Raw genomic sequence first — 57,671 nt, forward strand, 5'->3', positions numbered from 1 at the left:
AAAACCCAACTTAATTAATTTTAACTAAGTTACTGTTTTATCAGAAGTTTTAATCTTCATCACCGCCGATGGATGTGCATTCTACACCATCCCTTATCCAATGCAACTCCTTTTTTTAACTTTTCACACCATAAGGACGTTTTTTAGTCATTTTAGTATTTTTTCCTACATATTTTGATCAAATTTGTTTTAATACGCCTGTTCAAAGACCTGTTAATATATTCAATTACGTATTTTGCTTTAAGTACCGGCTTAATAGAGCTCTAGGATTTTTTATGCGTCACTTTCATTATATTTGGGCTAGCTTTTTATCTTTAGGGTTAATTTCTCCTGTATTTGCGCAGGATTTAGTTGCTCCTTCTGAAGCACAGAATACTTCAGAGCTAGAATCTGCTACAGCACAAACTCAATCTGCTCAACATACCAACTCCAGACTTGAAGTATTGAAAGAATTAAAAAACATTAAAGCCAAAGATTTGAAAGTGGATGCAAGTGCAACTCAACCTGAAAACCAGAAAGATCCATTACAACCCTTAAATAGACAGATCTTTGCTTTTAATGAGGTATTAGATCGTAAGGTTGCCCGCCCTCTCGCGATTCAATATAAGGAAAAAGTTCCTAATGAAGTACGTGGCTCTTATCGCCAGTTTCGTAAAAATTTAGGGGAACCATGGAATGCAGTAAACCAGTTGATTCAAGGCCGTCCACTTCGTGCCGCAGAATCTTTAGGTCGCTTTACCGTTAACACTCTAACCACCCTAGGCTTTGCCGACCCTGCTCGTCGTATCGGTTTATATGTCGAAGAAGAAAATTTTGGTACTACACTAGGTTATTACGGTATTTCTTCTGGTCCTTATCTAGTTCTGCCTGTGTTTGGCCCTAGCACTTTCCGTGATACTTTGGGTATGGTGGTAGATAGTCAGGCACGCCCACAAAAGTATATTTTAGAAGATCATGATGGAGTGTACTGGAGTGAGCAAATATTAGGCGGTATTGATGCGCGCTCCCAGCTTTTAGACATTGAAGATGTTTTACAAGGTGACAAATATGCGGCAATCCGTGATATTTATTTACAGCGTAAAAGTTTCTCCATTGCTGAAAAGAAAGGTCTAGAACCTGAAACCATGTTCATTGAAGACGATCAGGACAGCAATGAAGATCAAGATCAACAAAGTAATCCTGATTCATCCAATGATGAAATCCAAGAAGATAACGTAGACACTACAACCAAATAAGTCGTATCTATTTAATAGCAATATGATCAGCACAGCATCTTCCTTTGCTGATCATTAGATTGTTATAGTACAACTCTAGATGATATCAATTTAAGGGTCATACAATTTCTTTATGTATTTCATTCAACCGACTCGCAATATTCCTTATTTAGATCAGGTACTCAGTGCACTTCCCGGTGTGCAAATGATTCACATAGATGATATTAATTTATATGATCCGACCATTTTAGCGATTGCTGATGTACAAGACTATCTGACTCACCAATGGTCACTCCCGACCATTGTCCTGGCTTTTGAAAATGAAGGGATGGCATTGGCTCAGGCATGGGAATTGGGTGCTTTAGCCGGCTGGATCTGGAACAAGCTGCCACGTGATCCGGAAGCTTCCTTATTAAAAATTGATGCTCAATACAAGCGTAATCAGGATAGTCGTGACCTGCCTTCAGCAGCAGAATTACAAAAACGTTTACTTCCCAACCCTCTAGAATTAATCAACTATAAGGTTGAAACCCTGTTTCAACCTTCTGCCTATCTGTCTGGTGACTGGTACGATTACTGGAAAATCAGCGATAAAGAAATCATGTTTTATCTGGCCGATGTTTCCGGACATGGTGTCACCAGCAGTCTACTGACATCCTGGATGGCGGCTTTTCATGGCCGATCCAAAACACCCCGTGAATTGATTAAAAAGCTGAATGGCATGCTGGTTCAGGAAAATATCGAAAAGCACATTACCATGATTGCAGGCGTTCTTAATTTAGAAACCCATCAATTACGCTGGTCCAGTGCCGGACATTATCCTCCTGCCATTATCTTTGAACCAAATCAGCCGCCTAAAATTTTAAACACCAGCAGTTTCCCTTTGGGGCTGACTGAAGACTTGGAAGTCGAAGAGTTCGAATGTGTGCTGAATCGACATGCCCGGTTTATTATTTGTTCAGATGGTGCACTGGAACCGTTTGATGGCGGACTGAATGAACAATTTGAAAAATTAGTCTTTCATTTGCAGAATCAATCCTTTCAAGCTCCTGAACATGTGGCAGACGACATCGCCATCTTAAGTTTACGCCGAATGAATTAATCGTATAATCAATATGTTAACTTTCAACTAAGCGATATACGACTCTAGGCTACTTGAGTCTATAGTGGCCCTATGTGATAATTTTAATATCCTTCTCTGCAAATGGCATTTATATGTCAACAGGTCATGTTGAATATGCAAGCTTGAATGGAACGCATATTTTTAAGCTTATTGGCGAAGTGCGTGCTCAATCTTGTATTAGTCTAGACAAACTTCTTAGTAAAATTGAACAGCAATCAAATGTCGTTGGGGCAATCGTAGATTTAACCCAAACTACATTTATTGACAGCACTGTTTTAGGTGTACTGGCCAAGCTGGGTTTAAAGCTGAAACAGGTCCATCAAATTCAGGCAGTCATGTTATCCACCAATCCGGATATTACTACCTTGGCCAATAGCATGGGCTTGGGACAGGTCTTTGTGATTTTAAATTACTGTGGTGATCCGAAAGTATGTACTCGCGAGCTAATCGAAGAGCACATTACCCATAACGCAATGTTAACCACTGTTCTAGATGCACATAAAACATTGATGAAGTTAAATGAAAGTAACCAAAACATGTTTGAACCTTTGGTGAAACAATTACAAAAAGAACAAGACACCTTAGAACAAGTGTCGCAGCAAAATGTATAAAAATGATGATTTAGAGCTTACACCATGACTTTACTCTCTGTTGCACAAATGAATTCCCAGGATGATATTGAAGCCAATTTCATCGTGATCGAGTCATTGGTACAACAAAGTAAAGCCGATGGTGCAGAGCTGATTGTTTTCCCGGAAAACTTCGTCTGTTTTGCAGGTGGAAAACAACGCGAGACCGCAGCACAGTTTGAAAGCCTTCAGCAACGTCTGGAAAAACTGGCACATCAATATCAAATCTGGATTGTAGCAGGAACACTTCCCTGCCCATTCCGCCCAGATGGTTCCATCATTAGTGATGGCCGTGTACGTACCGTCAGTTTATGTATTAGTCCTGAAGGTACTGAAGCACGTTATGACAAGATTCACCTGTTTGATGTACAAGTGGGTGATGTTGTGGGTGGCTATCAGGAATCTCGATTCTTTGAACCGGGTACTGATGTAGTGATTGCCAAAACTCCGTTTGGTAATATTGGCTTAATGGTGTGTTATGACTTGCGTTTTCCAGAACTGGCTTTAACCTTACGCAGTCAAGGTGCAAACATACTTACCGCACCATCCGCCTTTACCTACACTACCGGCCAAATGCACTGGCAATTACTACTACAAGCCCGTGCGATGGACAGCCAATGCCAGATTTTAGGTGCAGCTCAACAAGGCTGGCATGGTGAAAAACGCCAAACTTGGGGGCATGCAGGCGCTGCCAATTCACGCGGGCAGTTGTTGGCAATGGTAGAAAATGAAGGCGCTCAACTAATTACCGTACCGTTTGATTTAGCCGAACAAACCAAAATCCGTGAGTCAATGCCTTTGATGCAGCACCGTCGTTTGCTGCAATTCTAAACTTAGATTTTTAATACCCATAAAAAAGGTTGATCAACAAATACGATCAACCTTTTTACTTTTAAGTACAGTGCCGCAAAGCTTTACAGCTATGTTTTTTTATTTACAAGTACAGATGATCAGTCATGATCCCACTTATTCGGCAGCTTCATTGGTCACACGCAGTACTTCCTCCAAAGTGGTTTTTCCTGCCAGTACTTTACGTAAACCATCATCGCGGATTGAACCGGACTGTTTACGCGCATAGCTTTCCAGCTCATATTCCGCAGTATTGCCATGAATCAAACGGCGCATCGGTTCATCTACAGGGACAATTTCATAAATGGCGGTACGCCCCATAAAACCGCTATGCGAACAGTGATCACAACCTTTCGGTTTCGGTAATTTCAATACAGCATCTGTTTGTAAATGTTTGAAAATTTCGGTTTCAAACGCATCAGCGTCATGCCATGTGGCACAGCGTGGACATAAGGTTCGAACCAAACGCTGGGCAATCACTCCAATCAGGGAGCTGGCCAGCAAGAACGGTTCGATGCCCATATCTTTTAAACGCGTGACTGCACCAATTGCGGTATTGGTATGTAGTGTAGATAAAACCAAGTGGCCGGTAAGAGATGCCTGAACGGCAATTTCAGCCGTTTCCAGATCACGAATCTCCCCGACCATCACCACATCCGGGTCCTGACGCAGCATGGCTTTTAAAGCACGGGCAAAGGTCATGTCTACTTTGCTGTTGACCTGGGTTTGTCCGATACCTTCCAGTTGATATTCAATTGGATCTTCAGCCGTCAGAATATTTTTTGAGCCATCATTCAGGTCAGATAAGGCTGCATATAAAGTCGTGGTTTTACCCGAACCGGTTGGTCCAGTCACCAAGATAATACCGTGCGGACGATGTACCAGATGGGTTAGGCGTTCATAATCCGGTTGCATTAAACCCAGATGGGTCATATTCAGACGCCCAGCCTGCTTGTCGAGCAAACGCATGACCACACGTTCACCATGTGATGAAGGCAGCGTCGAAACCCGAACATCCACTTCACGCCCGGCCAGTCTTAAAGAAATACGACCATCTTGTGGAATCCGCTTTTCGGCAATATCTAGTTTGGCCATGACTTTAATCCGTGACACCAACAATGGTGCCAACTCACGGCGTGGCTGCACAATTTCACGCAACTGTCCATCGACACGTAAGCGTACCGACAGTTTTTTTTCAAAGGATTCAATATGAATATCGGAAGCCCCCACGCGGATGGCTTCCGACAGCAAGGCATTAATCAGCCGGACAATCGGTGCATCATCTTCCTGATCCATTAAATCTTCAGCTTCGGGTACCGAATCTGCGAGGCTAAGCAAGTCGGGATGATCTTCCAGACCAGCCGCTACCTGTTGCGACTCACCGGTATCGCCGGCAAAACTGGAACTGAGCAATTGATGAAATTCCTGCTCAGAACACAACTGGTGCTGTGCAGGATGCCCCAAATAGCGACGTGCTTCCTGTATCGCCAGCAAGGGCGTATTTTCACGGCGTACAATAAATGCCTGATCACCCTCGTAGCGCAGCAATACGCCATGCCGCTTGGCAAAACTATATGGTATTTGTAATTGTTTAAGTACTTGCATCAAAGTTTATAATGATGAATAAATTGATTTGAGTGTACTCTAAGCATAAGACAGCGTGAAGTCTGTTTTTAATGATTAAGCTATAAAGGAAATATGCCGTTGTCTAAAAACGATGAACTGATAGATGCAGAGCAGCCCAATTTAATCAAGTGGTGGGGCGAACAAAGCTTTGAATTGAATCAGCCTAAGGCCTGGCAGTTTGGTTCACTGTTATTTCGTCTGACTCGTGGTCTGCAAGAATGGCGCATGGAATATCATCGTCCACAGGTGCAGTACGACTATGAACAGAAGTGGCATGCGATTGAAGATCCTAATTTTGCTTTTCCGCAACCGCTGAAAGTTGAACGTTATATGTTCAAGTCCACTCACAATAAATTACAGCTGATGCCGCGTCTGGCCGATCGTTCAGTGGTGATTAAACCGGTCGATCCGATTTATATTCCGGCAGGACAGCGCGGTACACTGTATATCAGCACCCCGTTATGGATTGCAGGCTTTGTCGAAAGCCAAAAAGACCCGCTGTTTGATATTCCGGTGATTCTGCCCAAAGATACCTGGTTCGGGCCCAATCATCGTATCGGTGAAATTTGTTATGCCACCGCGGTCGATGGCCGTACTGAACTGCATCAGCTCAAGCCACGTGCCTTTCGCGCGGTAACTCCAATTGAATTTCATAATACCAGCCATCAGCAGTTACGTTTTGACCGGATGAACGTGCCGGTTTCTGCACTTCCCCTATTCTATAGTGAAAGTACCGGTCGCTTATGGACGTCACAGATTAAAGTTTTGCATGAAGGGTTGGATAAACCACCACGAATTCGAATTGAAAACCGTACCCCTCCTCATGCGGGTGAAGTGATGTATGTCCATCCACCACGTGAACAGGCAAGTGCTTTGTTCAACATGTTTGATTCATTTTTCTAGGGCGGCAATATGGCAGATTCGAATATCCCAAAAGAAATTACCAGCAGCCTCAAAAGTATTTTTACCAATATCAACACAGAACGCCTGACTGAAATTATCGTTGCCGTCGTACTGTGTCTTATTGGTTTTTTAATTGCACGTTTTGTCTCCAATACCTTTATCCGCACTGTTGGCTCACGCTTTAATGCCCATCAAAGTCTGGTCTGGCGTCGTGGTATTTTTTATTTCATCTTCCTGATCTTTGTGATGGCCAGCCTTAAAGAAGCCGGTTTTAAACTGAGTGTATTTTTAGGTGCGGCTGGTATCTTAACAGTGGCGCTGGGTTTTGCTTCACAGACCTCTGCATCCAACCTCATCAGTGGTTTATTCCTGATTGGGGAAGGCTCTTTTGAGATTGGGGATACGGTACAAATGACCCTGATTCGCGGACATACCATTGAAGGTGAAGTGATTTCGATTGACCTGCTTTCGGTAAAACTGCTGACTCAAGACAATGTCTATGTGCGTGTACCAAACGAACAGCTGATTCGTGCTCCCGTCTATAACCTGTCCAAATTCCCGATTCGGCGTATTCCAATTACTCTAGCGATCAACTTTCATGAAGACATCATTAAAGTTCGTGAAGTGCTATTAGATGTTGCCAATAAATATCCACTGGTTCTGGCTGACCCTAAACCGGCAGTGACTGTAACGGCCTTCCGTGAATCCTCGATTGAGCTGTTATTCGCCATCTGGTGTAACCGTGAGAACTTCCTGAAAGTTCGTGATGAAATGCAGGAACGCATCCGTAACGGCTTTTTGGATAATCAGATTGAAATTCCTGTACCGAAAATGGGCTTTGTTGATCGTCCCGCAACTGTTCAGCCTTTAAATGAGGAAGATATTGATCAGTATGCCAATACCAAAGAAGTGAAACGTGAGACAGGGTTGAAATAGTTCTTTTTATAATTTAATCCTCCCTGACCCTCCTTTTATAAAGAAGGGTCAGGGAGGATTAAATTATAGACTTCATTCATAAATCATTTTTCAATGACTACAAGTTGTTCGTCATACCAAAATAAAAAATAGATTTTCGTAGGTATTTAATTTATGAGTGTGGCATGAATGCCACACTTTACCCATCACAACAAGGACGTTGTGTATGGGTAACAAAGGCTTTTTTTGCGAACTCAAAATATATTCTGAGAGTCTCATTTTGGCCTTTCAAAAGTAAGACTTCGCCTACACAAATGCATTTCGACTTTATTGAAAAATTGTGGCGGTGAAAACTTCTAACCTAAATAAGATAATTTTAAACATTCATATAAGCAAAGAATCGCGGGATATAACTGCTATTTGATTTGAGAAAAGATCCTTTACCTAAAAGAAATTTAGGGGGATTTTTCATTCAGATGATGTTCAGGAATCGGCGCAATATAGGCTATCAGCAACATCACAAAACCTGCTCCCAGGAATGAAATCACCCGGGTTAAAGTGCCGATGTGGGATAAATCAAACAGCACCAGTTTCAAGGTCACAATCACTAAGATGCTGCCCCCTAAAATCCAGACTGAACGCAACTGTTTGCGACTGGCCAGACTCATGGTCATAAAGGCCAAACTGACCCATAACAAAGTCAGGCTCAGTTGAACGGTTGCATTTCCCCACAAAGCCAGTTCATTAAATGGCGTACTTAAATAAATATGCAACGCGCGCAGCACAATATAACTGCTGAGCCAGAGCAAACTCAGCACCATCAGCACGGCAACCATGCCTTTATCCAGCCCCGATTTAACCTGCAAAGACAGCATCCAGATAAAGCACGCCAGCATGGCAATACTAACCAGATCAAAAGGATTGATAACCGGCAGGATATAAGCCTGAAAGGCCTGCTGGGTAAACAGTTGCGAACAGACAATCCAGATTGCCATCAGCAGCAAACTACTGCGCGCTTGCCAGAACATTTTCCAATCTGGATTATCCAGTTGCCAATAGCACCAGGCACAGAACATTAAAGGTAAAATCACCACACTGATATAAGGCATGCCCGGAAGCAGCGTTAAGCTGGTCATGGCCAGACTGGTCAAGGTGCCAAAACTGACCCACTCTTTTTCAGTCCGCACACCCAGCAATGGACGAAGCCACAATGCAGTCAGCATCAATCCGGAGAGTGCAAAACCTAGGTGGTCAAACATCGTGGGCCAGACAATGATGCCCTGCTGACTTTGATCAATCACAATAATCAAGGCAAAAACAAAGACCGGAATGAGGCCGAACCATTTAGGAAATAGCCAAGTCCAAGTGGCTTTGCAACGCAACATGATTTCATTGATCAGTAGATAGAAGCCACTGACAATCAACAGACTCATCACCTGCTGTTGAGGGCCGTCAATTTCATCCAGCAACAATACAATCAACATGGTCGTGGCTGACAGCATCTGCAAACAGTGAAAGGCAATGGTAGAACTGCTTAATTGATTTCTAAAAGATTCTCGGCTATTCGCCACCACAGCCACGGCAAAATAGCTCAGGCATAAGCCCCAATACATTTGATTAGGAAATTCATTTAGCTCCACCAGATAATACAAACTGGATAGGCCAGCTACAATCATCAGTCCCATGGCCAGATAGCGACTGATCTCTGACTGACGATACAGGGCATAAATAAAAATGATCAGTCCTTCCACCGCCCAACCAATCACACTCCATTGCTCGGTTAAAAGAATGGGTGGGATCAGGACCAGGAAAATCAGCATTAAACTAAAATAACTTTGTGAGATTAGTTGCACCGCCTGATGGTGTTTTGACAGTTGATACAAGCCTGCATACACGGCAGCAAAGGCCAGACTCGCTCCAGCCTGCCAGCGCGTTTCTTCAAAATGCATCAAATAAATAAAAATATAACCGACCAGAGGCGCACCAAAAATCAGGGCAATATCCAAAGCAGGTTTCAGTTTGAACTGTGCCAGATCTTCTTTGGCCAGTAGCTGGCTAAAACGAAAACTCAGCCAGACAAAAATTGCCGTATGCACCGCAACCAATAAGGTTAAAGCATTTCGTTCAGATTCCTCTCCACGATAAAAAGCATAACCACCACCCACAATCACTGTCATTAAAAATGCGATTTGATTCAGCATTTTCCAGGGGCGTAAGGTACTTAAGATCGCAACGGCCAGATTGATCACCACATAATAAGCAATCAGTTCAATCGCTGTCGTGTTGCGAACCGGCAGGGTAAACGGTGCAATATAGGCAATGATCATCGCCATCAACGCCAGTTCAATCGATTGCTGTTTTAAGCTGAGAATCAGGGTTAGGCCCATGATGAGAGCAAAACACAGTCCAGCGATGGCGAGCGTCGGAATCACCGCATTGTAATAGGCAAAGAACAGGGTCAAAAATAAGGCCGCTAAACCCAGCCCCTCCAACGCCAAGGCGAAACTGCGGTTTTTACTCTGCATCCAATAACCGAGTCCGGTCACTGCCCCACTGAACGCTGCAACAATCGCCAGTTTCATCGCCAGACTGAGTTGCCAATGTTCGGTGGCAAAACGTAGCAACAAGATGATGCCAATGACCAGTACCAAGATGGCCACTTTTAAAACCGGATTACCTTGAAAAATCCACTGCTTTAACTGTTCAATCAATTCCGATGACGATGATGCAGGCTGAGAGTCAGGAAATTGAGACGGTGGATTTTCAACAACCGGAGAAGCCAGCGTTTGAGTGTGCGGCAATTGCATTTGAATATGGTTCAATAAACCTTCTAAACGGCGTAACCATCTTAAAAAGAAAAAAATCCACGCCGTGATACCCACTCCTACGGCAAACTCCCAATCAAGAATGCCTCCGACAATGGCAATAATTGAACACAGATATAAAGGAACTTTAGAGTTTTCCTGGACTGAAATATTTGTTTCTACAGCAATTTCAGCTACCGGGGACTGGATCGCATCGACATATTGCATCAGGCTCATGACAAAGGCCAAACCACATAAATAGGTGAAGATGCGTACATCCAAAAACCAGGACCCCACGCCGACAATAATCAGTACCATCAGCCAAATCATCCGGATTTCGCCCTGTCCTTTCCTCATTTTTTCTTTATCTCAATCCTGATTAACTTGATCATACAACAGCTGTGACCTTGATTTTTAAGCATTCATCAGATATTCGGTAACACGCATCTTGAATGATGTGTCTATGCTCATGGGCAAAATCACGTACAATAAGGCCGATATTTGAATTAGGAATCTTTCAATGCCACCATTTGTTTTGGTCGATGGCTCATATTTTTTATTTCGTGCATATCATGCACTGCCACCACTAACCACTTCGACTGGTTTACAGACCAACGCAATTCGTGGTGCCATTTCTGCAATTCAAAAGTTGATGCGCCGTATTCAGCCAACGCATATGGCAGTGATTTTTGATACGCCTGAGCCGACGTTCCGTCATCAGCTTTCACCCATTTATAAGGGTGACCGTCCAAGCATGCCGGATGAACTGTCGCAGCAGATTCCCTATCTTCATAACCTGATTCGTGCTTTGGGCATTCCTTTACATACTCTTCCCGGTGCCGAAGCAGATGATGTGATTGGTACTTTGGCTAAACGTGCCGAAGCCAAAGGTTATCAGGTGCTGATCTCGACTGGTGATAAAGACATGGCCCAGCTGGTCACCGACAAAGTGACCCTTGAAGACAGCTTTAAAGACAAGCCGATGGATGTAAACGCTGTTTTTGAAAAATTTGGCGTATGGCCGAATCAGATTATCGACTATTTAACCTTGATGGGTGATGCTTCCGATGGCATCCGTGGCGTACCGGGTGTCGGTGCAAAAACCGCGGCTAAACTTTTGACCGAATACGGCTCCATTGGCGGCATTCTGGAAAATGTCGATAAAATTAAAGGCAAAGTCGGTCAAAGTATTAAAGACAATGTCGAAGGTATTACCCTGGATCATCAGCTGGCCAGTATCGTTTGCGACCTGGATATGGGTCTTTGTTATGAAGACCTGAAACTCGGTGATCCGAATGTGGAAGAATTACGTCACCTATATACCGAACTTGAGTTCCGTAACCAGTTACAATCCCTCGATCATCCGAATAATCCAAACAATTCAGTTTATAAACAGGCGGCTAAGAGTATTGAAACTGAGATCAATACCACTGCTGTCATTAATACTGAAGATGAGGCAGAACTGACCAGTGTGGATGATCAACTAGGCAAAGCCACTTATCATACCATTTTAACTCAAGCGGACTGGGACAACCTGTTCCAGCGTTTAAGCACTGAAAAACGCTTTGCCTTTGACACCGAAACCACCAGTCTGGATTATCGCGTAGCGGAAATGGTTGGCTTTTCACTGGCTTTTGATGCCAACGATGCCTATTACATTCCGCTGACCCACGACTATGAAGGTGCACCGGAACAGCTGAATCGTGAAACTATCCTGGCGCAAATCAAACCGATTTTAGAAAATCCTGCGGTTGAAAAAATTGGTCATCATTTAAAATATGATGCCCATATTCTGCAAAATCACGGCATCGAACTGCAAGGCTGGTATTTCGATACTATGCTGGCATCCTATGTTTTAAATTCTGTGGCGACCCGTCATGGCATGGATGATGTTGCTCGTGTGTATTTGAGTCATTTGACCACCACCTTTGAACAAATTGCAGGCAAAGGCGTTAAACAGAAGACCTTTAACCAGATCGACATTGAAACAGCGGCGCATTATGCGGCGGAAGATGCACATGTCACCTATCGTCTATACGAGGTATTGTCGAAAAAATTGCAGGCCATTCCTGAGCTGAACAATATTTTGCACAATATTGAAATGCCGGTAGCGCGTGTGCTGACCATCATGGAAGAAAACGGCATCGAGCTGGACCTGAAATTTTTAGATCAGTTGAGTGTCGATTTCTCCAATACCATTCAAGACCTGGAAAACCAGATTGTTGAAATGGCCGGTCAGCCGTTTAATGTCAGCTCGCCGAAACAGGTCGGTGAAATCCTGTTTGACAAACTCGGTCTGAAAGGCGGCAAAAAAACAGCAACCGGTCAATACAGCACCAGTGAAAGTATTCTGGAAAAAATCGACCACCCGATTACTGATTTAATTTTGCAGTATCGCGGTCTTTCCAAACTGAAAAGCACCTATACCGATGGCTTGCAAAAACAGGCCAACAATGACAGCAGGCGTGTGCATACCAGCTACCATCAGGCTTTAACGGCAACAGGTCGTTTGTCCTCAACCGATCCCAACCTGCAAAACATTCCGGTACGTGAAGAAATTGGCCGTCAGATTCGTAAAGCCTTTATTGCACCTGAAGGTCGGGTTTTGCTAGCTGCCGATTATTCACAGATTGAACTGCGTTTAATGGCGCATCTTTCCCAGGATGAAGCTTTGGTTGATGCTTTTAAGCATGGTCAGGATGTACACCGCCGTACTGCAGCTGAAGTTCTGGGTATTGCACTGGAAGACGTCACCAATGACCAGCGTCGTCAGGCCAAAGCCGTTAACTTCGGTCTCTTATATGGCATGTCCGAATTTGGTCTGATTCGTCAATTGGGCTTTACCCGTGAAGAATCGCAAAACTATATCAAGCAATATTTCCATCGTTATCCGGGCATTTATGAGTACATGCAACGTACGCGTCAGGTGGCTTTGGAACAAGGTTTTGTGGAAACCATTCTAGGTCGCCGTTTATATACGCCGGATATTGATGCCCGTAACATGATGGTACGTAAAGGTGCCGAACGTGCGGCCATCAATGCTCCGCTTCAAGGCAGCGCTGCTGACATCATTAAAATAGCCATGATTGAAGTGGATAAAATGTTGCCTAAAGATCAAGCTAAAATGCTGTTACAAGTACACGATGAATTGGTGTTTGAAGTCGATGCCGACATTGCCGATGAACTGGCACCGAAACTGGCAGAAGTGATGCAATCGGTGATCCAGCTTTCAGTACCGCTAATTGTCGAAGTGGGTAAAGGCAATAACTGGGATGAGGCGCACTAATCCAGAAATTTCCCCTCTTTTATAAAGAGGGGTTAGGGGAGATTCATTTTTCATCTTTATAGATGATGAGCCTCCTCAAAATGTATTTTCAATCCAAAAGAGAGAAGTTCTTTAATCAACTTGAAGAACTTTTCCATTTAAACTACATAAACGATATAGCGTAAAAAATCCTTTTTATTCAATCCAATATATTTTATTTCATCATAGAAAAAGATTATAAATCAATAAATCGGGTTACTCCTACACGCTGATCAAACTCTACCTGCTGTTCTGCAGAAAGCTTGGAACGCTGATGGCGTAATGAATATCCTCCTATCATTTCCCCATTCTGCTTTAAAATATACCAATCCAAAAGATCAAACTCACTGAATTTCAGCCACTGTCCAATCTGAATCCATGTAAATTCTTCTGGCAATTCAAAAGGACGTGCAAAGCAAAAGTGATCTTCAAAAAATGGCGTCATCAGCCAGATATTCGCACCCTCTTCGGAATCAAGGCTAACTGGAATATAAAATTTGACGCATGCAAAATCACCTTCAGATACTTTTTCTAAATTTTCTTTAAAAATATCCAATGATTCTCTTGCGATTTTTATCGTTGCCAAATATGCATCAGCTTCATGATCAATAAGCATAAATTGAGGTTCAAGTTCGCTATTCATCCACTAATATCCTGATTTAAAATTATTTTATTTCACAATAAAAAAAGGACTCAAAGAGAGTCCTTTTTTACTACCTGAATGTTATAGCCCAGTCAGAAGTACAATCGCCACTTCATTCATAATAATTTCGGCAATATACAATGCCAAGAAGGCAACAATTGGCGACAGGTCAATCATACCCATATTCGGCAAAATACGGCGGAACGGAGCCAACAATGGTTCTGCCAGCTCTTGAATGACTTCAATATACGGTGAGCGAGATTGAGTAAACATCACCACCCAGCTTAAAATAATCGTTGCAAAAATCAGGTAACGACAGAAGCGGATCAGATCCTGAATCATGGTGACAAAGGTCAAAATCACCAGATGTACCGGACTGTTCGGCATAGCACCTGAAAGGTACATTACCCCAAAAATCTTGAGTAAATATAAAAGCACCACCAAAGCCAAGGCTGCCGAATTGACACGACCTTTTGCCAAGGTGGGAAAAATACGCCCAAACAGATCGACGATTTTTGTCGCTTTCACAGTAGACATGACGACAGGATTATAAGCATTCACCGCTGCAAGCTGCATCAGAAAACGAAAGAATACGAGCAAAATCGCTACGTTAATAATAATGCCAAAAATCAGCGCAGAATTTGCACCCATACTGGAACTTTCCTAAATAAAAACGAGTTATTTGCTACTTTCACTTAGCTCTTGAGCAAGTTCTTGACTGCGCTTTTGCGCGGCAGCCAAAGCGGCCTGAATATTTTGAGAGATTTGCGCACGATCGAATATTTCCAGTGCAGCTTGAGTCGTACCATTTGGAGAGGTCACATTTTTGCGCAATTCTGCAGGTGTATTTGAACTGGTAATCGCCATTTGTGCGGCACCCAATGCTGTTTGCAATGTCAATGCAGTCGCCACTTTTTCATCCAGACCCAGGTTTTTGCCTGCACGAATCATGCTTTCCATCATATAGAAGAAATAAGCCGGACCAGAGCCAGATACTGCCGTTACAGCATCAATTTGTGCTTCTGAATTGACCCAAATGGTTAAACCGGTTGCAGCCAAAACCTGACTGGCCAATTCACGATCCTGTGCATTCACCGCTTCCGTTGCATACAGGCCATGTGCTCCTGTTTGCACCAAAGCAGGTGTATTGGGCATAACACGAACAATTCGATTGGTTTCTAGCAGGTTGGCAATAGTCGCGATTTCAGCCCCAGCCACAATCGACATCACCAGTTTGCCTTCAAACAAACCTTTAAGCGGTTTTAATACGCTGGCCAGTACTTGCGGTTTCACTGCAAAAAGTACGATATCGGCATCACGAATGGCAGCAATATTGTCATCCGTCACATGTACATCTTTTTCTGTTAATAAAAGACGGACTTTTTCGACCGGATCAGAAACTGTAATACGTGTTGGCGGCAAGCCACGCGAAATCAGCCCGCCAATCAAGGCTTGGGCCATATTACCGCCACCAATAAAACTAATATTACAATTTAAAGCTGCACTCATGGATTCATACTCGACTTAGAATTTTTTAACTAAGAGATCAAATTTGGTTGCCATCCACCGATTTCACAATATTCAGATTGGGCTAACCAAAACCCTTTTGGTGTAAAAACACCAAGCATAACATTATCTATGCTTAATATTTGAATTCTATAACGCTGCCAGGGAAAAATTTGTGCTTCCTGAATGGCTTTTTTTAATGGCCAGGCACCGACTCGCCCATATAAATGAATTTTTTCTCCACCTTTGCGCATCACCAGATCCAGTTTTTTGCCCAGCAATGCTGCTGACAGACCTATTTTTGCAGTTTCAGCAAGATAATCTCCTGAAAGAGTTTCTATCTTTTGCCCTAACGCTACACAGATGGTTTGTTCGGAACTATTCGATTGATTTTTTTCAGCCAGATATTCTGCGGCACTTAAGCGGAAAATTTTTTGCTGATAACGCACATAATAATATTGATTCCAGTGCAATGCCGCCTGTGCATCAGATTTGGAGCCAATCACTTCAAGCAACAAGCGTTGCACCATTTCAAAACTCGGGCGATAAGTATCCTGCCCTTTCATCCAGGCAGAGAGCAATTGCTTTTGCCGTGCACTTGATAATTGGGATAACTTTTCTAAATCTAGTTCAGTTGCCGATCCGCAATGGTTTAAATCCTGCTGTAATACGTCCAGCAAAATATCTTCCGCATCCTGCATGAGATAACTGGTGCGGCTGAGTGCCTGTTGCATTTTTGGATAACGTTGTTGCAACAGCGGCCACAATTCATGACGGCACCAAGCCCGATCGTAATGGGTATCTAAATTGGTGGGATCTTCAATATTTTGCACATTCAGCTGAGTGGCCCATTGGCCAATCTGCTCACGGGAAATATCGAGCAGTGGTCGCCAAATGGTGAATTGCTTTCGTACATCGACCTGCTTCATGGCGGATAAACCATGTACGCCGGCACCCGAAAGCAAGCGTAGCATCAAGGTTTCGGCCTGATCTTGCTGATGATGCGCCAAGACCAAGATATCATTGGCTTTTAAATGTTTTGAATAAGCTTGATAACGCGCGTTACGTGCCTGATGTTCCAGGTTGCCATCTTGCACTTCAACGGCTTCAACAATACACGGTACATTCAGCGCTGCACATTGATCAGATACAAATCCCCCCCAGTCTGCACTATTTTTTTGCAACTGGTGATCGACATAGATCGCACGGATTTTTTCAGGAAATAAATCAGACATTAAACGCAATAGCAGCATGGAATCCATGCCGCCACTACATCCAATCAAGAAAGTGCTTTCAGGAGAAAAGCACTGGATTTGTTTTAAGATGCCAGACCGGAATTGTCGCTGCCAAACTTCATTAAGCGCTGGTAACGTGCTTCGCATCTCTCATTCGCATCCATCGATTGCAATTCTTCTAAAGCCTGTTGTAACACATCTTTAAGATCTTGCATCACTTTTTCAGGCTGCAAATGTGCGCCTTCACCTTCATCCACCACATATTCAACAATACCAAGTTGTTTTAATTTCTCTGCAGTTAATGCCAAGGCTTCGCTGGCTTGTTCCGCTTTCTCTGCTGTTTTCCATAAAATGGATGCACAACCTTCAGGAGAAATCACCGAATAGATACTGTGAGACAACATCACCACGCGATCCGCCACACCAATACCGAGTGCGCCACCTGAACCGCCTTCACCTAAAACGGTCGCAACTACCGGAACTTTCAGGCTTGAAAGCTGTGCAAGGCTAGTGGCAATCGCTTCTGCCTGACCACGTTCTTCCGCACCGACCCCAGGATATGCACCCATGGTATCGATAAAAGTGAATACTGGCAGTTTAAAACGTTCAGCCATGTCGAGTAAACGCTGTGCTTTACGGTAACCTTCGGGATTACTCATACCGAAGTTGTGTTGCAATTTTTCACGAGTGCTGCGACCACGATGTTGCCCAACAATCATCACTGGCTGACCATTAAAACGTGCCAAGCCACCGATCATCGCACCATCATCACCAAATACCCGATCTCCATGTAAAGCATCGAATTCAGTGAAGATTTCACCAACATAATCCAGGAATTGCGGACGTTCTGGATGACGCGCAATTTGAACCGTTGTCCATGCTTTAGATTGAGCAGCTTTATTTTTCATAGGTCGACCATTATCCCTAAATTAACAATACCTTGTTAACCAATCACTTGTTAATAGATAAATTGTTCCGACTGAATATTCAATTCAATATCCCAATGCTTAAACTGCATCTGTTCATCATGCAAGTCTGCTACAAGCAAAGGCCATTGTTTGGCATCGCCAGAAACGCTGAGCTGCCATTGTTGCTCATTGATGATACTTAATTCAATGGCAGGAAGCATCTCATCACTACGACTATGATTCAGTAAAACTGCTAAACGCAGCAATAGACATAAGTACACAAGTTTGCTACCACCGACCTTAGCAACATCAACCCGTGCATCGCCACGAAGTTTACGACGGTGATGAGCGACCAAATGTGACAAATGGTTTTGGTCAATTTGCGAGAAACCCGGAATATCCGAATGCTGCAATAAATAAGCCCCATGGCGATGGTAACCACTGTGACTAATCGCCAGGCCAATCTCATGCAAATATGCAGCACGACGCAGTAAGTCACTGTCATCATTAGTTAAATTTAATGATTGTGCAACGCCATTAAACAATTGCTGTGCCGTATTGACTACACGCTCAGCCTGTTTGCTATCTGCGTTATAGCGTCCCATTAAAGCATGCACAGAACGGTCGCGAACGTCTTCATGCTGGAAACGACCAAGCAGGTCATACATGACACCTTCACGTAACGCACCATCTGAATAAACCAGTTTGTCCAGCCCCAGCACATCAAATACCGCATATAAAATGGCAATCCCTGCTGGCAAAACTGCTCGGCGGTCTTCTTTCAGGCCATCAAATTCCATTTCGGTCACGTGCTTGTATTTGAGCAGCTTGTCTTTGAGTTTTTCCAGACCTTCACGGGTGAGCTCTTCTTTTTCATTGCTCCAGCCCATATTCACGGTAATCTGACGACAAGCTTTAATTGTTCCGCTTGAACCCACCACAGTATCCCAACCGGCGGCTTTATAGGTATTGGCAATGCCTGAAATTTCCTTACGGGCAGCGGTCACCGCTTTATCGAAACTTTTCTGATTGATCTCACCCTCCATAAAATAGGCTTTGGTGAAGGCCACACATCCCATTTGTACAGATTCAGTATGGATCGGCTCGAATGCCTCGCCGATAATCAGTTCAGTTGATCCACCACCAATGTCAATCACCAGGCGGCGGCCACTATTGGCCATGGTATGCGATACACCTAAATAAATCAGACGAGCTTCTTCACGACCGGCAATAATTTCGATCGGTTTAGGTAAAATCTCTGCGGCTTTTTGAATAAATTCATGACCATTCTTGGCCTGACGTAAAGCATTGGTGGCGACAATACGCAACCGGTTGGCCTGTACAGAACTTAAACGCCCGACAAAACGTGCCAGACAGGCTAGACCTCGTTGCTGTGCCGCCTCAGTCAAATTTTTGTTTTCATCTAAACCCGCGGCCAATTGTACTTTTTCTGACATTGAAGCCACTTTTTTTACTTCGCCATGATCTACACGTGCAATCGCCAAGTGAAAGCTGTTCGACCCCATATCGATGGCAGCAAGTAACTCTTCATCAATCAAAAAATCAGACATTATTCAAACAAACCTATAAGAATTGTGCTTAGAGTAATTCACATGCATGCAATTTAAAAGCCATTTATCAGTTCAACTGAAGCAGTTTTTAATTTTTTTAATCGCTTAAACAATTGTAGGACACGATAATCAATATCGTGAGCATCAATTAGACAAACTCAATATAATGATTGAAAATTTACATATCCCTCTACATAGTTAAACGAGGCTATGTAATACTTATAGTTATAGAACTAACTTAAAATTTATTTGGAGCATTCCATGTCTGGCAATATCGTAAACACAACTGATGCGAACTTCGAAGCTGACGTTTTACAATCTGACATTCCTGTACTTGTCGATTTCTGGGCAGGCTGGTGTGCACCTTGTAAAGCTATTGCACCTGTACTTGAAGTATTATCTACAGAATTCGAAAGCAAAGTAAAAGTTGTTAAAGTTGACGTAACTGCTTGTGAAGCGACTGCCGTAAACTACAATATCCGCAACATTCCTGCACTATTGATGTTTAAAAATGGTGAAGTTGTCGCTCAACAAGTCGGTGCTGCGCCAAAATCTAAATTAACTGCTTTTATTGAAGAAAATATCTAATTTAAAAACAGTGTAATTTAATCCAATGCGCTATCGCCAGATAGCGTATTTTTTTCGTCTATAAATTGACAAAAATACGATTAGCTCTTATATTGCTTGTTCAAGGAATAAAGGATTTCTAATCCGTCATTTTCTTACAAGACACAACACATAAGATCGCCGCTCGGCAACAGAAATTGTTTTTACACTTTTCTCTTCGAAACAATGAATCAGACCTCTGAATTGTTATTGTGCAAATACAATTGCGTTACGTTTATTGCGTGTAAGCGGCTGAATGTTGCTCCCTTTTCTCATATCTATCCCAGAATTTTAATTCTATCTGACCCCCTATGAATTTAACTGAACTCAAGAAAAAACCGATTGGCGAACTCATCAAGATTGCCGAGTTTATGGGCCTGGAAGGAATGGCTCGTAACCGCAAGCAAGACATCATTTTTGCCATCTTAAAACGCCATGCAATGAATGGCGAAGAGATTTTTGGTGATGGTGTTCTGGAAATTCTGTCTGATGGTTTTGGTTTCCTCCGCTCAGCAGCGGGCTCTTATCTTGCAGGCCCAGATGACATTTATGTCAGCCCATCGCAAATTCGCCGTTTCAACTTACGCACCGGTGATACCATTACTGGCACAATTCGCCCACCCAAAGAAGGCGAACGCTATTTTGCGCTTTTAAAAGTTAATCAAATTAACTACGACACGCCTGAAAACTCGCGTAACAAAATCCTGTTTGAAAACTTGACCCCATTGTTCCCGACTGAACAATTGGTGATGGAACTGGGTAACGGTACCACTGAAGATTTGACTGCACGTGTAGTGGACTTGGTGGCCCCGATTGGTAAAGGCCAACGTTCTATTATCGTTGCGCCGCCAAAAGCGGGTAAAACCATGTTGTTACAAAACATCGCACAATCGATTGTCCGTAACAATCCTGAATGTTTTCTGATCGTGCTTCTGATTGACGAACGTCCTGAAGAAGTAACCGAAATGGAACGTACCGTTCGTGGTGAAGTGATTGCTTCAACTTTTGATGAATCCCCAGCACGTCACGTACAAGTGGCTGAAATGGTCATTGAAAAAGCAAAACGTCTGGTAGAACACAAGAAAGATGTGGTAATTCTGCTGGACTCGATTACTCGTTTAGCGCGTGCCTATAACACTGTCATCCCTTCTTCAGGCAAGGTGTTGACTGGTGGTGTGGATGCGCATGCCTTAGAGCGCCCAAAACGTTTCTTCGGTGCTGCACGTAACATTGAAGAAGGCGGCTCATTGACCATCATCTCTACTGCTCTGATTGAAACCGGTAGTAAAATGGATGAAGTGATTTACGAAGAATTCAAAGGAACCGGTAACCAGGAAATTACGCTTGATCGCCGCATTGCCGAAAAACGTGTATTCCCTGCAATGAATATCAAAAAATCCGGTACTCGCCGTGAAGAACGCCTGATGTCTGAAGACAACTTACGTAAAGTATGGATTTTGCGTAAATTGTTGCATACTCAAGATGAACTGGCTGCCATGGAATTCTTGCTGGATCGTATGAAAGAAACCAAAACCAATGATGATTTCTTCGATCAAATGAAGCGTAAAGCGACCAACTAAACACAGCATTATTCTTTTTTTCTATAAAAAGGCTATCTCTAACGATAGCCTTTTTATTTGGTTGACTTTATTTACATAAAGCTACAATCAAGTCTTTTCTTTGTAAACTTAAGGGACTAGTTCATACCTGTTAAAAATATTAACTTTAAAAAACCATAATTTTTAGCGAGTTATTTAGTATTTATCCAATATAAACTCTCCGATTGATTGTTATTTTCTGTTAAAAAAATGCTCATTTTTTATCTTTTTTTGCATTTTTTACTAGCCTCCTAGTAGCAATTCAAAATGCGCAGTGATAGCATATTCGCAGACCAGTTAGACTGCCTCTGCATTGTTACTGCCTAACAGATTTTAGGAAGAATAAAAGCACTCAACAGGCTAACATAGGTTTTTTTTAATCTCATATTTTAGAGAGTGATGCCATGTTATTCAAAAAAATCGCTATTGCTGCTGCAGTTGCTACTACTTTAGCTTTCGTTGGTTGTGCTAAAAAAACTGAAGAAGCTCCTGCTGCTGATGCTGCTGCATCTCAAGCTACTGTAGCTGCTTCTGAAGCTACTGCTGCTGCTTCTGCTGCTACTGTTGAAGCTTCTGCTGCTACTGAAGCTGCTGCTTCTGCTGTTGACGCTGCTCCAGCTTCTGAAGCTGCTGCTTCTGCTGCTAAATAATCTTTACGATTATTCAGTACAAAAAAGAGAGCCATTGGCTCTCTTTTTTTATGACTAAAATAAAGTTCAATTCTATAAAAACAATTGTACCTCTCCCTATTCTAAGTACAGAATTGATTTCTAATCCCGATTGTCAATTAAATTACAAAGGGCTGAATCTCTCAAATACTTAGGCTCTACTCCACAAATAACGCTTTTATATACAAATCTTATAGCAAAAAAAGAGCAGATCAATCGATCTGCTCATTTCCTACACGCTGGCGGAATTTCTGCCCTGCGCGGAATGTGACTACACGGCGTGCTGAAATTGGAATTTCCTCGCCAGTTTTCGGGTTACGGCCTGGACGTTCACGCTTGTCACGCAACTCAAAGTTACCGAACCCCGAAAGTTTAACCTGTTCGCCCGAGATTAGCGCTTGGCTAATCTCATCAAAGAACAATTCGACCATTTGTTTAGCTTCACGACGGTTTAAACTCGTGAGCTCACTTAAATGATCAGCCATTTCTGCTTTTGTTAGTGCTGTCATGAAGCCCTCAATGTCGCTTGGTAAGTGTTTTCCAACACTTGAAGGATATTATCCATACCTGATTTAATTTCAGCATCTTCCAATGTACGGCTTGGATGCTGCCAGAGAAGGGCAAATGCCAGTGAGCGTTTCCCTTCTTCTACCCCTTGTCCAGTATACACATCGAATAACCATGTCGAGTCTAGCAGCTCCCCACCTGTTTTTTCGATAAGTCCCTGAATTTCGCTAACATTAATCTTATCACTAATTAAAAGCGCAATATCACGTCTTACTGATGGAAAACGTGATAATTCTGTAAAATTAGATACATAAGTTTGCAAAACAGCCTTTTGATCAAGTTCGGCAACCCAAGTCATGCCCAAATCAAGTTCATCTTCTAAAGAGGGATGTAAACGACCCAGATAACCAACAGACTGACCATCAACCAGAATTTCAGCTGATTGTCCAGGATGCAACCAGCTACGCTCTGAACGAACATATTCCACTTGAACCCGTCCAGCTGCCAGAATTTCCTCAACTTCACCTTTTAAGTCAAAGAAATCCATCGGTAGAGCCTTGCCATGCCAAGATTCAGTTGTTTTAGCACCGACTGCAATTAAAGCCAAAGTCGGGATTTGTTTAAGATCGTGGATACTTTGTGCATCCTGATAATCAAAACGTAAACCCAGTTCAAAGAAACGTACGCGGTTTTGCTGACGGTTAATATTGTATTGCACACATGGAATCAAGCTGGATAACAAAGTCGAACGCATTGCAGCCAGTTCGCTTGAAATCGGGTTGGCCAACATCAACGGATTGACCGCAGGATTCAACTGTTTTTCAAGTTTAGCATCGGCAAAGCTGAAACTGATCGCTTCCTGATAACCTAAAGTCACCAGGGTTTGACGAAGTTGTGGCAATTCAAACTGATCTTGATGTTTGGCAAGTTTTACATCAATCACTGGCAAGCTGATCTGAATGTTGTCATAACCATGAATACGGGCAACTTCTTCAATTAGGTCTTGGTAAATCGCCATGTCGTAGCGATGTGATGGAGGAACTACAGTCCATTGACCCTCTGCTTTTACAGTCACCACACAACCTAAGCGTTGCAGTGCATCGGTAATAAAGTCACTTTCAACCTTATAACCCAATAACTGATCCACTTGAGCTTGATTCAGCTCAATCGCTTCACGTTTTGGTAAAAGCTCCGTTTTTTCTGCAACAGTAATTGGACCAAACTCACCACCAGCAAGATCAGCAATCAGCTGTGATGCGCGGTGCATGGCAATAAGCGGTAATTCAAAATCTACGCCACGTTCATAGCGCTGAGATGCATCGGTATGTAAACCAAAGCTACGTGCACGACCCGCAATATGTAAAGGCGCAAAGAAAGCAGATTCTAGGAAGATTTCCGTGGTTTCATCGGTAACAGAAGAAGATAAACCACCCATGATGCCGGCAATTGCCAATGCTTTCACATCATCAGCAATGACCATCACATTGTCTTGAAGTTCAACTTCTTGTTCATTGAGCAACACCAGTTTTTCAGCAGCAGTGGCTTGACGTACATGTACTGAACCTTGAACCTTGCCACCATCAAATGCGTGTAAGGGTTGACCCAATTCAATTAAGACATAGTTGGTGATATCGACCAAAATGCTGTGCTGACGGATACCTGAACGAGCAAGTGCACGTTCCATCCATACCGGGGTCGCTGCTTTGGTATTGACGTTTTTAATTACACGACCCAAGTAACGTGGGCAGCCTTCAGTTTCTACAACTACTTGCTTCTCATCAGCAATAGTCGCAGCCACTTCCTTGATTTCCGGTGCAGTCACAGCAAGCTGGTTAATGACACCAATTTCACGTGCGATACCACGAATACTGAAACAGTCACCACGGTTAGGCGTGATACTGATATCAATGACATTGTCATCAAGGTCTAGATATTCACGGATATTCATGCCCGCCGATGCATCTGCAGGTAGTTCTAGAAGGCCATCAATTTTATCTTCAAGGTCAATTTCAGAAGCACCGCACAGCATGCCTTGTGATTCAATACCACGCAGCTTACCTTTCTTGATTTTAAAATCACCCGGTAAAACTGCACCAATGGTGGCTACAGGTGCTTTCATGCCTACACGTACGTTAGGCGCACCACATACAATTTGTAAAGGTTCACCTGATCCAATGTTCACAGTGGTTACACGTAAACGGTCTGCATCAGGATGTTGTTCTACAGTCAGAACTTCACCTACAACCACACCAGTAAATGGTTTTGCCGCTGGCGCCAGTTCATCCACTTCCAAACCGAGCATGGTGAGTTGGTCAGATAAGGTATCGCTGTCAATTGCTGGGCTGACCCAGGTGCGTAACCAATTTTCGCTAATTTTCATTTCTATAAAAACCTATAAATCTAATTTTTTGAATCCCTCTCTAACTCCAATCATTTCGCGGAGTTCTCTCCTTTTTTTAAAGGAGATGAGAAGCACTGCTTCGCAAGAGAGGTTAATAAATTCGTTTAAGCAAATTGGCGTAAGAAACGCACATCATTCTGGTAGAACATACGCAAATCATTAATGCCATAACGCAACATGGCAAAACGCTCTACACCTAAACCAAACGCAAAACCTTTATATTTTTCAGGATCAATACCTGCTGCCTGAAGCACATTCGGATGCACCATACCGCAGCCCAAAACCTCTAACCAACGACCACGTTCATCCATGATATCCACTTCCGCACTTGGTTCAGTGAACGGAAAGTAAGATGGACGGAAACGCACGGTTAAATCCTTTTCAAAGAATTCGTTCAGCAAGTTCACCAGCAAACCTTTCAGTTCAGCGAAGCTGGTATTTTCAGCCACGTATAAACCTTCAATTTGATGGAACATTGGCGAATGCGTCTGGTCAGAGTCACAGCGATATACGCGACCCGGGCAGACAATACGAATTGGCGGCTGATTCTTTTCCATAGTACGCACTTGCACACCTGAAGTGTGGGTACGAAGCAAGTGGTTGGCATCAAAATAGAAAGTATCATGCATTGCACGTGCAGGGTGATGACCTGGAATATTCAGTGCTTCAAAGTTGTGATAATCATCTTCAACTTCAGGGCCTGTCGCAACCGTGAAACCGGCTTTGGTAAAGAACTGGCAAATACGTTCCTGCACTTGGGTCACAGGATGAATACTGCCCACACTTTGACCACGACCCGGCAAGGTAATATCGATCGTTTCGCTGGCAAGTTTTTGTTCTAGTGCAGCTTTTTGTAATTCCGCCTGACGTGTGGTTAATGCACCAGTGATGGCTTCACGCACAGCATGAATTTTTGCCCCGAAAACTTTACGTTCTTCAGGGTCCATTTTACCCAGTGCCTTGGATTGTTCCGCGAGCTGGCTTTTCTTCCCTGTAAATTGCACTCGTACTTGATCGAGTGTAGCAAGGTCCTCTGCTGCTGCAATCGCAGCGAGCGCTTCAGTGGTCAGGGCTTCCAGTGACATAGTAACTCTCAAAGCAACAATTTAAAAATATAATAAAACCCCATATTCTAACAGTTTTTAAGCGCGTTGATGAAGTTCCCTGTAGAGGAAAAATTAGATTGGCAACCATATTTAGAAAAAGTATAAGATAAAGCCAATATTTATGAGATCAATAACAATGGCACTCGATCAGATTTGGAAACAGCAGCTTACTTTGGTGACCTATGGCAATGAATATTTCAGCCAGAATCTGAGCTTTAATCATTGGGTACAACATGCCATTTTTAACCAGCACAATTTGCGTTTCCGAGATCTGCTGTCACAACATTTATTGGCACAACATTTTCAAATCTGGCTGGAAGGTCTAAAAAAACAGGGAACGCTGCGCATCAGCCTGCACAGTTCCAGCCTGTTAAGTGATGAGCAAAATCCAAATGCCAATGTTGAACTGCTGGCCATTCCGCATTTTATTGTCAGCCATGAACAAAATAAGAAAACGGCATGGATTTTTGGCAAGGAGTTGGCGGAGTGGTATAACGCAGATCATGACTATGCAGCGCCCAAGCTACAACAAGAACAGTGTCGTCAGGAAACCTTCTGGCGTTTCGAGCTGAATTCAAAACTGGCAAAACGGATTGATGCCGATCTGCAACAGCCGAAGTGGGATGACATTCAGGTTTATACTAATAACGAATTATTTGACAGCAAGTTTGCCCAAGGCTTTGTCGAGCCTGCCCAGCGGGATTTTCCATATTATGGGATGCCGCAAACTGCAACGGAAAATGCCGATGGTTCTCCATTGTTCGAGAGTAAATATCTGCCTTTACTGCCAAGCGATTATCAGGCGGATTATGCGCATACCACACTGCATCGTTTAGAAGCACTAGCTAGTTATATTCAGCAAAAACAGCAACATCCCTATCATGCGGATGGCAGTGAACTGACAGCAGAAGAGCAGCTGAATCTACGCCATTTCTCGCAAAAGCTGGATGATTTAACTGCAAAATTTATAGTTAAAGTTGCCAATCATTATCAGTCCGCACGACTGACCAAAGTTGAAGTGGCCAATCCGCTGGATGATGCACCCAGCACTCCACATAGCGCCCCACAGGTAAAAAGCCATCCTGCACATGCCTCGCATAAAGTTGGTACATCAGGTGTGATTAAACTAATTCTGCTGACCATTGTGATTTGTGTATTGGCTTATTATTTTGGACTTTAATTTTCTATAAAGATGCTCAAAACTGCTGCCATGTATGGAAAATTTCAAATAGATCCAACGAGTATACTGATACTGCGGATTTTTCAGCATGATTGAGATGCAAGATGAACTCGATAACGTAGCATCGAGCTCATCCTTTTTATAAGCTTCTAATTTTTATCGTGATGAGGTCATTGCAATTTTTTAGGCTTTTTTAGTACCAGTTTTTTTAACACTTCTGATACCGCTACCATAGCAAAACTTGAGGTCACCACCACTGCCGAGCCATAACCACCACAGCGCAGGCCGGCACTGGCACAAACTTCTGCGCCAGAGAACGGATTATCTATCGAATAGACGCAGGTAATACCAAATTTTTCTTTCGGCTTTTTGCAAATGCCTTTGGCTCGTAGCTGGCTACGCAGTTTCGCCAGCATCGGGTCCTGTTCAGTTTTAGATAAATCGGCAACACGGATTTTTAAAGGATCTAATTTTCCGCCTGCTCCACCCGACACAATCAGCGGAATTTTATTAAAACGGCAATGCAGCATTAAGGCCAGTTTGGCTTTGACATCATCAATACAGTCCAGAACGACATCAGGGGTATTTTCTAACAGTTCTTTGACATTGTCTGGGGTTAGATAATCATCTACCAGATTGATCTTGATCCGTGGATTAATTGAATAACAGCGCTCGGCCATCACTTCAATTTTTTCCCGACCCAAGGTCGAACTCATGGCCGGTAATTGACGGTTAATATTCGATGCAGCGACCACATCCATATCAATCAGGGTCAGCTCAGCAATGCCGGTACGCGCCAAGGCTTCAACCGCCCAGGAACCCACGCCGCCAATCCCGATCACCATCACATGGCTGTGTTCGTATTGACGAAACGCCTCATCTCCATAAATTTTTTCTACCCCGGCAAAGCGGCGCTCATATTCATCATCTTCAGGAAGATCAGTCATTCGTCATCTAACAGCTAAAAAACACCGCTGCATTTTATCAAATTCCGGCTCAATTCGATAATCTATCTCTTTCGCATCATTCAATAACTGTAGCAGACATAAAAAAAGAGGCTTTCGCCCCTTTTCTATTCATCTATCAATACTGCTTTTATTTATTCATGATAAAAAAATATTCACGATAATATTTCAGTTCGGCAATCGAATCACGGATGTCATCCATCGCTAAATGTGAGGCATTCTTTTTCAAGCCACTCATAATTTCCGGGCGCCAGCGTTTTGCCAGCTCTTTCACTGAAGATACATCCAGATTACGGTAATGGAAGTACTGTTCCATTTCCGGCATTAAACGGTGCAAGAAACGGCGATCCTGACAAATCGAGTTACCGCACATCGGGGATGATTTTGGATTGACCCATTTTTTCAGGAATTCCAGGGTTTGCTGTTCGGCATCTTGTGCAGTCAATTTACTGCGGCGTACCCGTTCGATCAGACCGGATTGTCCATGTTGACGCGTATTCCACTCATCCATCGCATTTAGCACGCGATCCGACTGATGCACAGCCAGCACTGGACCTTCCGCCAGAATATTCAGGTTATCGTCAGTCACAATTGTTGCAACTTCAATAATTTGGTCGTTATCCGTATCCAGACCTGTCATTTCAAGGTCAATCCAAATCAGGCGGGTATCAGGGGTGCTGCTCATAAATGTGCAATCTTATTGGGCTTAAAAACCGCTATAGTAGCAAATTTATTGCAACTTGGCTGTAACTCCTACCCCGCTTCATGCTATTTTTGCCATTCTTAGTCCATGCTTTTTTTAGGATATGAATGGCTTTAATTCGTAAACGTCGTTTAACTGAACAGCAGCAACGTCGCATTCAGAAACAACATCAAACACGTCAAGAAGAACTCGACACTTCAAATGATTTAGAAGGCCTGGTGGTTCAGCACTATGGTCGTCAACTTGAAGTGCAAGCCCTCTCAGCGCCCGAAAAGCATCCAACTAAACCTGATGTGAAAGCAGGTGAACCAGACCCTTTTTGGAAGCCGATTGAAGTCGGCAGTGTATGGCGTTGTCATACCCGGACCAATCTGGAAGCGCTAGTCACAGGTGACCGGGTCAAATGGCAGGCCGATCCGAATACCGGTCTGGGCATTATTACCGCCATTCACCCCCGCCAATCCTTGCTGACCCGTCCTGACCGCTATCACAAGGTCAAACCGGTCGCAGCCAATGTCAGCCTGATTGTGATTGTGTTTGCCTCTTTCCCGGAAGTTGCACCCAGCTTGATTGACCGCTATCTGGTGGCCTGTGCCGATGCTGAAATTCCTGCTCTCTTAGTGTTGAATAAAGCTGATTTACTTCAGGAAAATGACCCGATTTTAGACTTGGTCAAAGAATATCAAGCCTTGGGTTATGAAGTGATGCAAACTCAATCTGATGGCGATTTAACTGAACTGGCAAAACGCCTGGCCGGTGAAACGGTCGCTTTTGTCGGTCAGTCTGGTGTGGGCAAAAGCTCGCTGATTAATGCTATGGTTCCTGAAGCGGCGCAAAAAACCAATATCATTTCGGAAAACTCGGCGCTGGGTCAGCATACCACCACCTCTACCCGTTTAATTACCTTTGGTGAAGGCGCTGCACTGATTGACTCTCCGGGAATCCGTGAATTTGGTTTATGGCATCTGGACCTGGCCAAAGTGCAGCATGGCTTTCCTGAAATTGAAAACCTGCTGGGACATTGCCAGTTCCGTAACTGTACCCATAAGCATGAAAAGCAATGTGCTTTACGTCAGGCTGTGGAATCTGGTGAAATCTTGCAACGCCGTTTAGACAGTTATTTGCGTTTAATCGATGAAATTACTGAAGCGCAGCAAAAAAATTAATTTTTCTTAACCCTTAGCCCTTGAAGCGGTGATTTTGATCGCCATATTTATAGGCTATACTCTACGCAATTTTGAATTGTAATTAGGTGACTTGTGGAACGTTGGTTCGAATTTATGGGGAATCACCCCTTCTTGTTTGGAACACTCGGGGTGTTGGTTGTTTTGTTCTTTATTTTAGAAGGACAACGCAATGGCCGTAAAATTTCACCACAATCTTTAGGTATTTTAGTCAAAGCTAAAAATGCCATGTTGATTGATTTACGTGATGCCAAAGATTTCCGTGAAGGTCATATCAGCGGTAGCCGTAATATTCCATATAGCCAGATTACCAGTCATATTGAAGAGTTAAAATCTGCCGATCGACCACTGGTGTTTATTTGTAACCTGGGTCAAATCGCAGGTACCGCTTTACAGCAAGTAGGTCATGCCGACAGCTACCGTCTGGATGGTGGGATCAACAACTGGAAAGTTCAAGGCTTACCCCTGATTAAAAGCAAATAATACGCTTGGAGATTTTGAATGGCTGAAGTAATTATTTATTCCACCACCGTATGCCCATATTGCATTCGCGCAAAACAACTTCTTGAGCGTAAAGGCGTGGCTTATAAAGAAATTAACTTATCTAACGAAGCGCCTGAAGTACGTGTGGAACTGATGCAACGCACCAATCACCGTACTGTTCCACAAATTTTTATTAACGACCAGTTTATTGGTGGTTTTGATCAACTTTATGCTTTAGAGCGTGAAGGAAAACTAAACGAACTATTGGCTTAACCCTATATTAAGTCAGCTCTTCATATTAAGGATTAAAGAATGAGTGAACAACAAGCTCAACCACAATTAGCACTAGAACGTATTTACACTAAAGATATTTCTTTTGAAGTACCTGGGGCGCAAGTATTTACTAAAGAATGGCAGCCTGAATTAAATATCAACCTGTCTTCTTCTGCAGAAAAAATTGATGCGACGCATTACGAAGTGTCATTACAAGTCGTGGTTCAAGCGAACAATGCAGGTGATACTGCATTTATCGTGGATGTAACGCAAGCCGGTATTTTCCTGATTGACGGTGTTGAAGAAGAACGCCTGCCATATATTCTGGGTGCTTATTGTCCAAATATCCTGTTCCCGTTCTTACGCGAAGTAGTCAATGACATGGTCACCAAAGGAAGCTTCCCGCAATTGCTGCTTACACCAATTAACTTCGATGCTGAATTCGAAGCAAATATGCAACGTGCGCAAGCAGCCGCTGCTGAAGGCCAAGCTTAATCGCTTAACCTGCAATGTAAAAAAGACCGCATTTGCGGTCTTTTTTATTGGCTTTCTTTTTCTCCTCCCTTTAATAAAGGGAGGCTGGGAGGGATTAAAAAATCTAGATTATAATTTCCATAAATTTAATCCTCCCCAACCCTCCTTTAAAAAAGGAGGGAGTTTTTTATTCACCATCCATCATTAAATCAGCGCTCATACCCACAGTATTAAAGCCGGCATCAACATACATAATTTCGCCAGTAATACCATTGGCCCAAGGTGAGCACAGGAACAATGCCGCATTACCGACATCTTCAATGGTCACATTACGTTTCAGTGGCGCAACTTTTTCATTCAGGTCGAGCATTTTACGGAAAGACTTGATACCTGAAGCTGCAAGAGTACGGATTGGACCTGCTGAAATGGCATTTACGCGAATGCCTTCTGCGCCAAGGCTTGATGCCAAATAACGTACACCCGCTTCCAATGATGCCTTCGCCATACCCATAACGTTGTAATTTGGCATTACACGTTCAGAACCCTGATAAGTCAAAGTCAGCAAGCAGCCTTGGCGAACTTTTAATAAAGGTTTTGCAGCACGTGCCATGGCAATAAAACTGTATGCACTGATGTCGTGGGCAATGTTAAAACCTTCACGGTCGGTAACATCGGTAAAGTCACCATCTAAAGTATGTGCTGGTGCAAAACCGATTGAATGAACCACACCATCCAGACCATCCCAATGTTTTGCCAATTCTGCAAAAGCCTGGTCAATTTCAGCATCTACCGCCACGTCACAAGGGAAAACCAGTGTTGAACCGAATTGTGCAGCAAACTCATCAACACGTTTTTTTAATTTTTCATTCGGATAGGTAAATGCCAGTTCAGCACCTTCACGATGCAAGGCTTGAGCAATACCAAATGCAATGGATAATTTACTTGCAATACCCGCGATGAGAAAACGCTTACCCGCCAATAGTCCTTGTGCCATGTGAATCTCACTCAAAATAATTTAGCAGCATAATGCCAAGTCTGAAGCATTTGCGAAATTGCATAATGCGCCTTTTTTTAACATGTTGTGTAAAAATCAAAAAAAAATGCTCCACCATTGGGGAGCATTTTGGGATTGAACTGGTATTTAGCGAACTGTCATGGTTAAAAGGATTAATCATCCCCTGATAGCAATCCCAGCAAGCGCAGGAAGGAATAATACATCCAGACCAAGGTCGCCAATAAGGCAATACCACACAACCATTCCATCGCTTTTGGCGCATACTGTGCAGCAGATGATTCGATCAGGTCAAAATCGAGTATCAGGTTTAAAGAAGCAATGACCGCGACAAATGCAGCAAAGCCAATCCCCAGCCAGTTGCTTTCAAAAATATAGGGAATACTGGAACCAAAAGCCAGCCCCATGACCATTTGCACCACAAATACAATGGCAATGGCAATCGAAGCAGACATCACTACAGCTTTAAATTTTTCTGTGGCACGAATAATCTGGAAGCGGTATAACCCAAACATGACCAGTGTGGTAACAAAGGTTGCCAGCAAGGCTTGTAACGGTACACTTGGAAATTTTAGCTGAAATACAACCGAAATTCCCCCTAAAAATGCCCCTTCAAACAGTGCATAAGGAATGGCTAATGTGGGGGCGGTATTCGGCTTGAATGTGACGATGAGTGCCAGAATAAATCCACCAATTGCTCCCACCATTGCAGCAGCATAAGCCATCGATATATTTAGGGTCAGAAAGCTATATAAAAAGAGTGATACACCGACTACAGCAGCAATGACTGTCAATATCACCGACTTTTGAATGGCACCTTGCACCGTCATGGCATGGTTAAAATCACTCTGGGTTTCGACCCGGGTTAAAATAGGATTATTACTTTGCATAATTCCCTCATTATTGTCATTTAGATTTTTGAATTAGTATAAAACGCATTTAAGAACAGAAAATGAATCTTTGCAACTTTGCATAAAATATCGCTCAGACAAGCAAGCTGATTCATGGCACAACATACCCTAAAAACCCATATTGATGGATAAAATATGATTTTACAATGTTTTTCAAGATGCCAACTTTAAAGCATCCAGGGAGTTTTGCCAGAGTTGTGCGGCAAGAAAAGCCTGGTCCAGGTTCAGCGATTGTGCCAATCCATCCAGAACATAAGGTAAATTGACTGGCGTATTGCGGGTTCGATATTCAGTGGAACTTTGACAGCATAAGGGTGTCATATCCGGACAATCGGTTTCCAGAACCAGATGTTCAGCACCAATCGCCTGAACCACGCGATGCAGTTTTTTGGCATTGCGATTGGTAATTTGCCCAGTGATGCCAATTTTAAAGCCCAGTTGAATAAAGGCCTTGGCTTCTTCTATGCCGCCACTAAAGGCATGGGCAATTCCCCCCAAGCTAAATTGCTGCTGTTTTAATATCGCCAGTGTTTCTGCATGTGATTTGCGGATATGCAATAACACCGGCTTATTAAACTGTTGCGCCAATTCCAGTTGTGCAGCAAAAAAATCTTTTTGTTTCTGAAACATGTCTGGCTGCTTGTGCTGTGCCAAAAAGGTATCCAGGCCAATTTCACCCACTGCAACACAATCTTCATTTTTCAACAATGATTCTAAATCGGCCAAATGTGCATTTTGATGCTGTTCAATATAAACAGGATGCAATCCCGGTGCTAAATAACTTTGAGGAGCATCTTTTAATTGATTGAGAAAATGCTGAATGTAGAGCAGATCCTGAAAACGCGACTGAACAAAACCAATCAAAATCAAGCGTTCTACTCCAACTGCTTTGGCCGCATGCGCCAGTTGCTCCCGATCGGCATCGAAATCGGGAACATCAAAATGGGTATGGGTATCAAACAGTGAATAAGACATTAAGAACGGGCTTTATTTGCAATAGGTGTACTTGCCGATGCAGCATCATTTTTGACTTCAGCCTGAGGCAAGTACTCTTTCTTCAGTACGGTTTGCAACTGCTCATAAGGAATGGTCAAACGTGGCAATCCCACCACATAAGGCCCAATTTCATATTCGCCATATTGCAAAATCAGACCTTGAGTGGATAGGTAAAAATTGTCCGATAAAGTAAATTTCCACGCCTGTTCATATTCTTCAACGCTATTTGCCAACTTGGAATCAATAACCCAACGTTTAAACTCTTCATGGGCTTTCTGTTCCAGTACAGCTTTCTGCTTGGGCGCCAGAATATCATCCAATTCGACCAATTTTTTCTTTTTCAAATCAAAGTTATAATAATACTGTGAGGATGAACCATGTGCGCCACCCAGATAACTGCTGGAATTTAACACCACTGTTGCCAAAGGTTGGCCTGCATTGAGAATCTTCGGTTTAATCATCAGGCTGATCTGATGATTGGCACTTAACGCTTTCAGTTCTTTATCCAGCGATAAAAAGGTCTGCAGATAAGGCGCCACCTGTTTTTCCAGTTTCTGTTTCGGTGTTTCAACAGTTTCCGATGCAGCAGCTTCAGATGCCTGAGCTGGGTTTAAATCTTTCGAATTTCCGCTTGCTGTAGTCGCCTGCTGCTCTGTCTTCAACAATTTCGGCGAAATATCTAAAATTTGATCCAGCTGCTTTAAAACTTGTTGATCAATAAATTCATCAATAAATGCCTGGTTACTGGAAAGACGCTCGACATTTATTTCAGGACAACTATTCCCATCACATTCAGGCAAATTTAAAGTCAGCTTTTCCGTGTCACCTGCCAATGTTAAAGCTTCGGCTTGAGCAGCTTGCGATTGGGCTACTTTGTCCTCTTTTTTAGGCTCAGGCTGTTTAGGTTGGCATGCACTCAAGGCAATTGCCGCCGCAACAACACTGAGAGTAAAGATCGTTTTATTTTTTAGCATCATCTGACCTATAAACTTAAATCTGGTAAATGGACGTCCACTCAATATCTGAATTGATTACCGATGACTAAAACATATGCTGATAAGCGTCAGCTTTCAATATCTGCCTGGTTTGTTCTTTGGTTAAATAAATATCCAGCTGGGCACCATCTTTAACAATTTCATGGGTGCGATAATGCAAACCGATCCCTTCCTGATCAAAGAACCAGTCTGCCTGTCCCCAATACAGTTTCTTTGGCGCTTTCTGTCTGACTTCAGCCTTTTGTTGCTTTAACCATTTTTGATAAGCCTGCTGCACAATGCTATTCATGGCGGTTTGCTGCTGAGGTTCCAGAATATCCAGCAACGTCACCGTTTTCTGTTTTTTACGGTCAGCCACAAAGAAGTAATATCGCTCTTTTACTTTTACTTCTTCTTGCATCGTGTCAACGCCTAATTGCATCAGCACATACTGGTTCCGCTGATAGGCAACTCGGGTATACATTGATAGTTCATAGGGCTTATTTTTGGCAAATTTTGCCTGCCAGGCATCCGACTTTTTCACATAGGCATTTACGGCCTGCTGCAGGCTCATGTCCTGTTTTAAACCAATTTGATCTTGAATAACCTTGGCCTGGCTCTTGGCAATCCAGTCATTTAACCAGGCATCTTCGGTATGTACCGTTTGAATACTCAGGTCAATACAGTTCTTGGTTTCACAAAAAGGCAGGGCAATTTTTGCCGGCTGTTCCTGAATGTTTAAATAGGGTAAGACATCTGCCTTTTCGGTTTTAAAGACTGAAGCTGGCGACTGTTCCTGATCAGGTTGTTTGGATTCTTGTTTTGAAGCATCACAGGCACTGAGCATCAGCCCCATGATGATTACGGATGTAGCCCCGAGTTTTCCGTTCATGCTGACCACTCTTTTTCTAAAGCAATTCATTTATCTTAATAATTTTACACAGGGTCTGTTGACACTTCATCTATGTTTGCGACGATACATATTGATGAAATGTCATCAACTCCCTAAAAAAACAGCTTCATAAAGAAGCTGTTTTATTGGTTGTCTTAGTGTTCACGGGTATTACGGAACACGATATCCGGATAACGCTCCTGCATCAGCTGCAAATTCACCCGGCTTGGAGCAAGATAAGTCAAGTGACCACCCCCATCCACTGACAACTGATCATGGGCTTTTTTCTTGAATTCGTTGAATTTCTTCTCATCTTCACAAGATACCCAACGAACGGTATTGATGCTGACCGGCTCATAGACACAGTCCACTTTATACTCTTCTTTCAGACGGTACGCGACCACTTCAAACTGCAGCACACCGACTGCACCCACAATCAGGTCATTGCTGTTTTGCGGCATGAACACCTGGGTTGCACCTTCTTCTGAAAGCTCTTTCAGACCTTTTTGCAGCTGTTTCGACTTCAATGGGTCTTTCAGACGCACACGGCGGAACATTTCCGGAGCAAAGTGTGGAATACCAGTAAACTGCAGTTTTTCCCCTGAAGTAAAGGTGTCGCCAATCTGGATGGTGCCGTGGTTGTGTAAACCAATAATATCGCCCGGCCAAGCTTCTTCCAGGTGCTGACGGTCACCGGCCAGGAAAGTCAAGGCATCACTGATGCGCACGTCTTTATCAATACGTACATGCTTCATTTTCATGCCTTTTTCGTACTTGCCTGAACAGATTCGCATGAAAGCAATACGGTCACGGTGTTTCGGATCCATATTGGCCTGAATCTTGAAGACAAAACCGGTAAAACCTTCTTCAGTGGCGTCTACTTTACGGTCTTGGGTCGGATGGGCTTTAGGTTCAGGTGCATAGTTACTGAAAGCCTCCAGTACATGATCCACACCAAAGTTACCCAGCGCCGTACCAAATAAAACAGGTGTTTGACGGCCTGCCAGGAATGCTTCATGGTCCAGCGGCTCATTGGCCATTTGCACCAGTTCCAGTGATTCTTCAAATGCAGCCCAAGCCAGTTCACCGACTTTTTCACGCAGATCAGCATGATCATAACCATCACGCACTTCAATGTCGGTAATCACGGAACCAAAACCGGCTTTATAAACGTAGAATTTTTCTTCCAGAAGATTATAAACACCGGCAAAATCACGGCCGGTACCGAGTGGCCAGGTTAATGGCACACATTTGATTTTCAGGACGTTTTCAATTTCATCCAGCAGCTCTAAAGGCTCACGGATTTCACGGTCCATTTTGTTGACGAAAGAGATGATCGGTGTATCACGCATACGACACACCTCCATCAATTTAATGGTCCGTTCCTCGACCCCTTTTGCGCCATCAATCACCATCAGTGCTGAGTCGACCGCGGTCAAGGTACGGTAGGTATCTTCCGAAAAGTCTTCGTGTCCCGGAGTGTCCAGCAGGTTGATCATCTTGTCTTTGAACGGGAACTGCATCACCGAGGTGGTAATCGAAATCCCACGCTCTTTTTCCATTTCCATCCAGTCAGAGGTGGCGGCACGGTCCGATTTACGGCTTTTCACCATCCCTGCAACCTGAATCGCCTGACCCCATAACAGCAGCTTTTCTGTCATGGTGGTTTTACCGGCATCGGGGTGGGAAATAATGGCGAACGTCCTGCGAGTCGCGACTTCTCTAGCGAGTTGCTCTTTAAACATAGGGAAAATCTTCAATATGTACACCGTTTTGTACACACGTATCAATGTGTATCAAGCCAGTGAAGTGATAACTTAAAATTGGCGCAATTGTAGCAGATTTATAGTTATTGTATCGGGCTGTTGTGATTAAAGCACTTTGATCACCACTGATAGACGGTTCATATCTCTAGATGGCATCATTCTATCCCCTAGCGATCTATTCAGTGAAAATTAAGAAAAATTGCTGTAGGAATAAAACTGCTGTTCATACATGAACATCATCAGCATGAGGGAATGATTCTACACAACAATAAAAGCTGTAGATAAACAAAAGCCCGGATGATTTCACCCGGGCCCAATTAACACTTAAACTATTCTGCTTTCTTCACACCAGTGACATCAACTTCTACCCGGCGATCCGGCTGCAAACAGGCAATCAGTGTTGCAGTTGCCTTATTGCCCACACAACTGGTGGTTTTAGGCTGACTTTCACCGGCACTTGCCACTTCCATCGCCACATTCACACCTTGGCTCATCAGATAATCCTTGACCGTGGTTGCCCGGGCCAGGCCCAGACGCTGGTTGTAGCTTTCCGAACCAAGACGGTCAGTATGGCCGGTAATACGAATCTGTTCAATCCGTACATAACCATTACTGATGCGGCTCGCCAGTTCATCCAGCTGACGGCGTCCTTCAGGTAACAGATCCGCAACAGTGGAACGGTCGAACTTAAATAGGGCATCCGCAGACAGTTCCACACGCTCCATCTGTACAGGTGCTGGTGGAACCACAACTGGTGCAGGAGCCGCTTCTACCGGTGGACACCATTTATTATCAACATTCTGCAAGCTGGCACACGCTGTCAAACTAAGCAAAGCTGAAGCCACACATGTCATTATCAGTTTTTGTTTCATCACGATTTCCTTCTATTTCATGCTTGAATGATCATCCCCGGCATGGCATCTACCGGGAATAACCTGCTTCTGAATTACCAGCTGTGTTTCAGACCAATCGTGCCGGTGTAACCATTACGGTCTTCACCAGACAGCTCTTGCTGATAGCGTGCATCTGCATAAACATAGGCAGATGTGGCAATCGGCAACTGCATCCCTAAACCAACCTCACCCCAAGTACGGCTATAGTCTTCATTCAACTTGTCACGGCCAATATTGACATCGGTCGGTTCAATAAAGTCGCTCAGTACATTGGCAACTGCATAGAAAGTTTTGGTACGGTAGTCTGCAGTCGGTGCATTATACGCCAAACGAGTACCGATACGGCCTCTCAGGCTGTGTTGATCATCCTGATCTACATGTGCACTGCCATCATTGAAGTCTTCCAGGCTAACAAACTGATAAGACAATTGAGCCTGCGGTTCAATCAGCCAGTGGCTGTTGCCCAATTTGTACGGACGACCCACCTCAGCGGATAAGCCAGCACCCCAACCGTCCTGATCAGCATTATGACCATCACGAGCTTTATATTCGTTTTGCAAATAAGACACTTGACCAACTAAATCCAGATAGCTGCCATTTTTGTCGTAATAAGTCGAGTACAATCCTACACTTGCTGCATCGGTAGTGCCTTCACCAGTAAATTTATCTGCAACGATCTGTGCATTTTCGGCGCGGTATTGGTCAAAGAAGTCAATCTTGCTTTGGCCATAGCCCAGCATGAAACCAGTATGACGACGTGAACCATTGTCCGGATTGTAGTTGACTGAAAAATCATAGCCCAGTTGCGCTACGAAGTTATCCATTTCCATATCCAGACGGTTATCACCCGTTAACTCGGTATTGCCGCCACGTACTCGTGCCCATACCTGGTTGCCCTGAGTTTCCTGGCATTCACCACACTTGTCCCAAGCCCAAGTCTGCTGCTCACCGACACGATCATGCAAGGTACCCAGCATGTCATAGCCCAGCAAGGTGTTAGCATATGGCATTTGGGTATAGCCCGATACTTCCGCTTTATAGATTGGTGTGCCTTCAGCGTTCAAGGCATTCAGCGTCCAGCTATATTCCGTCCCTAGTTCATTTGATATTAGTTGACCTTCACCGGCATTTGACGTTCCTGCCATTCCAGTAAATGTACCACCACCTGTTGGATCTGTAACAATGACCGTCGGAAGTTGAGTGATCTGATCTGCCGCAGTGACATCGCCTAAACCGTTAATCGCGGTCACATGGGTATTCCCTGTTGCAGTCCCATTAATCACAAGTTGGTCTGATGCACCTGTAGCCAGATTCACATCCACAATTAAATCTGAACCAGCAGCATAATTCCCTTCAACGGTTAACGTGTTGACAGGTGCTGCATCACCACGATGCAAGTCGATAGTACCAAAATTGTTCACATTCGCAGTTACTGTCGATGCAAGGGTTCCTGGTGCCAACGCGAGCGTACTACCCTCTTCGATATTCAATGTACCTGTTGTAGTTGGCGCGAGCATCATGATTGTTGGCACAGGCTCAGAATCACCTGATAAATTAAGATCACCGCTCAGGCTAAAGACTGCACCATCCTGCACATTAACGGTTTCCCAGCCTACCAGTGCGACATTACCCGCTGCACCTGGCAAGATAGGCTTATCAGGATAAGTCACTTCGGCTGGCTCTTCGGCTGAAAAACCCGTCAAATCGACACCAATATTTAAGGTATCCGCTTGCGAACCGCCGTCCAGATAGCTAAGTTCTGAAACATCAGTTCCTGCTTTCAGGCTCAGGGTATCTGAACCTGCTTCCATCCAGATATCACCGACTATTTTGCCGCCAGTTGCAATCAGCGTATCGTCACCTGCTTTCAGATTAATACCACCGATTAGCGTACCACCTTGCTGATTAACCGTTTCGTCACCAGCGCCACCTAAAATGGCGTACATATCTGCCAACTCCCAATTCGCAGGATTTTCTGGTTCGTTAGGGAAAGGTAAATCACCTTCAACTGGGACATAATCTCTAAAAGCAGCCGTAATATTTGCAGTATTGGTAATTTCAGCAGCACCCGCGGTATTGACGCGAATACCATTACCGATCGCACTGATTATATTTCCAGATGTATTGACGACAATTTTGTTGGCATTCACAAACTCGGTGCCATCATCATTATGACCACCTGAGTGAGCATAGATTCCATCTTCATAGGCCAACAAATCACCTGAAGAATTTACTGTAACGGTTCCACCGCCAGAATGGGCATGAATCGCACGTCCACCATTGCTAATATCCTGCATGGCGGTTGAACTATTGGCATAAACCACTTCATTATTGATAGGCTCAAGCGTTGCAGCCACAATATCAGCAGCATTATTGACAATCACGTTACCACCACCGGAATGGGCATGAATGCCGGATTCAGCAGCTTGAATCGAGCTACCATCAGCGGTCGCGACAGTTACAACACTTTTATTTCCAGAGTTTTTACCTTCTTCACCCTTAAAATTACTGGTATGAGCATGGATACCACTTTCACCAGCAACAATTTGCGCAGTTGAAGCCAGATTCACTGTTACATCGCCTGCGCCCGCATGTGCATGAATACCGTTACCGCCAGAATTAATCGTGCCAGCCATCGCTACAGTGACATCACCGGCTTCACCTTCTGCAGCGATACCACCATCACCAGCACCAATAACTGCACCCGCATCCTGACTAATACTCACTGTGCCCAAGCCACCTGCAACTCCCTTAATTCCAGCACCGCCAGCCGCAATGGTACTCGTAGACAGCTGTGTGATAGAAATGGCTTGTGGCGTTTCAGGATAAATTCCTGTTGGTGATAGAGTATCGACATAAACACCATGACCACCACCGGCAGTCACTACAGCTACTTCGCGGGTATCCCCGGTAGACTCCATGACCTGAAGATAAACAGGATCACCATTTTCATCAAATACAGGTTTGTCGTGTTCAATTAACTGGACATAGACAGGATTATTGAACTCATCAAAAACCAATTCACCATTTCCATCGGTTTGCTGAACATAGATAGGATTGCCGTTTCCATCCACAGCAGGGCCTAATACATTTCCGGTATACGTGGCACCAAACACACGATCTGGAGTAGTAATATCTCCCGCAATGGTTACGTTCACATTACCGGTCTGGTTGGCTGCATAAATACCATGTGCAGTACCTGTAGCGGTCAAACTACTTTCAGCACCTAAATGAATTAAAGTATTGCCTGCATCTGCAGCTTGCCCGACAGTTCCAAAAGTACCGTGATCAATAATCTGTACAACACCGGCAGGAACAGCGGCGAGCTCTAATTCACCATGCTTGCCTTTGGTGGTCTTGGCCATATCGGTGGCATTCTTATCCAAATAGGCCTGCTGTGCTTGCGTTAATGTACCGCTTCCATCTCCCAATAAATTGAAAGCAGTTGATGCATAGTTATTGGTAGCTTCCAGCGATGAATAATTAAACTGTGCACCATTGGCCACGACAATGGTTGAATCTGGCTGAGGATCTGGCAAAGTTTCAGGATAAGATCCAATTTCAGCATCAATCGGTCCTACAACAACAGGCGTTGTTGCAGAAGTCAGAGTAACGCTCGCATCACTTCCATCTACAATAATTTGTGAATAACTGGCTGCTGGTAAATCAACTGCAAAAGCTGCAGAGCTGCCTACGCTTCCCGCCACAGCAAGGCTGGTCGCCAAAATGGTTTTTGCTAAACGTCCCCGGCTGCGCTTGCCCTTTGCCTGTGCTAGCTCACTAACAGCCACCCATGTACCTAATGCTTCATTATATATACAACGATAAATCTTATTCATAATCTAGTCCTCTCAACAAAATGAGGTGGAAATTAGATGCCTTTGACCAGCATCCTTTTTTTCTTAAATTGAAACGTTTTATTTAAAAGTTAATGATTTCGTGAAAATACATTTAAAGATTACTAAAGTGTTTCCTTCACTTTTTATTCATAATGTTTACAATTTAGAACTTTTCCAACAACACAAATATGGCTTTTTGTATCATTTTTAGACAAAATCATCTAAGCCACCTAAATCGAAAACAATACTTTAAATTTTTATAAAATGTATAAATTTCAACCATATATATTATCTTCGACTAAAGTTGCACAAAAAAGCCCATTGAATAAAAAATAATTATATTTATTTATATCAATAACTTAATTAAAAAATAACTCTTTAAAGATGATTGGAACTGGTAAAAGCAATCATTATTATTTTTATCTTATATTTGTAATGCTGACATTTTATTCCATTGTAACTAGACCAAATCTAAAGCAGCTGAATATAGTTGAAATATAAAGTGTATTTTCAAACGACTCTTCAGCCAGATTATGAATTTATCAAATAAACTTAATGATATTATTCACCCTAGGTGGGAAATAATGGCAAATGTACGTCGCTGAGCGACCTGCGCCGCTAACTCATCTTTAAAACTTATGGAAAATACTTACTGCAGAACCAGAGTGCTCAAGATCAAATACGATCAATATGAAAAATTGACCATATTGCAACAGATCATAAAACTTTTGAAATAAACTAAACCTGTTCAACCCGCATCAAGTTTAAGTAAATAGTGCCTTGTCCATTGTTTCCAGACGGTTCACATCCATTGGCATTCCCAACAGAAAACCCTGCAATTGCTGACAGCCTAAACGGGTCAGGATGTCTGCCTGCAAAGGTGTTTCAACCCCTTCTGCAGTGACCACCAAACCCAGTTTTATGGCCAGCTGGATAATACTTGCCAGAATGATTTCATCTTTTGAGCCGACTGCCAGATCCCGGATAAATTCCCGGTCTATCTTCAACTCATCCACAGGCAGGTTCTTCAAATATAAAAAGCTGGAATGCCCGGTTCCAAAATCATCAATCGCCAGTTTAATTCCCATCTGACGTAAGCGCTCAAAACTCCGAATGGTAGAGTCCACGTGATGCATAGCTGTCGATTCTGTAATTTCGATGGCTAAATGATTAGGATTAATCTGATATTGAGCAAATAATTTTTCTAGTGTTGTAAACAGATGTTTATGTTCAAATTGTACGGCGGATAAATTCACTGCGACTGGAAAATAGTTGGAATCGGTCTGTTCCCAGATTTGAATTTGCTTACAGGCTTGCTCGAGTGCCCAATAGCCCATTTGAATAATCAGCCCGGTTTTTTCAGCCCCCGCGATAAACATGTTTGGCGTCAACATTCCCAAGCTTGGATGATTCCAGCGGATCAGGGCTTCTACGCCGCAAATGGCATAATCCCCAGTGGTAAATTTGGGCTGATAAAACAGAACAAATTGTTGTTCTTCAACTGCTTTATATAAATCATTAATCAGCTTGGTCTGACTTTTGGTCTCCTGCTGATCAGCACTGTAACTAAACAGCGAATAGGTATTTCTCCCTTGATATTTCGACGTCAACATGGCTGCATCCGCATTAATCAGTAGATCCTGCAAATTATTACCATGATCGGGATACAGGGCGATGCCAATGCTGCTGGAAATATTGATCTCTTTACCGGCAATCAAAAAGCTGTCCTGGATTTGTTCCAATAACTGCTCGGCCTTTTCAACTGCATGTTCGAGGGTAGCCTGTTCCAGCACCATCAAAAACTCATCTCCCCCTAGACGAAGCAGTTTTTCGTTTGGTTTCAGATTCTGCTGAATGCGGGTCGCCAATTGCACCAGCAACTGATCACCGATATGATGCCCAAATACATCATTGACCGCTTTAAAACGATCTAAGTCGATATAGAGAAAGGCAATTTTATCATCCCTGTAACGATGATCGGTAAATAAAAAATGTGAATATTCTGCCAGGAATAAACGATTGGGCAACTTAGTTAAATTGTCCTGCACAGCCTGATTGGCCAGTTCACGATTGGCTTTAGAAAGCTGTATATTTCGGATTTCCAGTCTTTGTTCCAGCACAGCGACACAAAATGCAGCGAGAAAAATTAAACTGGTGACTAAAATCACACTTAATAAAATTAATCCCTGGCCAGTTTGATAAGGTGCAATCTGTTGATCTGCAGAAACTTCATAAAAAGCGATTGCCCACATACCGACATAGTGCATCGCGACAATGGTTAGCGCCATCATCAATACCAGAAAAATCTTGATCATCAGCTTTTGCTGTACTGCATTTTTATATTTAAAAATAAGCCAGAACGTTAAACCTGAACCTGCAATTGCAATTAAAACAGAAAAAATTGTCAGCAAAGGATCATAATAAATCCGATGCTGATTGATGATCAGCGCCATCATGCCAGTATAGTGCATTCCGGCACTACCTATTCCCATCAGTACCGCACCTAAAACAAGCCGGCCAAAGGGTAAGGTTTCTCGTGTAGTCAACCAAATGGCAAAAGTAGATGCAATGAACGCAATAATATAGGAAACAAAAGTAAGACTATAATCAAAAGAGTAATCTGCTGGTAAATGACAAGCGAGCACACCAGCAAAGTGCATACACCAAATTGCAGCTCCAAGCATCAGACCACTGATGATGAGAAGCATTTTTTCATATTTCTGACGCAGGCCACGGAATAATAATTGTTCGAATGAAACAGTAAAATAACAGACCAAAATAGTAACAACTATCGAAGCAATCACCAGACTAAAATCATAATGTATATGAACCATATTCAGTTCCGTATAAGGTATCTTTCTTGTTTTAATCCACGTGATTGATACTTTTCATACAAGCAAGAAAATTTTTATCTTTAAAGAGTGGTTATAAAAACAATCAATTAAAACAAGAATCTAATACTATTCCATTTTGGTCAAGTGATAATTGCTCTATTCTTTTTTATTTCTAATGTATTCATTTTACAATAGAAACATAGTTCAACATTTTTATCATTATCCTCACACCGTTCATATTTTTAAAATCATTTTAAAACTAATGCCTCTGTTTGCTCATGCATCAATAAAAAGCCAGTCAGATCAACTAACTGGCTTTTTCGGAAAATTTAAATGAAAAATACCAAATTACAGCGCCTACTGGCCAGCAGCCTTAGTGGATTGTAATTTTTCATAATCTAATAAAATATTGGCAGATTCCATAACAAAGCTTTCTTCTTCGGGTAAAGCAGGTCGTTGTGTTGCTTTCATTTTCGCACGCGACTCGATTAAAGCATCCATTGAGGCTTGATAACTTTCCCAATTAGCATAAGGCTTTTGCCCCGTCAGGCTGCGGCGCTGATTTTCCGCCTCTAAAGTTTTCTGCTCAAGTGCGTTCAGCTCGGCTTTGCGCTGATCAATATCCAGCACTACACGCTTTTGCTCATCGGTTTTTTTCGCAATCGCTTTACGTTGCTCCAGATATTTAAATTGCGGATCAACACTTACACGCTGTTGTGACATTTGTGCCAGATTTTGCACATAAGGTTGTACCGAACCTTCACGCTTAAATGGTGCAGTTGGAATGGTATCCCATTTCAAGGCATTCTTCGCCTTACGCTCGCCAAACTCTTCATTGTAGATATCAACCAGCTTGATATCAGGTACTACCCCTTTATTTTGGGTACTTCCACCCGTAACACGATAGAACTTACGCTGGGTCAAGGTTGCCTGACCATAGGCCAAAGTATCCAGTTGAACCTGGGCTGTACCTTTACCTGTGGTGGTACTGCCAATCACGATACCACGCTCATAATCCTGAATAGCAGCAGAATAAATTTCACTGGCCGATGCTGAAGCCAGATTAACCATGACCGCCAGTGGACCGGCATAGGTTTGTGCACCACCGTCATCGTCCTCAAATACGCTGACATTGCCATTACCGTCGCGAATTTGCACCACTGGACCAGATTTGATGACTTGTCCCAGCATACGTGCAACTTCTTCCAGCGAGCCGCCCGGGTTATTACGCAAATCGATAATAATCCCTTCTACATTCTTGGCTGCCAGGCTTTTTAAAGCATTGTTGGTGTCTTCAGAAACCGAACGATAATCCGCACCTGCACGGCGCGCACGATAATTCAAATAAAATGACGGAATTTCAATTACACCAAAGGTATGGTTTTTGCCATCCCGTTTGATCTCAACTGTACGTGAACGAACACCCGCATCTTCTTCCTGAATGACATCACGCACCAGGCTGACTGTACGTGCCTGCCCCATTGATGCACCCGCACCCAACAAACGTAGACTCACCTTGGTTCCACGCTTGCCACGGATCAGGCCGACCACTTCATTACTGGCCCAACCGATCACATCGACCATTTTATCGCCGTCTTGTGCTACACCAATAATACGGTCTCCCGGTTTAATCTGACCTGATTTGCTGGCCGGACCACCTTCAACAATCGTTTCAATCTTGGTGTAATCTTCATTACCGCGTTCAGGACGAATCGAAACCCCGATCCCCTCTAGCTGCAAGGTGGTTTGACGGTTCAATTCCATCGCATCAACCGGCGGGAAATAATTGCTATGCGGATCATAGGTCAGCATCATCGCATTCAACGTCTTGTCGAGAACATCATCACTTTTAACACGGGTAATGCGTTCAAGTTGACGGGTATAACGCTTGGTCAAGGTTTGAACTGGAGTTAAATCTTCAGGGCTAGCCAGATCCTGACCATTGGCCAGTGTCGGATCATCTTTTAAGGCTTTTTGCTTCGCAGACTCTTCTTCTTTACTAATGTTTAAGTTGATGAGTTGCGATACCAGCATTTTTTGCCAATGTGCGCGCTGCTCTGCTGCGGACTTGAAATAAGGCGCTTTTTCGCGATCAGTATCAATATAGACATTGGTTTGTTTCAGGTTTTGCGGCTTTTTCAATTCCGCCAACATGAACTCATAAAACTGTTTCAAGCGGTCACGATATTGGGCATGAATCAAGTAAGGGCCTGATAAATCGCCTGCTTTTAATGCTGCACCAAAATTTGCACCATACTTTTTCTTATATTGTTCAACTTCAGATGCCAAAAATAATGAATGGTCTGCATCCAGACTATCTAGATAAAAGTCAAGAATACGATTGGAAGTCGCCGCGTCTAAACGCTGATTTAAATAATGCTGACGGTCAACCAAAGTCGCCAATTGGCGTGATACAAGGGCTTGTTCCTGCGTTGGCTGAATGCTTTGAGAAACTGCAATGGTATTGTTTGCAGCAATTGCCTCATTTACTACATGAGTAAAGAAAAACCCTCCAGTCGCAATTGCAACTGCACAAGCTAATGATTGAAGTTTCATAAATAATTCGTACTTCCTTGGTCTTTGACCAATATTACAACGTCGTTTTTCGACATGAACGCAGTATATTCAAAATCTTAAACAACTTAATATGTGTATGTCGTGTAGTTTTATCATATTCTGTACTGTCAAAATGTAGCAAATCATTGCAGAATTCGGGTATTGTTTTTCTTTATAAAATTCCAACACGGACACCGATATGATTGGCGCATTGATGCTAGACATCGCTGGCACAGAACTTACTCAAGAAGATATTGAACTATTACAGGCACCGCAAGTAGGCGGCATGATTTTATTTTCACGAAATATACAATCACCTGAGCAGGTTCGTGCTTTAACCGATCATATGCGTCATATCAGACCCGATATTTTAATTGCCGTCGATCAGGAAGGCGGTCGGGTGCAGCGTTTAAAACAGGGCTTTACCTTGCTGCCTGCCATGGGTCGCTTAGGCGAACTTTATCTGACTGAACCTGAACGTGCTGTGGAATTGGCTGAACAATGTGGCTGGCTGATGGCCACCGAAGTGCTTGCTGTTGGGATTGATTTCAGTTTTGCCCCGGTACTGGATTTGAATGATGTCAGTGATGTGATTGGTGATCGCGGTTTTGCCAAAAATATTGATGATATTGTTCCCCTTGCCCGTGCTTTCATCAAGGGTATGAAACGTGCGGGCATGGCCAATACCGGTAAACATTTCCCGGGCCATGGTTCGGTTAAGGCCGATTCACATGTAGCCGCACCAGTAGATTCACGTTCCTATGAAGAAATCTATCATAAGGACATGCAAACCTTTATCCAGCTGATGCCGCAACTGGATGCCTTGATGCCCGCACATGTGATTTATGACCAGGTTGATCCGAATCCTGCTGGTTTCTCACCCTACTGGATTCAAAATATTTTGCGTCAGCAACTCAACTTTGATGGCGTGCTGTTCTCCGATGACTTAACCATGCAGGCAGCCTGTGTTGCCGGTGGTGCCGATGCCCGTATTCAGGCTGCACTCAAAGCTGGTTGTGATATGGGTCTGGTCTGTAATGACCGCTCAGCAGCATGTACGGCATTAGAAGGGATTCGTGATTTGCCTTTACCGAATCAAACACGTCTGGAGCGTATGCGTGGTAAAATTCCAGAGATTAGTGTTGGGCAAGCGCTGGACTTGGGAGCAGAATGGCAAAAAGTTCGCGATAGCATCGAAAACTTTAAAAAATCATTGAATTAATACGACAAAAGGAACACGACAAGGTGTTCCTTTTTCTTTATGATAAACAAAAATAAAAGTATGCTTAATTCAGCTCATTTTGCTTTGCATCAAAACTAAAAATAAGCAAAACTGGCAACGTAAGATAATCGACCAATAAACAACCAAAGTTAAAAACTAAAAAAAAGATAAGGTCAGGATGACATGACACAACAACTTTCAGAACATCGACATATTTCATTTACTGCCCATTACACTGGTTACATCTGGTATACCATGGGAATTTCTCATCCAGTTTTTGCGACCTCTAAAGGGAAAATGCTGGCCAAACTGGTGCATCCTTTAGAAAGCTGGGCTGAAAAATTTGTCGGCGGCAGTATGCGTACCACCTTAAAACAACGCCACTGCATGATTGATCAGCATCTGGCCCAACTGATCGAACAGCATCCAGATTTACAGGTGCTTGAAATTGCCAGCGGGCTTTCTCCGCGTGGCTGGAGTTTCCGGCAGAAATTTCCTGATATTGATTATCGTGAACTGGATTTACCCGATATGGCAAAAATCAAAACCCAAGCTTTAAAACAGATTGATGCCCATAGTCCGGAAGTTTTATCGGTAGACTTATTCACTGCGGATTTTGAACAGGCTTTTCATGTATTTGATCCCAAGCGCCCCTTGGTGGTGATTAGTGAAGGCCTGATCAACTATTTTAACCAAGACATGTTATTACAATTGCTTAAAGCAATTCATCATTATGGGCAAAACTTTAAAGAACTGCATTACCTTACCGACATCTATCCAGAACCGGTGAAAAATAAACTGGCCAATTTTATTTGGGCCAGCAGTAAATTACTGAAATGGATGTCCAAGAGTGCATTTAGTTTCCATTTTATTAATCCCCAGCAAGCCCAGGCATTTTTCCAGCAAGCCAGTTTTGAACAGGTCAGTATTGTACAGCCACAGCAGTATTTTCAAAATTCAGCTGTACCCCTCACCTCTAACGAAGAACACTTAGGTGATCTGGTCTGGATGATTCATGCAAGCAAAAAAAACAGCGTTATATAACGCTGTTTTTTTTTGGGATGGATCACAAATTAACTGACCGATTCTAAAACCGTCATCACTTCTTTTTGTCGTTGCACATAACGCAATAAACGTTCCGCCACATCAAAACTGCCATGCTTGAATAAAGCCCGAACTCGTGTTGGATAAACTTCAAAAATTAAGCACTCAATTTTAAATTGACCTTCTTCATCTTCCAGATGCAAGGCCAAATCACGTGGATACTGTGCAACTTTGTCAGTCACCCCAAGAGTAAACTCAAGTAAAACGCCAAAAAAGTTTAAATCGACAATATGCGTGGAAAAATGCAAATCTGAATGACGATGAGTTAATACGGTCATCGGTTTTTGTACGGCAATTCGTTCTTCGCCACGGCGCTCCAGGGTCAGCAACTGGGCACGTGTCATCGGGATAATCCCTTCTACAGTCTGAATAGATTGTCCCTGCAGGAAGGTTGCAAACAGGCTCATGGTTTCTTTACGGCGCTGTAATTGCGGTACATGGTCGGCATTTGCAATCATTGCAAATTCCATATCTGGACATTGCAAAGCAAAATTGGCATTTTCATGTGGCAAGGTAAAACTGTCATATTGCCCACATGCCACCAGTACTTTACATTGCGGAATAGGGACATCGGTTAAACGCAATAAGCGGCTACAGTTAATTTCATAGCGGTCTTGCTCGGTGGAGGTAAATTCGGCCATTTGCCTAAAGAACAGACGTTTAGCTGTCGGTGACATACGGGTTTGGTCGATTTTGGCATGATTGACCAGATACAGAATCACCGCCTGACCAAACTCATCCATGCGCTGTTCCTTCATTAAATGCAAAGATTCTTCCAGCAACATACGCCAGCTTTTACGCGTTTTTTGCATCACGCCCATCAGAATCATGCGATCGACCAGTTCCGGACGTTGCACGGCAAAACTTGAAGCCACAACCGAACCGAGCGACATGCCCATCACTGAAACTTTGGGTAAATTTTCAATATCGACCCACTCACCCAACATTCGAGCCAAATCAGGTAATTCCAGTGTTCCCGCAGAAATACCGGTATCGCGATTGGTAATTTGCTGATTGGCACCCATGGAAGGCAGGTCAATTAGAATGATCGGGCCTGCACTGAGCAATTGTTCCACACAATATTTATAAGAATTAAAATTTTGAAAAGCCCCCCCAATAATGACAATGGGAGTGTTATGGATGGTTTCTGGCTGAGCAATAGCCATATATTCAATTTTCCAGCCATCAATCCAGGTGGTACGTGCCGGTTGTTTAAAACTGTTCCTATGGTAAAGATCAAAAAAACCAGAATTTGAGTTTGATTCTTCTACTTCCGAGTCCATTTGGATCATGGAATTCATATCCCTTCCTCCATTCTTGCCTTATTGTTATTTTGCAAGAAAATAAATATAGAATTTCTGCGTCATGCTGCGTCCATTCTTCGCTGTAATTATCAGACTTCACTGTCTTTATCTTTTCATAATATACAGAGGACGCTTGCTCAAGCAACTGATTCCATAACCACTTATCTAAATTTAGCTAGAAAAGGATTTCAAAATATTAACAGTCCGAAAGTTTCAGGGACTTTTTTCTGAGCAGGTGCTTCATTGTCGGGTTCCAGACTGTTACTATCGAAGATGTAATTTCTAAGTGATCAAACCGCTATGCAAGATTCGATTGAACAATATATGCAAACGGTAGGACAACAGGCACGCCAGGCTTCTCGCGTGTTAGCAAGCGCTTCTACCCAAACCAAAAACAATGCCTTATCTGCAATTTACACTGCATTACAAGACAGTGAAGCTGCAATTCTGGCTGCCAACCAAATCGATATGACCAATGGTCGTAACAATCATTTGGACAGTGCATTACTTGATCGTTTAGAACTTACCCCCAGCCGCTTTAAAGACATGCTGCATGGCTTGAAAGATGTGATGAACCTGGTTGACCCGATTGGCGAAATCACTGACCTTGCCTATCGTCCTTCAGGCATTCAGCTCGGAAAAATGCGCGTACCTTTAGGTGTGGTGGGCATGATTTATGAATCGCGTCCGAACGTGACTCTGGAAGCCGCCTCACTTGCCTTGAAATCAGGCAATGCCATTATTTTGCGTGGCGGTTCGGAAGCGTTGCAATCGAACAAGGCGATTGCTGAAGCAATTCAGCACGGTTTAAAGGCTTCAGGCTTGCCTGAAACTTCGGTACAGGTCATTAATACAGCTGATCGTGCCGCAGTCGGCCATCTGATTACCATGTCTGAATATGTGGATGTGATTGTTCCACGTGGAGGCAAAGGGCTGATTGAACGGATCAGCAATGAAGCACGTATTCCGGTGATCAAGCATCTGGATGGAAATTGCCATGTCTTTGTTGAAGCACAGGCCGATTTGCAAAAAGCCCTGCCCATTGCACTCAATGCCAAGACCCATCGTTATGGCGTATGTAATGCCATGGAAACCTTGCTGGTGGATGAGAAAATTGCAGAAGATTTCTTGCCAAGCATTGCTGAACTGTATGCAGAAAAGCAGGTCGAGCTGCGTGGCTGCCGTGAAACCCAGCGCATTCTCGGTTCAAGCGTCAAACCGGCCAGCGAAGAAGATTGGTACACTGAATATTTAGGTCCAATTTTGGCAGTTAAAGTGGTGAGCGGAATTGATGAAGCCATTGATCATATTAACAAATATGGTTCACACCATACCGATGCCATCATTACCGAAAACTTTAGTCTTGCGCGTCAGTTCCTGGCCCGTGTCGACTCAAGCTCAGTGATGATCAATGCCTCTACCCGTTTTGCCGACGGTTTTGAATATGGTCTGGGTGCTGAAATCGGCATTTCCACCGACAAGATTCATGCACGTGGCCCAGTCGGTCTAGAAGGTCTGACTTCGCAAAAATGGGTGGTATTTGGGGATGGTCAAATTCGCCAATAATTCCTCTATCTAAAGTATCTTTAAGTGTTCAGTTTCAACCCTGAAGCTGGACACAGCGACTACACTATCCCTGCCCTAAATTTTGTAACATGATAAAAAAACTGAAAAAGATAAAAGGGAAATCACATGTTTTATTATTTGATCATTTGTACCTTTTTACTGGCATTACTGGTTTCTTTTACAGTGATGAAAATTTTTTCCAATTCGATTAATGCCATTCTGGCACGCATTATTCACGATCCGATTCATGAAGCCTGGGCAAAATACACCAAATTTGCCGGCATGGTGGTCGGAACATCTTCAGGCATTCGTATTTACGATATGGAAAAATATATCACGCCGCTGACGTATACCGAGAATGACAAGAAAATTGTGATTGAACTGACTCAAGAGCGCTGGGTACTGGAAATTTACCGGACAATTATTGAAACCTTGCAAGGTCTGGCCTGGATGATGCTGGTGTTTTTTATGGTGGCATTGATTGCCTATGTTATTGTACGCTGGTCAGAAATCAAGTATCAAAACTAAGCATAAAAACAACACTTAGCTCCTGCTCAAAATTCATTTCTCATGCTAGGGTTAAAGGCGTACAGGAAAGAGCGTTTATGCTTGAGTACTATTTTATTAATAAATGAAAACCATCAACCAATAAATTCTATTTATTATTATTTCACTGGTCGATAGTGCTTAAGTCTAATCTCCTAAAGTCTATCTAGGACAGAAAATCAACACATGATACAACATGCAGACTGATCTGAATTGCATTGAAATGTACTGCATAAAGATCACTTTAGGGACGACTTATTTCAATTAAAATTCGGGTATTAAAACGTGTCTACATCAGTATTAGTTATTAACTGCGGCTCATCTTCTATTAAATATGCACTCGTTTCAGAACGTCGTGAAGATCGTATTTTTGGTTTAGCAGAAAATTTAGGTTCTGCTGAAGCACGCATTAAGGGTGTCACTGTTGGTGGCGCGCCACTCGAACTGTCTATTCCACATGCCGATCATGAAAAGGCTTTGGAAACCATTTTAGAACGTCTTTCTCATTATAATCCTCAAGCGATTGGGCACCGTGTCGTACATGGTGGCACATTGACCAAAGCTGAGTTATTAACACCAGAAATCATTGATCGTATTCGTGAAGCGACGCCACTTGCCCCGCTTCACAACCCTGCTCACCTTGTAGGAATTGACGCGACCATGCGTTTGTTCCCGGACCTTCCACAAGTGGCAGTATTCGATACAGCATTCCACCAAACCATGCCAGCGCATGCTTACCGTTATGCTGTACCAAAATTCTTATATACAGAGCACAACGTGCGTCGTTATGGCTTCCACGGTACCAGCCATGCTTACGTGTCTGAACGCGGTTCAGAATTGGCAGGCAGCTTAAAACAAGGTGGCTGGTTAACTGCACATTTAGGCAATGGTAGCTCGACCTGTGCCATCTGGAATGGTCAAAGTGTAGATACGTCAATGGGCCTGACCCCGCTTGAAGGCATTGTGATGGGTACCCGTAGCGGTGATGTCGATCCAAGTTTGCACAGCTTCCTGGCTGCCAACTTGGGCTGGGATGTGTATAAAATTGACAGAATGCTGAACAAAGAAAGTGGTTTGCTCGGTCTATCAGACAATCTTTCAAATGACATGCGTACCTTGATTGAAGCATCAGAACAAGGCAATGAAGATGCAACGCTGGCCATTGAAGTATTCTGCTACCGTTTGGCTAAATCTCTGGCTGCTTTAAGCTGTGGCCTGCCACGTCTTGATGGTCTGTTCTTTACCGGCGGTATTGGCGAAAACTCGGCTTATATCCGTGAAAAGACCATGGCTTACTTACCTCACTTCGGTTTCAACTTAAGCAAAGAACAAAACAATAATTTAAAACGCGGTACAGAAGGTCGTATTGATGCTGGCACAGGTCCTCAAATCTGGGTCATTCCAACCGATGAAGAAGGCCGTATTGCCAAAGAAACAGCACACGTTGTAGAAGGCGAGGTAAATCAGTCAGCTGCAAAAAAGCCTGAATGTGAGACTACGATTGCTTAAGCAATCGTAGCCTACTTATGCTTTCAATAAATCCCTTTATGATTTAGAAAAAATTATGAAAACAATACTTTTGGTTCCTACAGAAATTGGTGTTGGCTTAACGTCTGCATGTCTTGGTTTAATTTATGCATTGGAATGCCAAGGTGTAAAAGCAGGTTTTCTAAAGCCTTTCTCTCAAGAATTACAGCCTGAAGCAGATCGCACCACTGCACTGTATCGTCACCTGTTCAAGCATGAAACCGTTGAACCGATTTCCTATGCGGCCCTGACTGAACGTTTAAAAAATGATGAAAATGACGAGCTGCTTGAAGATGCAGTACGTTTACACCGTGAAATTTCCAAACATCACGATGTCATTATTGTAGAAGGCGTGCTACCAAACGGACGTGATCCTTTTGCGACAGAACTCAATGCCACTCTGGCGAAAGCGCTTGATGCCAAAGTGATTATTGTCAGCAATGCCGACATTAACAATGCGGCAAAAACCGCGGCAAAAGTTGACAATCAATTACGCTTCTTTGGTGGTGCGACTTGCGAGCGTACTGCAGGCGTATTGTTCATGCGTACCAAAGGCTTGCCGGAAGATTCTGCACAGATTCCTGTGACGCTTGATCCAAACCTGCGTTTAATTAGCGATACCAACCGATTTGTGAGTGCAATTCAAAGCACGCACCCAATGATTGGTAAAGACTGTATGCCAGTCATTGGCTTAGTTCCATTTAGCAACACTTTAAGTGTGCCACGCATGTCTGACTTGGCTGTGCATATTTCTGCAGAATGGATTAACCAAGGTGAAGCAGCACAACGCCGTGTATTACACAGCAGCTTAATTGCATCAAATATTGAACACGAAATGCATAAATTCGTGGCAGGTGAACTCATCATCAGCGGTTCTGATCGTGTTGATGTCTTGCTTGCAAGTAGCTTGGCAAGCAGTAATGGCATTCCACTGGCAGGTTTGGTTTTAACTGAACATCAGGCACCAAGCACTCAAGCTTTAGAATTCTGTCAAACAGCAATCAAAAATGGCTTGCCAATTTTACACACCAAATTGAGCACTTTTGACACAGCACAACAATTGCTGAATTTAAGCAATGAAATTCCGGTAGATGATACCGAGCGTGCTGAGCAGGTGACCCGTTTCGTGGCCAGCCACATCAATGCAGACTGGTTAACGCAGTTAATCAGCGATACACATAAACCACGTTTATCTCCTTCTGCATTCCGTCATGAACTGGTGCAAAAATCAATTGCAGCGAAAAAGCGCATTGTTCTTCCTGAAGGGGATGAACCACGTACCATTCAGGCCGCAGCAATTTGTCAATCTCGTGGAATTGCCCACTGTATTCTGCTGGCAAAACCTGAAGCTGTGGTTGAAGTAGCAAAAGCACGTGGAATTGAATTACCGCATGATTTAGAAATTCTTGACCCAGACCTGATTCGCGAGAATTATGTCGGAAAAATGGTTGATTTACGTAAAGGCAAACTCAACGAGTTACAAGCGCGTGAACAGCTACAAGACACGGTAGTTTTAGGCACCATGATGCTGGCTCTTGATCAGGTTGATGGCTTGGTATCTGGCGCAGTCCACACGACAGCCAATACGGTTCGTCCTGCATTCCAGTTAATCAAGACTGCACCGGATTACTCACTGGTATCTTCAGTATTCTTTATGCTGTTGCCGGATGAAGTTTATGTTTATGGTGACTGTGCGATTAATCCTGATCCAGATGCAGAACAACTGGCTGAAATTGCTATTCAATCTGCAGACTCTGCTAAAGCGTTTGGTATTGATCCGCGCATCGCGATGATTTCTTATTCAACCGGTACTTCAGGTGCAGGGGCGGATGTAGAAAAAGTAGCCAAAGCGACTGAAATTGCCAAGCAACGCCGTCCAGACTTACTGATTGATGGTCCATTGCAATATGACGCAGCTTCGGTTGAAAGCGTAGGTCAGTCTAAAGCACCAGGCTCGCCAGTTGCAGGTCGCGCGAATGTATTTATTTTCCCTGACTTGAACACAGGTAACACTACCTATAAAGCAGTGCAACGTTCTGCCAATGTGGTGAGTGTTGGTCCAATGTTACAAGGCCTGAACAAACCTGTGAATGACTTATCACGTGGTGCATTGGTCGATGACATCGTGTTCACTATTGCATTGACTGCCATTCAGGCAGAGCAACAAGCGGCTCAATAATTCGTAAATTTAAGTTTTCCAAACCATCTGATTGAAAAATTGGGTGGTTTTTTTTGATATTTTAAAATTTAACTTATCTATTCACCGACATTTTATTAAGCATGGCTTAATCAAAACTTTTGCGCCAACCACACCGTATGCCCTGTACAGTCCTGATCTTCCGCGACCATCT

General features: G+C 43.3%; 46 protein-coding genes and 1 pseudogene (1 of these 47 running past the window's edge). 21 read left to right on the forward strand and 26 right to left on the reverse strand.

Annotated features, from left to right (window positions below; genetic code table 11):
• Positions 1-275: 275 nt before the first annotated feature.
• The 4 genes from B9T38_RS14350 to B9T38_RS14365 all read left to right on the forward strand — a co-directional run bounded on the left by B9T38_RS14350 (position 276) and on the right by B9T38_RS14365 (position 3,797).
• Positions 276-1,235 (forward strand): MlaA family lipoprotein, encoded by a 960-nt coding sequence (locus tag B9T38_RS14350; RefSeq protein WP_086197448.1) that lies wholly within the window; start codon positions 276-278, stop codon positions 1,233-1,235.
• Positions 1,236-1,347: 112 nt separating this feature from the next.
• Entirely contained in the window at positions 1,348-2,316 is a 969-nt protein-coding gene (gene gigA / locus B9T38_RS14355) for an RsbU family protein phosphatase GigA (RefSeq protein WP_086197449.1), read from the forward strand.
• Positions 2,317-2,429: 113 nt separating this feature from the next.
• Complete coding sequence (gigB, locus tag B9T38_RS14360; protein WP_086197450.1) at positions 2,430-2,948, forward strand: anti-anti-sigma factor GigB; 519 nt, start codon at positions 2,430-2,432, stop codon at positions 2,946-2,948.
• A gap of 24 nt (positions 2,949-2,972) precedes the next feature.
• Positions 2,973-3,797 carry a carbon-nitrogen hydrolase family protein gene (locus B9T38_RS14365; protein ID WP_086197451.1) on the forward strand — a complete coding sequence of 275 codons (825 nt, stop codon included), beginning with the start codon at positions 2,973-2,975 and terminating at the stop codon, positions 3,795-3,797.
• Between the two features lie 135 nt (positions 3,798-3,932).
• On the opposite strand, the gene gspE is transcribed toward B9T38_RS14365, so the two are convergent.
• Entirely contained in the window at positions 3,933-5,420 is a 1,488-nt protein-coding gene (gspE, locus tag B9T38_RS14370) for a type II secretion system ATPase GspE (protein ID WP_086197452.1), read from the reverse strand.
• A gap of 93 nt (positions 5,421-5,513) precedes the next feature.
• Between gspE and B9T38_RS14375 the strand changes: the two genes are divergently transcribed.
• Together B9T38_RS14375 and B9T38_RS14380 are read left to right on the forward strand one after the other, a co-directional pair.
• The gene (locus B9T38_RS14375; RefSeq protein WP_086197453.1) at positions 5,514-6,344 is read left to right on the forward strand and encodes a DUF432 domain-containing protein; all 831 of its coding nucleotides are present in this window, start codon (positions 5,514-5,516) and stop codon (positions 6,342-6,344) included.
• A 9-nt stretch (positions 6,345-6,353) separates the two neighbouring features.
• On the forward strand, positions 6,354-7,280 hold the full coding sequence (locus tag B9T38_RS14380) for a mechanosensitive ion channel family protein (protein WP_086197454.1): 927 nt from the start codon (positions 6,354-6,356) through the stop codon (positions 7,278-7,280).
• Positions 7,281-7,714: 434 nt separating this feature from the next.
• On the opposite strand, the gene B9T38_RS14385 is transcribed toward B9T38_RS14380, so the two are convergent.
• Positions 7,715-10,420: a DUF2339 domain-containing protein gene (locus tag B9T38_RS14385; protein ID WP_086197455.1), complete on the reverse strand. Its 2,706-nt coding sequence runs from the start codon at positions 10,418-10,420 to the stop codon at positions 7,715-7,717.
• 163 nt (positions 10,421-10,583) lie between these two features.
• Here B9T38_RS14385 and polA point away from each other — a divergent pair, with 163 nt between their 5' ends.
• Complete coding sequence (gene polA / locus B9T38_RS14390) at positions 10,584-13,349, forward strand: DNA polymerase I (RefSeq protein ID WP_086197456.1); 2,766 nt, start codon at positions 10,584-10,586, stop codon at positions 13,347-13,349.
• 214 nt (positions 13,350-13,563) lie between these two features.
• Here polA and B9T38_RS14395 read toward each other — a convergent pair whose 3' ends face one another.
• The 6 genes from B9T38_RS14395 to ppx form a co-directional block, all read right to left on the reverse strand.
• Entirely contained in the window at positions 13,564-14,010 is a 447-nt protein-coding gene (locus B9T38_RS14395; RefSeq protein WP_086197457.1) for a DUF2314 domain-containing protein, read from the reverse strand.
• 81 nt (positions 14,011-14,091) lie between these two features.
• Positions 14,092-14,661 (reverse strand): YggT family protein, encoded by a 570-nt coding sequence (locus tag B9T38_RS14400; RefSeq protein ID WP_086197458.1) that lies wholly within the window; start codon positions 14,659-14,661, stop codon positions 14,092-14,094.
• 27 nt (positions 14,662-14,688) lie between these two features.
• Entirely contained in the window at positions 14,689-15,519 is an 831-nt protein-coding gene (proC, locus tag B9T38_RS14405) for a pyrroline-5-carboxylate reductase (RefSeq protein ID WP_086197459.1), read from the reverse strand.
• A 29-nt stretch (positions 15,520-15,548) separates the two neighbouring features.
• On the reverse strand, positions 15,549-16,898 hold the full coding sequence (gene tilS / locus B9T38_RS14410; RefSeq protein ID WP_086197460.1) for a tRNA lysidine(34) synthetase TilS: 1,350 nt from the start codon (positions 16,896-16,898) through the stop codon (positions 15,549-15,551).
• A complete protein-coding gene (locus B9T38_RS14415; RefSeq protein ID WP_086197461.1) occupies positions 16,835-17,659 on the reverse strand; it encodes an acetyl-CoA carboxylase carboxyltransferase subunit alpha in 825 nt (274 codons plus the stop codon). The genes tilS and B9T38_RS14415 overlap by 64 nt, the downstream gene beginning before the upstream one ends.
• 50 nt (positions 17,660-17,709) lie before the next feature.
• The gene (gene ppx, locus B9T38_RS14420; protein ID WP_086197462.1) at positions 17,710-19,230 is read right to left on the reverse strand and encodes an exopolyphosphatase; all 1,521 of its coding nucleotides are present in this window, start codon (positions 19,228-19,230) and stop codon (positions 17,710-17,712) included.
• 261 nt (positions 19,231-19,491) lie between these two features.
• Here ppx and trxA point away from each other — a divergent pair, with 261 nt between their 5' ends.
• The 3 genes from trxA (at position 19,492) to B9T38_RS14435 (ending at position 22,084) form a co-directional block, all read left to right on the forward strand.
• On the forward strand, positions 19,492-19,818 hold the full coding sequence (trxA, locus tag B9T38_RS14425; protein ID WP_086197463.1) for a thioredoxin: 327 nt from the start codon (positions 19,492-19,494) through the stop codon (positions 19,816-19,818).
• A 329-nt stretch (positions 19,819-20,147) separates the two neighbouring features.
• Entirely contained in the window at positions 20,148-21,416 is a 1,269-nt protein-coding gene (gene rho / locus B9T38_RS14430) for a transcription termination factor Rho (protein WP_005007569.1), read from the forward strand.
• Between the two features lie 422 nt (positions 21,417-21,838).
• Positions 21,839-22,084, forward strand: coding sequence for a hypothetical protein (locus B9T38_RS14435; RefSeq protein ID WP_086197464.1), 246 nt, complete (start codon positions 21,839-21,841; stop codon positions 22,082-22,084).
• Positions 22,085-22,314: 230 nt separating this feature from the next.
• Here B9T38_RS14435 and B9T38_RS14440 read toward each other — a convergent pair whose 3' ends face one another.
• The 3 genes from B9T38_RS14440 to pheS all read right to left on the reverse strand — a co-directional run bounded on the left by B9T38_RS14440 (position 22,315) and on the right by pheS (position 26,095).
• Positions 22,315-22,611 carry an integration host factor subunit alpha gene (locus B9T38_RS14440; RefSeq protein ID WP_086197465.1) on the reverse strand — a complete coding sequence of 99 codons (297 nt, stop codon included), beginning with the start codon at positions 22,609-22,611 and terminating at the stop codon, positions 22,315-22,317.
• Positions 22,608-24,989 (reverse strand): phenylalanine--tRNA ligase subunit beta, encoded by a 2,382-nt coding sequence (pheT, locus tag B9T38_RS14445; RefSeq protein WP_086197466.1) that lies wholly within the window; start codon positions 24,987-24,989, stop codon positions 22,608-22,610. Before pheT ends, B9T38_RS14440 begins: the two co-directional genes overlap by 4 nt.
• A gap of 125 nt (positions 24,990-25,114) precedes the next feature.
• Complete coding sequence (gene pheS, locus B9T38_RS14450) at positions 25,115-26,095, reverse strand: phenylalanine--tRNA ligase subunit alpha (protein WP_086197467.1); 981 nt, start codon at positions 26,093-26,095, stop codon at positions 25,115-25,117.
• A 157-nt stretch (positions 26,096-26,252) separates the two neighbouring features.
• Between pheS and B9T38_RS14455 the strand changes: the two genes are divergently transcribed.
• Positions 26,253-27,296, forward strand: a complete 1,044-nt coding sequence (locus B9T38_RS14455; protein ID WP_086197468.1) for a hypothetical protein — start codon at positions 26,253-26,255, stop codon at positions 27,294-27,296.
• Between the two features lie 170 nt (positions 27,297-27,466).
• Here the strand turns inward: B9T38_RS14455 and B9T38_RS14460 are convergent, their stop codons facing one another.
• A complete protein-coding gene (locus B9T38_RS14460) occupies positions 27,467-28,243 on the reverse strand; it encodes a tRNA threonylcarbamoyladenosine dehydratase (protein ID WP_086197469.1) in 777 nt (258 codons plus the stop codon).
• A 148-nt stretch (positions 28,244-28,391) separates the two neighbouring features.
• Positions 28,392-28,946, reverse strand: a complete 555-nt coding sequence (gene orn / locus B9T38_RS14465; RefSeq protein ID WP_086197470.1) for an oligoribonuclease — start codon at positions 28,944-28,946, stop codon at positions 28,392-28,394.
• Between the two features lie 125 nt (positions 28,947-29,071).
• Here orn and rsgA point away from each other — a divergent pair, with 125 nt between their 5' ends.
• The 4 genes from rsgA to secB all read left to right on the forward strand — a co-directional run bounded on the left by rsgA (position 29,072) and on the right by secB (position 31,399).
• Positions 29,072-30,130, forward strand: coding sequence for a small ribosomal subunit biogenesis GTPase RsgA (gene rsgA / locus B9T38_RS14470; RefSeq protein ID WP_086197471.1), 1,059 nt, complete (start codon positions 29,072-29,074; stop codon positions 30,128-30,130).
• 93 nt (positions 30,131-30,223) lie between these two features.
• A complete protein-coding gene (locus B9T38_RS14475) occupies positions 30,224-30,631 on the forward strand; it encodes a rhodanese-like domain-containing protein (protein WP_086197472.1) in 408 nt (135 codons plus the stop codon).
• Positions 30,632-30,649: 18 nt separating this feature from the next.
• Positions 30,650-30,904: a glutaredoxin 3 gene (gene grxC, locus B9T38_RS14480; RefSeq protein WP_086197473.1), complete on the forward strand. Its 255-nt coding sequence runs from the start codon at positions 30,650-30,652 to the stop codon at positions 30,902-30,904.
• Positions 30,905-30,943: 39 nt separating this feature from the next.
• On the forward strand, positions 30,944-31,399 hold the full coding sequence (gene secB, locus B9T38_RS14485) for a protein-export chaperone SecB (protein ID WP_086197474.1): 456 nt from the start codon (positions 30,944-30,946) through the stop codon (positions 31,397-31,399).
• Between the two features lie 166 nt (positions 31,400-31,565).
• On the opposite strand, the gene B9T38_RS14490 is transcribed toward secB, so the two are convergent.
• The 11 genes and pseudogenes from B9T38_RS14490 to B9T38_RS14535 all read right to left on the reverse strand — a co-directional run bounded on the left by B9T38_RS14490 (position 31,566) and on the right by B9T38_RS14535 (position 48,051).
• The gene (locus B9T38_RS14490; RefSeq protein WP_086197475.1) at positions 31,566-32,372 is read right to left on the reverse strand and encodes an enoyl-ACP reductase FabI; all 807 of its coding nucleotides are present in this window, start codon (positions 32,370-32,372) and stop codon (positions 31,566-31,568) included.
• 173 nt (positions 32,373-32,545) lie between these two features.
• Positions 32,546-33,280 carry a Bax inhibitor-1/YccA family protein gene (locus B9T38_RS14495; protein WP_086197476.1) on the reverse strand — a complete coding sequence of 245 codons (735 nt, stop codon included), beginning with the start codon at positions 33,278-33,280 and terminating at the stop codon, positions 32,546-32,548.
• Between the two features lie 174 nt (positions 33,281-33,454).
• A complete protein-coding gene (locus tag B9T38_RS14500) occupies positions 33,455-34,276 on the reverse strand; it encodes a TatD family hydrolase (protein ID WP_086197477.1) in 822 nt (273 codons plus the stop codon).
• Entirely contained in the window at positions 34,276-35,271 is a 996-nt protein-coding gene (locus B9T38_RS14505) for an RsiV family protein (protein ID WP_086197478.1), read from the reverse strand. Before B9T38_RS14505 ends, B9T38_RS14500 begins: the two co-directional genes overlap by 1 nt.
• Before the next feature lie 67 nt (positions 35,272-35,338).
• Positions 35,339-36,163 (reverse strand): hypothetical protein, encoded by an 825-nt coding sequence (locus B9T38_RS14510; RefSeq protein ID WP_086197479.1) that lies wholly within the window; start codon positions 36,161-36,163, stop codon positions 35,339-35,341.
• Positions 36,164-36,318: 155 nt separating this feature from the next.
• Positions 36,319-37,908 carry a peptide chain release factor 3 gene (locus B9T38_RS14515; protein WP_086197480.1) on the reverse strand — a complete coding sequence of 530 codons (1,590 nt, stop codon included), beginning with the start codon at positions 37,906-37,908 and terminating at the stop codon, positions 36,319-36,321.
• Positions 37,909-38,258: 350 nt separating this feature from the next.
• Entirely contained in the window at positions 38,259-38,801 is a 543-nt protein-coding gene (locus tag B9T38_RS14520) for an OmpA family protein (RefSeq protein ID WP_086197481.1), read from the reverse strand.
• Positions 38,802-38,875: 74 nt separating this feature from the next.
• Positions 38,876-42,661 carry an autotransporter outer membrane beta-barrel domain-containing protein gene (locus B9T38_RS14525; protein WP_086197482.1) on the reverse strand — a complete coding sequence of 1,262 codons (3,786 nt, stop codon included), beginning with the start codon at positions 42,659-42,661 and terminating at the stop codon, positions 38,876-38,878.
• Positions 42,662-43,235: 574 nt separating this feature from the next.
• A pseudogene (locus B9T38_RS17245) lies at positions 43,236-43,301 on the reverse strand (hypothetical protein); the annotation flags it as partial.
• Between the two features lie 124 nt (positions 43,302-43,425).
• Positions 43,426-45,495: a putative bifunctional diguanylate cyclase/phosphodiesterase gene (locus B9T38_RS14530; protein WP_086197483.1), complete on the reverse strand. Its 2,070-nt coding sequence runs from the start codon at positions 45,493-45,495 to the stop codon at positions 43,426-43,428.
• A 357-nt stretch (positions 45,496-45,852) separates the two neighbouring features.
• A complete protein-coding gene (locus B9T38_RS14535; RefSeq protein ID WP_086197484.1) occupies positions 45,853-48,051 on the reverse strand; it encodes a carboxy terminal-processing peptidase in 2,199 nt (732 codons plus the stop codon).
• Positions 48,052-48,250: 199 nt separating this feature from the next.
• On the opposite strand from B9T38_RS14535, the gene nagZ reads away from it, so the two are divergent.
• Positions 48,251-49,273 carry a beta-N-acetylhexosaminidase gene (gene nagZ / locus B9T38_RS14540; RefSeq protein ID WP_086197485.1) on the forward strand — a complete coding sequence of 341 codons (1,023 nt, stop codon included), beginning with the start codon at positions 48,251-48,253 and terminating at the stop codon, positions 49,271-49,273.
• A 183-nt stretch (positions 49,274-49,456) separates the two neighbouring features.
• Positions 49,457-50,317 (forward strand): class I SAM-dependent methyltransferase, encoded by an 861-nt coding sequence (locus B9T38_RS14545; protein ID WP_086197486.1) that lies wholly within the window; start codon positions 49,457-49,459, stop codon positions 50,315-50,317.
• A 29-nt stretch (positions 50,318-50,346) separates the two neighbouring features.
• Here the strand turns inward: B9T38_RS14545 and B9T38_RS14550 are convergent, their stop codons facing one another.
• The gene (locus B9T38_RS14550) at positions 50,347-51,678 is read right to left on the reverse strand and encodes an alpha/beta fold hydrolase (protein ID WP_086197487.1); all 1,332 of its coding nucleotides are present in this window, start codon (positions 51,676-51,678) and stop codon (positions 50,347-50,349) included.
• Between the two features lie 303 nt (positions 51,679-51,981).
• Here B9T38_RS14550 and B9T38_RS14555 point away from each other — a divergent pair, with 303 nt between their 5' ends.
• The 4 genes from B9T38_RS14555 to pta all read left to right on the forward strand — a co-directional run bounded on the left by B9T38_RS14555 (position 51,982) and on the right by pta (position 57,499).
• Positions 51,982-53,247, forward strand: coding sequence for a glutamate-5-semialdehyde dehydrogenase (locus tag B9T38_RS14555; protein ID WP_086197488.1), 1,266 nt, complete (start codon positions 51,982-51,984; stop codon positions 53,245-53,247).
• A 126-nt stretch (positions 53,248-53,373) separates the two neighbouring features.
• Positions 53,374-53,775: a hypothetical protein gene (locus B9T38_RS14560; protein WP_016168218.1), complete on the forward strand. Its 402-nt coding sequence runs from the start codon at positions 53,374-53,376 to the stop codon at positions 53,773-53,775.
• 303 nt (positions 53,776-54,078) lie between these two features.
• Positions 54,079-55,302 carry an acetate/propionate family kinase gene (locus B9T38_RS14565; protein ID WP_086197489.1) on the forward strand — a complete coding sequence of 408 codons (1,224 nt, stop codon included), beginning with the start codon at positions 54,079-54,081 and terminating at the stop codon, positions 55,300-55,302.
• 55 nt (positions 55,303-55,357) lie between these two features.
• A complete protein-coding gene (pta, locus tag B9T38_RS14570; protein ID WP_086197490.1) occupies positions 55,358-57,499 on the forward strand; it encodes a phosphate acetyltransferase in 2,142 nt (713 codons plus the stop codon).
• Between the two features lie 110 nt (positions 57,500-57,609).
• Here the strand turns inward: pta and B9T38_RS14575 are convergent, their stop codons facing one another.
• Positions 57,610-57,671: the 3' portion of a class I SAM-dependent DNA methyltransferase gene (locus B9T38_RS14575; protein WP_086197491.1), read on the reverse strand. It continues 550 nt past the right edge of the window; 62 of the gene's 612 nt are visible here — the last part of the coding sequence; the start codon falls outside the window, past its right edge — the gene reads right to left on this strand; the stop codon is at positions 57,610-57,612.

This window comes from Acinetobacter sp. ANC 4218 (genome assembly GCF_002135245.1).
Lineage (GTDB): Bacteria > Pseudomonadota > Gammaproteobacteria > Pseudomonadales > Moraxellaceae > Acinetobacter.

Excerpts from the sequence above, each read along its gene's own strand:
- B9T38_RS14350 (WP_086197448.1), top strand. The coding sequence starts at position 276 with ATGCGTCACTTTCATTATATTTGGGCTAGCTTTTTATCTTTAGGGTTA.
- gigA (WP_086197449.1), top strand. The coding sequence starts at position 1,348 with ATGTATTTCATTCAACCGACTCGCAATATTCCTTATTTAGATCAGGTA.
- gigB (WP_086197450.1), top strand. The coding sequence starts at position 2,430 with ATGTCAACAGGTCATGTTGAATATGCAAGCTTGAATGGAACGCATATT.
- B9T38_RS14365 (WP_086197451.1), top strand. The coding sequence starts at position 2,973 with ATGACTTTACTCTCTGTTGCACAAATGAATTCCCAGGATGATATTGAA.
- gspE (WP_086197452.1), bottom strand. The coding sequence starts at position 5,420 with ATGCAAGTACTTAAACAATTACAAATACCATATAGTTTTGCCAAGCGG.
- B9T38_RS14375 (WP_086197453.1), top strand. The coding sequence starts at position 5,514 with ATGCCGTTGTCTAAAAACGATGAACTGATAGATGCAGAGCAGCCCAAT.
- B9T38_RS14380 (WP_086197454.1), top strand. The coding sequence starts at position 6,354 with ATGGCAGATTCGAATATCCCAAAAGAAATTACCAGCAGCCTCAAAAGT.
- B9T38_RS14385 (WP_086197455.1), bottom strand. The coding sequence starts at position 10,420 with ATGAGGAAAGGACAGGGCGAAATCCGGATGATTTGGCTGATGGTACTG.
- polA (WP_086197456.1), top strand. The coding sequence starts at position 10,584 with ATGCCACCATTTGTTTTGGTCGATGGCTCATATTTTTTATTTCGTGCA.
- B9T38_RS14395 (WP_086197457.1), bottom strand. The coding sequence starts at position 14,010 with ATGAATAGCGAACTTGAACCTCAATTTATGCTTATTGATCATGAAGCT.
- B9T38_RS14400 (WP_086197458.1), bottom strand. The coding sequence starts at position 14,661 with ATGGGTGCAAATTCTGCGCTGATTTTTGGCATTATTATTAACGTAGCG.
- proC (WP_086197459.1), bottom strand. The coding sequence starts at position 15,519 with ATGAGTGCAGCTTTAAATTGTAATATTAGTTTTATTGGTGGCGGTAAT.
- tilS (WP_086197460.1), bottom strand. The coding sequence starts at position 16,898 with ATGCGAAGCACGTTACCAGCGCTTAATGAAGTTTGGCAGCGACAATTC.
- B9T38_RS14415 (WP_086197461.1), bottom strand. The coding sequence starts at position 17,659 with ATGAAAAATAAAGCTGCTCAATCTAAAGCATGGACAACGGTTCAAATT.
- ppx (WP_086197462.1), bottom strand. The coding sequence starts at position 19,230 with ATGTCTGATTTTTTGATTGATGAAGAGTTACTTGCTGCCATCGATATG.
- trxA (WP_086197463.1), top strand. The coding sequence starts at position 19,492 with ATGTCTGGCAATATCGTAAACACAACTGATGCGAACTTCGAAGCTGAC.
- rho (WP_005007569.1), top strand. The coding sequence starts at position 20,148 with ATGAATTTAACTGAACTCAAGAAAAAACCGATTGGCGAACTCATCAAG.
- B9T38_RS14435 (WP_086197464.1), top strand. The coding sequence starts at position 21,839 with ATGTTATTCAAAAAAATCGCTATTGCTGCTGCAGTTGCTACTACTTTA.
- B9T38_RS14440 (WP_086197465.1), bottom strand. The coding sequence starts at position 22,611 with ATGACAGCACTAACAAAAGCAGAAATGGCTGATCATTTAAGTGAGCTC.
- pheT (WP_086197466.1), bottom strand. The coding sequence starts at position 24,989 with ATGAAAATTAGCGAAAATTGGTTACGCACCTGGGTCAGCCCAGCAATT.
- pheS (WP_086197467.1), bottom strand. The coding sequence starts at position 26,095 with ATGTCACTGGAAGCCCTGACCACTGAAGCGCTCGCTGCGATTGCAGCA.
- B9T38_RS14455 (WP_086197468.1), top strand. The coding sequence starts at position 26,253 with ATGGCACTCGATCAGATTTGGAAACAGCAGCTTACTTTGGTGACCTAT.
- B9T38_RS14460 (WP_086197469.1), bottom strand. The coding sequence starts at position 28,243 with ATGACTGATCTTCCTGAAGATGATGAATATGAGCGCCGCTTTGCCGGG.
- orn (WP_086197470.1), bottom strand. The coding sequence starts at position 28,946 with ATGAGCAGCACCCCTGATACCCGCCTGATTTGGATTGACCTTGAAATG.
- rsgA (WP_086197471.1), top strand. The coding sequence starts at position 29,072 with ATGGCTTTAATTCGTAAACGTCGTTTAACTGAACAGCAGCAACGTCGC.
- grxC (WP_086197473.1), top strand. The coding sequence starts at position 30,650 with ATGGCTGAAGTAATTATTTATTCCACCACCGTATGCCCATATTGCATT.
- secB (WP_086197474.1), top strand. The coding sequence starts at position 30,944 with ATGAGTGAACAACAAGCTCAACCACAATTAGCACTAGAACGTATTTAC.
- B9T38_RS14490 (WP_086197475.1), bottom strand. The coding sequence starts at position 32,372 with ATGGCACAAGGACTATTGGCGGGTAAGCGTTTTCTCATCGCGGGTATT.
- B9T38_RS14495 (WP_086197476.1), bottom strand. The coding sequence starts at position 33,280 with ATGCAAAGTAATAATCCTATTTTAACCCGGGTCGAAACCCAGAGTGAT.
- B9T38_RS14500 (WP_086197477.1), bottom strand. The coding sequence starts at position 34,276 with ATGTCTTATTCACTGTTTGATACCCATACCCATTTTGATGTTCCCGAT.
- B9T38_RS14505 (WP_086197478.1), bottom strand. The coding sequence starts at position 35,271 with ATGCTAAAAAATAAAACGATCTTTACTCTCAGTGTTGTTGCGGCGGCA.
- B9T38_RS14510 (WP_086197479.1), bottom strand. The coding sequence starts at position 36,163 with ATGAACGGAAAACTCGGGGCTACATCCGTAATCATCATGGGGCTGATG.
- B9T38_RS14515 (WP_086197480.1), bottom strand. The coding sequence starts at position 37,908 with ATGTTTAAAGAGCAACTCGCTAGAGAAGTCGCGACTCGCAGGACGTTC.
- B9T38_RS14520 (WP_086197481.1), bottom strand. The coding sequence starts at position 38,801 with ATGAAACAAAAACTGATAATGACATGTGTGGCTTCAGCTTTGCTTAGT.
- B9T38_RS14525 (WP_086197482.1), bottom strand. The coding sequence starts at position 42,661 with ATGAATAAGATTTATCGTTGTATATATAATGAAGCATTAGGTACATGG.
- B9T38_RS14530 (WP_086197483.1), bottom strand. The coding sequence starts at position 45,495 with ATGGTTCATATACATTATGATTTTAGTCTGGTGATTGCTTCGATAGTT.
- B9T38_RS14535 (WP_086197484.1), bottom strand. The coding sequence starts at position 48,051 with ATGAAACTTCAATCATTAGCTTGTGCAGTTGCAATTGCGACTGGAGGG.
- nagZ (WP_086197485.1), top strand. The coding sequence starts at position 48,251 with ATGATTGGCGCATTGATGCTAGACATCGCTGGCACAGAACTTACTCAA.
- B9T38_RS14545 (WP_086197486.1), top strand. The coding sequence starts at position 49,457 with ATGACACAACAACTTTCAGAACATCGACATATTTCATTTACTGCCCAT.
- B9T38_RS14550 (WP_086197487.1), bottom strand. The coding sequence starts at position 51,678 with ATGAATTCCATGATCCAAATGGACTCGGAAGTAGAAGAATCAAACTCA.
- B9T38_RS14555 (WP_086197488.1), top strand. The coding sequence starts at position 51,982 with ATGCAAGATTCGATTGAACAATATATGCAAACGGTAGGACAACAGGCA.
- B9T38_RS14560 (WP_016168218.1), top strand. The coding sequence starts at position 53,374 with ATGTTTTATTATTTGATCATTTGTACCTTTTTACTGGCATTACTGGTT.
- pta (WP_086197490.1), top strand. The coding sequence starts at position 55,358 with ATGAAAACAATACTTTTGGTTCCTACAGAAATTGGTGTTGGCTTAACG.